The organism is Streptomyces sp. NPDC058985 (genome assembly GCF_042740985.1).
Classification (GTDB): domain Bacteria; phylum Actinomycetota; class Actinomycetes; order Streptomycetales; family Streptomycetaceae; genus Streptomyces.
The window spans coordinates 113712-169854 of record NZ_JBHYJX010000006.1 but is presented as its reverse complement, the minus strand read 5'-3'; the positions used below and the strand labels follow the sequence as shown (position 1 = coordinate 169854).

At 71.9% G+C, this 56143-nt stretch carries 53 protein-coding genes, 1 pseudogene and 1 riboswitch (1 of these 55 running past the window's edge); of the genes and pseudogenes, 13 read left to right on the top strand and 41 right to left on the bottom strand.

What is annotated here, in order from left to right:
• The 4 genes in view from ACFW01_RS07675 to ACFW01_RS07660 are tightly spaced (at most 55 nt apart) and all read right to left on the bottom strand, a layout consistent with a single transcriptional unit that may run on beyond the window.
• Nucleotides 1–717 carry the 5' portion of an ABC transporter permease gene (locus tag ACFW01_RS07675; RefSeq protein WP_384502610.1) on the bottom strand. Its footprint begins 216 nt before the window's first position, so the window shows 717 of its 933 coding nt (coding positions 1–717); its start codon is at nt 715–717; its stop codon lies off the left edge, out of view.
• Entirely contained in the window at nt 717–1877 is a 1161-nt protein-coding gene (locus ACFW01_RS07670) for an ABC transporter ATP-binding protein (protein ID WP_384502609.1), read from the bottom strand. The genes ACFW01_RS07675 and ACFW01_RS07670 overlap by 1 nt, the downstream gene beginning before the upstream one ends.
• Nucleotides 1878–1882: 5 nt before the next feature.
• On the bottom strand, nt 1883–3130 hold the full coding sequence (locus ACFW01_RS07665) for a spermidine/putrescine ABC transporter substrate-binding protein (RefSeq protein WP_384502608.1): 1248 nt from the start codon (nt 3128–3130) through the stop codon (nt 1883–1885).
• Nucleotides 3131–3185: 55 nt separating this feature from the next.
• On the bottom strand, nt 3186–4721 hold the full coding sequence (locus tag ACFW01_RS07660; protein WP_384502607.1) for a gamma-aminobutyraldehyde dehydrogenase: 1536 nt from the start codon (nt 4719–4721) through the stop codon (nt 3186–3188).
• Between the two features lie 202 nt (nt 4722–4923).
• Between ACFW01_RS07660 and ACFW01_RS07655 the strand changes: the two genes are divergently transcribed.
• Complete coding sequence (locus ACFW01_RS07655) at nt 4924–5520, top strand: NADAR family protein (protein WP_384502606.1); 597 nt, start codon at nt 4924–4926, stop codon at nt 5518–5520.
• An 80-nt stretch (nt 5521–5600) separates the two neighbouring features.
• Here ACFW01_RS07655 and ACFW01_RS07650 read toward each other — a convergent pair whose 3' ends face one another.
• Nucleotides 5601–5741: a hypothetical protein gene (locus ACFW01_RS07650; RefSeq protein WP_384502642.1), complete on the bottom strand. Its 141-nt coding sequence runs from the start codon at nt 5739–5741 to the stop codon at nt 5601–5603.
• A 27-nt stretch (nt 5742–5768) separates the two neighbouring features.
• Nucleotides 5769–6644: a DUF4190 domain-containing protein gene (locus ACFW01_RS07645; protein WP_234960141.1), complete on the bottom strand. Its 876-nt coding sequence runs from the start codon at nt 6642–6644 to the stop codon at nt 5769–5771.
• Nucleotides 6645–6800: 156 nt separating this feature from the next.
• Here ACFW01_RS07645 and ACFW01_RS07640 point away from each other — a divergent pair, with 156 nt between their 5' ends.
• Together ACFW01_RS07640 and ACFW01_RS07635 are read left to right on the top strand one after the other, a co-directional pair.
• The gene (locus tag ACFW01_RS07640) at nt 6801–7862 is read left to right on the top strand and encodes an adenosine deaminase (RefSeq protein WP_234960142.1); all 1062 of its coding nucleotides are present in this window, start codon (nt 6801–6803) and stop codon (nt 7860–7862) included.
• A 13-nt stretch (nt 7863–7875) separates the two neighbouring features.
• Nucleotides 7876–8586, top strand: coding sequence for a glycerophosphodiester phosphodiesterase (locus ACFW01_RS07635; RefSeq protein ID WP_384502605.1), 711 nt, complete (start codon nt 7876–7878; stop codon nt 8584–8586).
• 102 nt (nt 8587–8688) lie between these two features.
• On the opposite strand, the gene ACFW01_RS07630 is transcribed toward ACFW01_RS07635, so the two are convergent.
• From ACFW01_RS07630 to ACFW01_RS07620, 3 genes are all read right to left on the bottom strand, one after another.
• On the bottom strand, nt 8689–9318 hold the full coding sequence (locus ACFW01_RS07630; RefSeq protein WP_384502604.1) for an HXXEE domain-containing protein: 630 nt from the start codon (nt 9316–9318) through the stop codon (nt 8689–8691).
• A gap of 12 nt (nt 9319–9330) precedes the next feature.
• Nucleotides 9331–10521 (bottom strand): spermidine/putrescine ABC transporter substrate-binding protein, encoded by a 1191-nt coding sequence (locus ACFW01_RS07625; RefSeq protein ID WP_234960145.1) that lies wholly within the window; start codon nt 10519–10521, stop codon nt 9331–9333.
• Nucleotides 10522–10689: 168 nt separating this feature from the next.
• On the bottom strand, nt 10690–12129 hold the full coding sequence (locus ACFW01_RS07620; protein WP_234960146.1) for a gamma-aminobutyraldehyde dehydrogenase: 1440 nt from the start codon (nt 12127–12129) through the stop codon (nt 10690–10692).
• A 165-nt stretch (nt 12130–12294) separates the two neighbouring features.
• Between ACFW01_RS07620 and ACFW01_RS07615 the strand changes: the two genes are divergently transcribed.
• The 6 genes from ACFW01_RS07615 (at nt 12295) to ACFW01_RS07590 (ending at nt 18012) form a co-directional block, all read left to right on the top strand.
• Complete coding sequence (locus tag ACFW01_RS07615; protein WP_234960147.1) at nt 12295–12810, top strand: Lrp/AsnC family transcriptional regulator; 516 nt, start codon at nt 12295–12297, stop codon at nt 12808–12810.
• Nucleotides 12811–12812: 2 nt separating this feature from the next.
• Nucleotides 12813–14186: an aspartate aminotransferase family protein gene (locus ACFW01_RS07610; RefSeq protein ID WP_234960148.1), complete on the top strand. Its 1374-nt coding sequence runs from the start codon at nt 12813–12815 to the stop codon at nt 14184–14186.
• Between the two features lie 214 nt (nt 14187–14400).
• The gene (locus ACFW01_RS07605) at nt 14401–15177 is read left to right on the top strand and encodes an ATP-binding cassette domain-containing protein (protein ID WP_234960149.1); all 777 of its coding nucleotides are present in this window, start codon (nt 14401–14403) and stop codon (nt 15175–15177) included.
• Nucleotides 15159–16559 (top strand): hypothetical protein, encoded by a 1401-nt coding sequence (locus tag ACFW01_RS07600; RefSeq protein WP_384502603.1) that lies wholly within the window; start codon nt 15159–15161, stop codon nt 16557–16559. Before ACFW01_RS07605 ends, ACFW01_RS07600 begins: the two co-directional genes overlap by 19 nt.
• Nucleotides 16560–16686: 127 nt before the next feature.
• Entirely contained in the window at nt 16687–17094 is a 408-nt protein-coding gene (locus tag ACFW01_RS07595; protein ID WP_234960151.1) for a VOC family protein, read from the top strand.
• 207 nt (nt 17095–17301) lie between these two features.
• A complete protein-coding gene (locus ACFW01_RS07590) occupies nt 17302–18012 on the top strand; it encodes an LAETG motif-containing sortase-dependent surface protein (protein WP_234960152.1) in 711 nt (236 codons plus the stop codon).
• 97 nt (nt 18013–18109) lie between these two features.
• On the opposite strand, the gene ACFW01_RS07585 is transcribed toward ACFW01_RS07590, so the two are convergent.
• The 9 genes from ACFW01_RS07585 to rpsB all read right to left on the bottom strand — a co-directional run bounded on the left by ACFW01_RS07585 (nt 18110) and on the right by rpsB (nt 28042).
• A complete protein-coding gene (locus ACFW01_RS07585) occupies nt 18110–19129 on the bottom strand; it encodes an ABC transporter ATP-binding protein (protein WP_384502602.1) in 1020 nt (339 codons plus the stop codon).
• 31 nt (nt 19130–19160) lie between these two features.
• The gene (locus ACFW01_RS07580) at nt 19161–20843 is read right to left on the bottom strand and encodes an ABC transporter permease (protein ID WP_384502601.1); all 1683 of its coding nucleotides are present in this window, start codon (nt 20841–20843) and stop codon (nt 19161–19163) included.
• Nucleotides 20819–21904 (bottom strand): thiamine ABC transporter substrate binding subunit, encoded by a 1086-nt coding sequence (locus ACFW01_RS07575; RefSeq protein ID WP_384502600.1) that lies wholly within the window; start codon nt 21902–21904, stop codon nt 20819–20821. Before ACFW01_RS07575 ends, ACFW01_RS07580 begins: the two co-directional genes overlap by 25 nt.
• Nucleotides 21905–21982: 78 nt before the next feature.
• Nucleotides 21983–22088, bottom strand: a riboswitch (TPP riboswitch).
• A gap of 41 nt (nt 22089–22129) precedes the next feature.
• Nucleotides 22130–23236 (bottom strand): 23S rRNA (adenine(2503)-C(2))-methyltransferase RlmN, encoded by a 1107-nt coding sequence (gene rlmN / locus ACFW01_RS07570; RefSeq protein ID WP_125495029.1) that lies wholly within the window; start codon nt 23234–23236, stop codon nt 22130–22132.
• Between the two features lie 125 nt (nt 23237–23361).
• Complete coding sequence (locus ACFW01_RS07565; RefSeq protein WP_384502599.1) at nt 23362–24486, bottom strand: phosphatidate cytidylyltransferase; 1125 nt, start codon at nt 24484–24486, stop codon at nt 23362–23364.
• A complete protein-coding gene (gene frr / locus ACFW01_RS07560; protein ID WP_161326008.1) occupies nt 24486–25043 on the bottom strand; it encodes a ribosome recycling factor in 558 nt (185 codons plus the stop codon). The genes ACFW01_RS07565 and frr overlap by 1 nt, the downstream gene beginning before the upstream one ends.
• A gap of 181 nt (nt 25044–25224) precedes the next feature.
• Entirely contained in the window at nt 25225–25983 is a 759-nt protein-coding gene (pyrH, locus tag ACFW01_RS07555) for a UMP kinase (RefSeq protein ID WP_064730053.1), read from the bottom strand.
• A gap of 206 nt (nt 25984–26189) precedes the next feature.
• A complete protein-coding gene (tsf, locus tag ACFW01_RS07550; protein WP_234960157.1) occupies nt 26190–27026 on the bottom strand; it encodes a translation elongation factor Ts in 837 nt (278 codons plus the stop codon).
• A 95-nt stretch (nt 27027–27121) separates the two neighbouring features.
• Complete coding sequence (rpsB, locus tag ACFW01_RS07545; protein ID WP_234960158.1) at nt 27122–28042, bottom strand: 30S ribosomal protein S2; 921 nt, start codon at nt 28040–28042, stop codon at nt 27122–27124.
• A 270-nt stretch (nt 28043–28312) separates the two neighbouring features.
• Between rpsB and ACFW01_RS07540 the strand changes: the two genes are divergently transcribed.
• Nucleotides 28313–29077 (top strand): M23 family metallopeptidase, encoded by a 765-nt coding sequence (locus ACFW01_RS07540; protein ID WP_384502598.1) that lies wholly within the window; start codon nt 28313–28315, stop codon nt 29075–29077.
• Here ACFW01_RS07540 and ACFW01_RS07535 read toward each other — a convergent pair.
• The 17 genes and pseudogenes from ACFW01_RS07535 to ACFW01_RS07455 form a co-directional block, all read right to left on the bottom strand.
• Nucleotides 29031–29588 (bottom strand): TetR/AcrR family transcriptional regulator, encoded by a 558-nt coding sequence (locus ACFW01_RS07535; RefSeq protein WP_234960240.1) that lies wholly within the window; start codon nt 29586–29588, stop codon nt 29031–29033. The two genes, ACFW01_RS07540 and ACFW01_RS07535, sit on opposite strands and share 47 nt — an antisense overlap.
• Before the next feature lie 128 nt (nt 29589–29716).
• On the bottom strand, nt 29717–30559 hold the full coding sequence (gene whiG / locus ACFW01_RS07530) for an RNA polymerase sigma factor WhiG (protein ID WP_234960160.1): 843 nt from the start codon (nt 30557–30559) through the stop codon (nt 29717–29719).
• 280 nt (nt 30560–30839) lie between these two features.
• Nucleotides 30840–32033, bottom strand: coding sequence for a DNA-processing protein DprA (gene dprA / locus ACFW01_RS07525; RefSeq protein WP_384502641.1), 1194 nt, complete (start codon nt 32031–32033; stop codon nt 30840–30842).
• A 596-nt stretch (nt 32034–32629) separates the two neighbouring features.
• Complete coding sequence (locus tag ACFW01_RS07520; protein ID WP_234960178.1) at nt 32630–34255, bottom strand: YifB family Mg chelatase-like AAA ATPase; 1626 nt, start codon at nt 34253–34255, stop codon at nt 32630–32632.
• Nucleotides 34255–34617 carry a YraN family protein gene (locus ACFW01_RS07515; RefSeq protein ID WP_234960179.1) on the bottom strand — a complete coding sequence of 121 codons (363 nt, stop codon included), beginning with the start codon at nt 34615–34617 and terminating at the stop codon, nt 34255–34257. The genes ACFW01_RS07520 and ACFW01_RS07515 overlap by 1 nt, the downstream gene beginning before the upstream one ends.
• A gap of 147 nt (nt 34618–34764) precedes the next feature.
• Complete coding sequence (locus ACFW01_RS07510) at nt 34765–35073, bottom strand: DUF2469 domain-containing protein (protein ID WP_003965949.1); 309 nt, start codon at nt 35071–35073, stop codon at nt 34765–34767.
• A gap of 57 nt (nt 35074–35130) precedes the next feature.
• Nucleotides 35131–35661, bottom strand: a complete 531-nt coding sequence (locus ACFW01_RS07505) for an NUDIX hydrolase (protein WP_234960180.1) — start codon at nt 35659–35661, stop codon at nt 35131–35133.
• Nucleotides 35651–36424, bottom strand: coding sequence for a signal peptidase I (gene lepB / locus ACFW01_RS07500; protein WP_234960181.1), 774 nt, complete (start codon nt 36422–36424; stop codon nt 35651–35653). The genes ACFW01_RS07505 and lepB (ACFW01_RS07500) overlap by 11 nt, the downstream gene beginning before the upstream one ends.
• Before the next feature lie 100 nt (nt 36425–36524).
• Nucleotides 36525–37514, bottom strand: coding sequence for a signal peptidase I (gene lepB, locus ACFW01_RS07495; protein WP_234960182.1), 990 nt, complete (start codon nt 37512–37514; stop codon nt 36525–36527).
• Nucleotides 37405–38487 (bottom strand): annotated as a pseudogene (gene lepB, locus ACFW01_RS07490) (signal peptidase I); the annotation flags it as partial. The gene lepB (ACFW01_RS07495) and the pseudogene lepB (ACFW01_RS07490), both read right to left, overlap by 110 nt.
• Nucleotides 38480–39238, bottom strand: a complete 759-nt coding sequence (gene lepB, locus ACFW01_RS07485) for a signal peptidase I (protein ID WP_234960183.1) — start codon at nt 39236–39238, stop codon at nt 38480–38482. The pseudogene lepB (ACFW01_RS07490) and the gene lepB (ACFW01_RS07485), both read right to left, overlap by 8 nt.
• 44 nt (nt 39239–39282) lie before the next feature.
• Nucleotides 39283–39633 carry a 50S ribosomal protein L19 gene (gene rplS / locus ACFW01_RS07480; RefSeq protein ID WP_234960184.1) on the bottom strand — a complete coding sequence of 117 codons (351 nt, stop codon included), beginning with the start codon at nt 39631–39633 and terminating at the stop codon, nt 39283–39285.
• 136 nt (nt 39634–39769) lie between these two features.
• Nucleotides 39770–40603 (bottom strand): tRNA (guanosine(37)-N1)-methyltransferase TrmD, encoded by an 834-nt coding sequence (gene trmD, locus ACFW01_RS07475; protein WP_234960185.1) that lies wholly within the window; start codon nt 40601–40603, stop codon nt 39770–39772.
• Complete coding sequence (rimM, locus tag ACFW01_RS07470) at nt 40603–41166, bottom strand: ribosome maturation factor RimM (protein ID WP_234960186.1); 564 nt, start codon at nt 41164–41166, stop codon at nt 40603–40605. The genes trmD and rimM overlap by 1 nt, the downstream gene beginning before the upstream one ends.
• Before the next feature lie 128 nt (nt 41167–41294).
• A complete protein-coding gene (locus ACFW01_RS07465; protein ID WP_003973401.1) occupies nt 41295–41534 on the bottom strand; it encodes an RNA-binding protein in 240 nt (79 codons plus the stop codon).
• Between the two features lie 2 nt (nt 41535–41536).
• Nucleotides 41537–41965 carry a 30S ribosomal protein S16 gene (gene rpsP / locus ACFW01_RS07460; RefSeq protein ID WP_125494794.1) on the bottom strand — a complete coding sequence of 143 codons (429 nt, stop codon included), beginning with the start codon at nt 41963–41965 and terminating at the stop codon, nt 41537–41539.
• A 256-nt stretch (nt 41966–42221) separates the two neighbouring features.
• Nucleotides 42222–42818 carry a hypothetical protein gene (locus ACFW01_RS07455; protein ID WP_122615172.1) on the bottom strand — a complete coding sequence of 199 codons (597 nt, stop codon included), beginning with the start codon at nt 42816–42818 and terminating at the stop codon, nt 42222–42224.
• A gap of 669 nt (nt 42819–43487) precedes the next feature.
• Here ACFW01_RS07455 and ACFW01_RS07450 point away from each other — a divergent pair.
• Both ACFW01_RS07450 and ACFW01_RS07445 read left to right on the top strand, forming a co-directional pair.
• Nucleotides 43488–44375, top strand: a complete 888-nt coding sequence (locus tag ACFW01_RS07450; protein ID WP_234960187.1) for an SAM-dependent methyltransferase — start codon at nt 43488–43490, stop codon at nt 44373–44375.
• A 171-nt stretch (nt 44376–44546) separates the two neighbouring features.
• Nucleotides 44547–45152, top strand: coding sequence for a hypothetical protein (locus tag ACFW01_RS07445; RefSeq protein ID WP_234960188.1), 606 nt, complete (start codon nt 44547–44549; stop codon nt 45150–45152).
• A gap of 13 nt (nt 45153–45165) precedes the next feature.
• On the opposite strand, the gene ftsH is transcribed toward ACFW01_RS07445, so the two are convergent.
• The 6 genes from ftsH to ACFW01_RS07415 all read right to left on the bottom strand — a co-directional run bounded on the left by ftsH (nt 45166) and on the right by ACFW01_RS07415 (nt 54998).
• Nucleotides 45166–47112 carry an ATP-dependent zinc metalloprotease FtsH gene (ftsH, locus tag ACFW01_RS07440; RefSeq protein WP_234960189.1) on the bottom strand — a complete coding sequence of 649 codons (1947 nt, stop codon included), beginning with the start codon at nt 47110–47112 and terminating at the stop codon, nt 45166–45168.
• A gap of 116 nt (nt 47113–47228) precedes the next feature.
• Nucleotides 47229–48779: a signal recognition particle protein gene (gene ffh / locus ACFW01_RS07435; protein ID WP_234960190.1), complete on the bottom strand. Its 1551-nt coding sequence runs from the start codon at nt 48777–48779 to the stop codon at nt 47229–47231.
• Nucleotides 48780–48936: 157 nt separating this feature from the next.
• Nucleotides 48937–51402 (bottom strand): [protein-PII] uridylyltransferase, encoded by a 2466-nt coding sequence (locus ACFW01_RS07430; protein WP_384502597.1) that lies wholly within the window; start codon nt 51400–51402, stop codon nt 48937–48939.
• Nucleotides 51403–51430: 28 nt separating this feature from the next.
• Nucleotides 51431–51769, bottom strand: coding sequence for a P-II family nitrogen regulator (locus ACFW01_RS07425; protein ID WP_122615177.1), 339 nt, complete (start codon nt 51767–51769; stop codon nt 51431–51433).
• Entirely contained in the window at nt 51766–53112 is a 1347-nt protein-coding gene (locus tag ACFW01_RS07420) for an ammonium transporter (protein WP_234960192.1), read from the bottom strand. The genes ACFW01_RS07425 and ACFW01_RS07420 overlap by 4 nt, the downstream gene beginning before the upstream one ends.
• Before the next feature lie 389 nt (nt 53113–53501).
• A complete protein-coding gene (locus ACFW01_RS07415; RefSeq protein ID WP_234960193.1) occupies nt 53502–54998 on the bottom strand; it encodes a hypothetical protein in 1497 nt (498 codons plus the stop codon).
• A gap of 446 nt (nt 54999–55444) precedes the next feature.
• Here ACFW01_RS07415 and ACFW01_RS07410 point away from each other — a divergent pair, with 446 nt between their 5' ends.
• Nucleotides 55445–56116: a bifunctional DNA primase/polymerase gene (locus tag ACFW01_RS07410; protein WP_234960194.1), complete on the top strand. Its 672-nt coding sequence runs from the start codon at nt 55445–55447 to the stop codon at nt 56114–56116.
• Nucleotides 56117–56143: the final 27 nt, after the last annotated feature.

Here is a 56143-nt window from a genome sequence, read left to right as displayed (position 1 = left end):
GCCGGAGACGACGCCGGGCATCGACAGCGGGAAGGTGACCTTGCGGAAGACCGTGGAGGGCTTCGCGTACAGGTCGCGCGCGGCCTCGTGCAGCCGCCCGTCGATGCGCTCCAGGGACGTGTACAGCGGCAGGATCATGAAGGGGAGGAAGTTGTACGTCAGACCGCAGACCACCGCGAGCGGCGTGGCCAGCACGCGGTCGCCGGACGTCCAGCCCAGCCAGCTGGTGACGTCCAGGACGTGCAGCGTGTTCAGGGCGCCGACGACCGGTCCGCCGTCCGCGAGGATCGTCTTCCAGGCCAGGGTGCGGATCAGGAAGCTGGTGAAGAAGGGCGCGATCACCAGGATCATGATCAGGTTGCGCCAGCGTCCCGCGCGGAAGGCGATCAGGTACGCGAGCGGGTAGCCGAGGACCAGGCACAGCACGGTCGCGGAGGCCGCGTAGGCGACCGAGCGCAGGAACTGCGGCCAGTACTCGGACAGCGCCTCCCAGTAGGTCACGAAGTGCCAGGTGACCTTGTAGCCCTCCTCCAGCGAGCCCGTCTGCACGGACGTGGAGGCCTGGTAGATCATCGGCGCGGCGAAGAAGACGACCAGCCACAGGATGCCGGGCAGCAGCAGCCAGTACGGCGTCCAGCGGCCCCTCTTGCGCGGGGGCTTCTTCGGCTCGGGCGCGGGCGGGGTGAGCGGCGGTGGCGCCTCGGTGAGGGTCGGCATCAGGCGGCCTCGCCCTCGGTGACGCCCGCGTCTATGTCCTGGGACGCGTCCAGCCCGAAGGTGTGCGCCGGGTTCCAGTGCAGGACGACGTCGGCGCCGGGCACGATGCGGGCGTCGCGGTCGATGTTCTGGGCGTACACCTCGAAGTCGGGGCAGGCCGCGCAGTCCACGACGTACTGGGTGGAGACGCCGATGAAACTGCTGTTGCTGATCTTGCCGGTGACGCGGTTGCGGCCCTCGGGTATGGAGCCGGCCTCGTCCGCGTGGGTGAGGCCGACCTTCTCCGGGCGTACGCCGACCAGCACCTTGCCGCCCGCCTGCGCGGGCACGGCACAGCGGCTGCCGGGCAGGAGCAGCTTGTCGCCGGCCGCGCGCACCACGACGTCGTCGCCGCTGCGGGTGTCGACCTCGGCCTGGATCAGGTTGGAGGTGCCCAGGAAGTTGGCGACGAAGGTGGTCTGCGGGTTCTCGTACAGGTCGGCGGGGGCGCCCAGTTGCTCGACGCGGCCCCCGTTCATCACAGCGACCTGGTCGGCCATGGTCATGGCCTCCTCCTGGTCGTGCGTGACGTGTACGAAGGTGATGCCGACCTCGGTCTGGATGCGCTTCAGCTCCAGCTGCATCTGGCGGCGCAGCTTGAGGTCGAGGGCGCCGAGCGGTTCGTCGAGGAGCAGCACCTTGGGGTGGTTGATCAGCGCGCGGGCGACCGCGACGCGCTGCTGCTGGCCGCCGGAGAGCTGGTGCGGCTTCTTGCGCGCCTGCTCGCCGAGCTGGACCAGCTCCAGCATCTCCTCGACCTGCTTCTTCACCGACTTGATGCCGCGCCGGCGCAGGCCGAAGGCGACGTTCTCGAAGATGTCGAGGTGCGGGAAGAGGGCGTAGGACTGGAAGACCGTGTTGACCGGCCGCTTGTAGGGCGGGAGGGCGGTCACGTCCTGGTCCCCGAGGTGCACGGTGCCGCCGCTGGGCTCCTCCAGCCCGGCGATCATGCGCAGGGTGGTGGTCTTGCCGCAGCCGGAGGCGCCGAGCAGGGCGAAGAAGGAGCCCTGCGGGACGGTCAGGTCGAGCGGGTGCACGGCGGTGAAGGAGCCGTAGGTCTTGCTGATGCCGGAGAGGCGGACGTCGCCGCCGCCCGGCTGAGCCTTCGTCGTATTCGTCATCGTCGTCACGCCCCAGTGAGCTTCGCGAACTTCTCTTCGTATGCCGTCTCTTCCTTCGAACTCAGGGAGCGGAAGGAGTGCGACTTGGCCTGCATGGCCTTGTCGGGAATGATCAGCGGGTTGTTCGCCGCTTCCTCGTCGATCTTCGCCAGCTCGTCCTTCACCCCGTCGACGGGGCAGACGAAGTTGATGTAGGCGGCGAGTTCCGCGGCCGGGCGGGGCTCGTAGTAGTAGTCGATGAGCCGCTCGGCGTTCGTCTTGTGCCGCGCCTTGTTGGGGACCAGCAGGTTGTCGCTCGACGTGACGTAGCCGCTGTCCGGGATCACGAAGTCGATGTCCGGGTTATCCGCCTTGAGCTGGACGACGTCCCCGGCCCAGGCCAGGCAGGCCGCGAAGTCGCCCTTGCTGAGGTCCGAGGTGTAGTCGTTGCCGGTGAAGCGGCGGATCTGACCGCGGTCGACACCCTTCTGGAGCCGCGCGATCGCCGCGTCGTAGTCGTCGTCCGAGAAGCGGGCCGGGTCCTTGCCCCGGTCGAGCAGCACCATGCCGACGGTGTCGCGCATCTCGGTGAGGAAGCCGACCCGGCCCTTGAGCTTCGGGTTGTCGAGCAGGTCGGAGACCGTCTTCACCTCGATGCCGTCCAGCGCCTTCTTGTTGTAGGCGATGACGGTCGAGATGCCCTGCCAGGGGTACGAGTAGGCGCGGCCCGGGTCCCAGTCCGGGTTGCGGAACTGGGGCGACAGGTTGGCGAAGGCGTGCGGCAGGTTGGCCGGGTCCAGTTTCTGGACCCAGCCGAGGCGGATCAGGCGGGCTGCCAGCCAGTCGGTGAGGACGATGATGTCGCGGCCGGTCTCCTGGCCCGCGGCGAGCTGCGGCTGGATCTTGCCGAAGAACTCGCTGTTGTCGTTGATGTCCTCGGTGTACGTGACCTTGATGCCGGTGCGCTCGGTGAACGCCTCCAGCGTGGGGTGGCGCCGGCCGGCCTCGTCGACGTCCATGTACTCGGTCCAGTTGGAGAAGGCGATCCGCTTCTCCTTCTCGGACCGGTCCTCGGCGGAGACGCCGCCCTCGGTCTTGCCGGCCGCCGGGATCCCGCAGCCGCTCAGAATGCCGAGGCCGCCGGCCGCGAGCGCGCCGCCCGCGGAGGCGCGCAGCAGTGAGCGACGGGTGAGGGCGGCCCTGCCGCTCCTGAGACTGCGCCGCATGGCGGCCACTTGGGCCGGTGACAGGCGGTCGGGCTCGTACTGCTCCATGCGCGTGGTTGCCCTTTCGGGTGGGTCGGCCGTGGTCGGCGGCCTCTCGACGTGACTATCGGTCCCCGAAGACGGTGCGGTGCCAGTCCTTGGCCGCCACCGCGGTGTTGTCGAACATGACGTGCTTGACCTGTGTGTACTCCTCGAAGGAGTAGGCAGACATGTCCTTGCCGAAGCCGGACGCCTTGTATCCGCCGTGCGGCATCTCGCTGATGATCGGAATGTGGTCGTTGATCCACACACAGCCCGCCTTGATCTCGCGGGTGGCGCGGTTCGCCCGGTACACGTCCCGGCTCCAGGCGGAGGCGGCGAGCCCGTACGGCGTGTCGTTGGCCAGCCGGATGCCCTCGTCGTCGCCGTCGAAGGGCAGCACGACCAGGACGGGACCGAAGATCTCGGACTGGACGACCTCGCTGTCCTGCGCGGCGTCGGCGATGAGGGTGGGCCGGTAGAAGGCGCCGTCCTTGAGGTCGCCCTGCGGCGCCTCGCCGCCGGCCACCACGCGCGCGTAGGAGCGGGCCCGGTCGACGAAGGCGGCGACGCGGTCCCGCTGGACGTGGCTGACCAGCGGGCCGAGGTCGGTGCCCGGCGCGAAGGGGTCGCCGACCCGCACGGTCTCCATGAGGGCGGCGGTCTTCTCGACGAACGCCTCGTACAGGGGCCGCTGCACGTACGCGCGCGTGGCGGCGGTGCAGTCCTGGCCGGTGTTGATCAGCGCGCCCGCGACCGCGCCGTGGACGGCGGCGTCCAGGTCGGCGTCGTCGAAGACGAGGAAGGGCGCCTTGCCGCCCAGCTCCAGGTGCAGGCGCTTGACGGTGGCGGTGGCGACCTCGGCGACCCGCTTGCCGATCGCGGTGGACCCGGTGAAGGAGGTCATGGCGACGTCGGGGTGGGCGACCAGGTGCTCGCCGGCCTCCCGCCCGGTCCCGCTCACGATGTTGATCACGCCGTCGGGGAGGCCGGCGGCGGTCGCGGCCTCGGCGAACATCAGGGAGGTCAGCGGGGTGATCTCGGCGGGCTTCAGCACGATGGTGTTGCCCGCGGCGATCGCCGGGAGGATCTTCCAGGCGGCCATCTGGAGCGGGTAGTTCCAGGGCGCGATGGACCCGACCACGCCGATCGGCTCGCGGCGCACGTACGAGGTGTGGTCGCCGGAGTACTCCCCCGCCGACTGGCCCTGGAGGTGCCGGGCGGCGCCGGCGAAGAAGGCCGCGTTGTCGATGCTGCCGGGCACGTCGAACTCGCGGGTCAGCTTCAGCGGCTTCCCGCACTGGAGCGACTCCGCGCGGGCGAAGCCCTCGGCGCGGTCGGCGAGCACGGCGGCGAACCGGTGCAGGGCGTCGGAGCGCTCGCCGGGCGTGGCGCCCGCCCACCCCGGGAACGCCTCCCGCGCGGCGGCGACGGCCGCGTCGACGTCGTCGGGACCGGCGAGCTCGTAGGTCAGGACGTCCTCGCCGGTCGCCGGATCGACGACGGTGTGGGTACGCCCGGAGGTGCCCTTCGTCAGGCGGCCCGCGATGTACTGGGCCCCGTCCGCGAAGCGGTCCTGGGCCGGGAATCGGTCCGGGGTGGCGTTGCCCGGGTTGTGCATGTCGGCTCTCCTCGGTCTCCCCGTGGCGGGGGCCGGCGTGGCTCAGGCTCGATGTGAGTGCCGATCCTGACAGAGCACTAGGGCTCCAACAAGTGATTCCGTTGTTGCCATTTGGTTACGCGACGGAATCTGTCGACCAGGTGTCGAGTCGCCACGGAAAAGCACGGACGGAGTGTCAGTGGCGCGTGCCAGACTCGCGTGCATGGACAGGATCACGGGGGCGGCGCCGGAGGCCGGCGTCATCGACAGCAGGGAGGCGCTGCTCGGCCGGATCCGCGCGGGCGCCCGGATCAAGTACCTCTGCTTCTGGGGCCACCGCCCGCTCCCCGACGGCCGCGTCGGACCGGGCTGCCTGAGCCAGTGGTGGCCGTCGCCGTTCACCGTCGCAGGGGTGGAGTACGCGACGGCCGAGCACTGGATGATGGCCGGCAAGGCCAGACTCTTCGAGGACCCGGAGGCCGAGCGCCGCGTCCTGGCCGCCGGCCATCCCGCCGAGGCCAAGAAGGCGGGCCGGCTGGTCCGCGGCTTCGACGAGGCGGTGTGGCGGCGGGAACGCTTCGCGATCGTCACCGAGGGCAGCACCCACAAGTTCGCCTCGGACCCGACGCTGCGCGACTTCCTGCTGGACACGGGCGACAGGGTCCTGGTCGAGGCGAGCCCCGTGGACCGCGTCTGGGGCATCGGCCTGCCCGCCTCCGACGAGGCGGCGACGGACCCGGAGCGGTGGCGGGGGGCGAATCTGCTGGGGTTCGCGCTGATGGAGGCACGGGAGCGGCTGCGGACCCGCGCGTCGGGCTGACGACCGGCGGGGAGCGTCCGTGCACGCCACGCGTCCCCGTGCGGGGGGGGTTATGCGGGGTGGGGTGATGCGGGGCGGGGTTATGCGGGGTGGCGCGATGCGGGGCCGGCGCGAAGCAGGCGCCGCGAGGCAGGCAGCGCGAGGCAGGCAGCGCGAAGCAGGGCGCCGCGAAGCAGGGCGCCGCGAAGCAGGGCGCCGCGAAGCAGGGCGCCGCGAAGCAGGGCGCCGCGAGGCAGGGCGGCGGGCGCTCAGGGCGCGAGGATCACCAGCAGCCCGAAGCCCACGCCCAGCACCACGCCGACGATTCCGCAGATGACCCCGGCCAGCGCCTGGCCCGCGTTGGTCGCCTCGCCCCGGTTCGCCTTCGCGCGGCCGAGGGAGCCGAAGACGATCCCGAGGATGCCCACGATGATCGCGAGCGGCCAGAGGCAGAAGCCGACGGCGGCGATGATGCCGAGGACGAGGCCGGTGGTGCCCATGCCGTTGCTCGGCATCGGCCCCATGCCGGACCAGCCGTAGTAGCCGTGCGGCTGCGCACCGGGGTATCCGGCCGGACCCGGGTGCCCGTAGCCGACCGGGCCCGGGTAGCCGTAGGGGACCTGGCCGGGGCCGTCCGGCGCGATGGGCGGCGGCGGGACCGGCTGCCGGTCCTGGGCGTACGGCGGCGGCGTGACCGGGGGTGCGAAGGGGTTGGGTGCGCCGGTGCTCGCGGCGGCCGTCGGGTCCGGTGCCGCGAAGGGGTTGGCGGGGGCGGACGGGGCGGCCCACCGCGGGGGGTCCGCGGCCGGCATGGACGTGACCGTCTGCTGGTCGTGGACGGACGGGGGCGGCCAGGACGCGCCGTCGTTCGAGGCGACGGTCGCGCCGGGTCCGCCGTCGCCCGGAGGCGCGGTGTCCGCGGGCGCCGCCCAGGGGTCGGGGGTGGCCGCGCCACCGGGGGCCGTCGGCGCTCCCGGCGTGTGCGGCTTGTCGAGGCCCACGCCGGGGGCCGGTGCGGTGGCGCCCGCGGAGGGGCCGCCGTCGGCAGGGTTGCCGGGCGCGGCCGGGCCGGGTGCCGGATCGTTCCCCGGAGCCTGAGGCGTGTGCCGCGGGTCGTTTCTCGGCGGCTGCGCGTCGTCGGGCATGTGCGGGTCCCCCTCAGTCGAACGTCCCGTCATGCTACGGCCCGTCCCCGTCCGGCACGGGCCCGGCCTACGATGATCCCGAGTCACCGATCAGCCGATCACCCGCGCCCCGCCGGCCCACGCCGGCCCGGGACGCCGCCGTGGGGAGGAACACCCTTGACCGAGCACCTCGTCGACCCCGACGTCCCGCGTGACCTGCACGCCTTCATCGCCGGACTGCCGAAGGCCGAACTGCACGTCCACCACGTCGGTTCCGCCTCCCCGCGCATCGTCTCGGAGCTGGCCGCGCGCCACCCCGACTCCAAGGTCCCCACCGACCCCGAGGCCCTGGCCGACTACTTCACCTTCACGGACTTCGCGCACTTCATCGACGTGTACCTGTCCGTCGTGGACCTGATCCGCACCCCGGAGGACGTCCGGCTGCTGACCTACGAGGTGGCCCGGGAACTGGCCCGGCAGCAGGTGCGGTACGCCGAGCTGACCATCACCCCGTTCTCCTCCACCCGGCGCGGCATCGACGAGCGCGCCTTCATGGACGCGATCGAGGACGCCCGCAAGGCGGCGGAGGCCGAGTTCGGGACCGTACTGCGCTGGTGCTTCGACATCCCCGGCGAGGCCGGGCTCCAGTCGGCGGAGGAGACCGCGCGGCTCGCCACGGACGACCGGCTGCGCCCGGAGGGCCTGGTCTCCTTCGGCCTGGGCGGGCCCGAGATCGGGGTCGGCCGGCCGCAGTTCAAGCCGTACTTCGACCGGGCGATCGCCGCCGGACTGCACTCGGTGCCGCACGCCGGCGAGACCACCGGCCCTCAGACCGTCTGGGACGCCCTGACCGAGCTGCGCGCGGAGCGCATCGGCCACGGCACCAGCTCCGCCCAGGACCCGAAACTGCTGGCCCACCTCGCCGAACGGCGGATCCCGCTGGAGGTGTGCCCGACCTCGAACATCGCCACCCGCGCGGTGCGCACCCTCGACGAGCACCCGATCAAGGAGTTCGTGCGCGCCGGAGTCCCGGTGACGATCAACTCCGACGACCCGCCGATGTTCGGCACCGACCTCAACAACGAGTACGCCGTCGCCGCCCGGCTCCTCGGCCTGGACGAGCGGGGCCTCGCCGGCCTGGCGAAGGACGGGGTCGAGGCGTCGTTCCTGGACGCGCCGGGCAAGGCACGGATCAAGGACGAGATCGACACGTACACCGCCTCCTGGCTCTCCTCCTGAGACGGCGGCCCCCATGCGTCCTCCCCTGCGCGACGTGACCGCCGTGGCCCACCGCGGCGACCCGTACCGGCACCGCGAGAACACGCTCGACTCGCTGCGCTCCGCCCTCGACCGCGGCGCGGACGCGGTCGAGACCGACGTACGCCTCACCCGGGACGGCGTACCCGTGCTGCTGCACGACGAGACGCTGAAGCGGCTGTGGGAGCACGAACGGCCGCTGCGCTCCCTGACCGCCGAGGAGGTGCGGGGGCTGACGGCGGGCGGGGTGCCGACCCTCGCACAGGCGCTGGCCGCGACCGGGGACGCCCGGCTGATGCTCGACCTGCCGGGCGGCCCGGACGAGCGCGCCGTGCGCCGGATCGTGGACGTCGTGCGCGAGTGCGGCGCAGGGGAGCGCGTGTACTACACCGCGGGCCCCGTCGCCATGCTCGCCGTACGCGCCGCCGACCCGGCCGCCGAGATCGCCCTGACCTGGACGACGTCGGCCCCGCCGCGCCCCGCCCTGCTGGCGGCGGTCCGGCCCCGGTGGCTCAACTACCGCTTCGGCCTGGTCGACCGGGCCCTGTCCGACCGCGTCCACGCCGACGGCCACCTGCTGTCGGTGTGGACCCCCGACACCCGCCGCACCATGCGCCGCCTCATCGCCCTGGGCGCGGACTCGATCACGACGAACCGGGTGGACGTGCTGTGCGCCCTGCGCGACGGGGCGGGTCCGCGCCCGTAGGGAGCAAGTCCCCCCGCTCGTGGGGGACTTCCCGGATTCCGCGCCCCAGGCCCGTGCACTCCTCCCCGACGGTTCCCGACGGGGCGCGGCGGACGAGGATGATCATCGACCTTCCCGCCCGGACCCACTGGAGCCGTCGATGCGTGCCCGTCCCTCTTCCGTCCTCGCCGCTTTCCTGGGGCCTGGCCCCGTCAGCCGCCGCGCCACGGTGTGCGCCGCGACCGTCGCCGCGCCCGCGAGCCCCAGCCCCAGGGCGAGGTCGCGCGGGCGCGTGGGCCGCAGCACACCGGCGCGGCGCAGCCGGTGCCGGGCCCAGAGGGTGAACGGGAGGACGATCAGCGGAGAGGTGACCGACCCGGGCGTGTAGCCGCGGACGAGTCCCGCCTGCGTGAGGTGGACCAGGCCGTGCAGGCCGAAGGCGTCGAGTGCGGTCTGGTACGCGGCCGACCGCCCGCCGGTCAGCCGTCCCGCGACGGACGCGGAGGCGACGACCGCGGCCATCGCCCCGACCGCCACGGCGAACTCCCGCCCGTCGACCGCCCCGGCCCGCCGCCAGACACCCTCCGGCACCGTGGGGAACCGCTCGCGCAGGAGTGGCAGATTGCGGCGCCACCAGCCCGGCATGGTCGCCAGTTCCTCGGCATCGTGCAGGGCCCAGGCGGCCAGCAGCCCGAGCGTGACCGCACCGCCGACTTCCGCCGAACGCTTTTCACCACTCGATGAATTATCCACCCCGACAGTCTGCTATACGCCGACGATCCCGTTCCACCGCTTCGCGAACTCCGCACGCTCCCCCGCCCCGATGTCCCGGGCGATCCTGAGGCGCTCGCGCATCTTGTCGTCCGGGAAGATCAGCGGGTCCTCGGCGAGGGCAGCCGTGTCCGGGTCGTCGGAGGAGGCGAGGACGTCCCGGGCGGCGGGGACCGGGCAGACGTAGTTGACCCAGGCGGCCAGCTCGGCGGCGACCTCGGGCTGGTAGTAGTAGTCGATCAGGCGCTCGGCGTTGCCCTTGTGGCGGGCCAGGTTGGGGATCATCAGGGACTCGGCCCACAGCTCGGCGCCCTCCTCCGGGACGACGAACTCGATGTCCGGGTCGTCGGCCTGCAGCTGGATCACGTCACCCGAGTAGGCCTGGCAGGCCAGCACGTCCCCGCTGGAGAGGTCCTTGATGTAGTCGTTGCCGGTGAAGCGTCGGATCTGGCCCTTGCCGACCTGCTTCTCCACCAGGTCGCACATCGTGTGGAAGTCGTCCGCCCGCCAGTCGGTGATGTCCACCCCGTCGCCCTGCATCAGCAGGGCGAACGCCTCGTCCATGCCGGACAGCAGGGTCACCCGGCCCTTGAGGTCGGCCGCCCACAGGTCGGACACGTGCCGGATCTCCCGGCCCAGCCGGCGGCGGTTGTAGGCGATGCCGGTGATGCCCGACTGCCAGGGCACGGTGTACTTGCGGCCGGGGTCGAAGGCGGGCGAACGCAGCAGCGGGTCCAGGTACTCGGTGACGTTCGGCTGCCGGGAGCGGTCCATCTCCTGCACCCAGCCGAGCCGGACGAACCGGCCGCACATCCAGTCGCTGATGACGATCAGGTCGCGGTCGGTGGGCTGGTGGTTCATCAGGGACGGGCTGATCTTGCCGAAGAACTCGTCGTTGTCGTTGATCTCCTCGATGTAGTCGACGGAGATGCCCGTCCGGTCCTCGAACGCCTCCAGCGTGGGCCGCCGGCTCGGGTGTTCGTCGTCGGTGTCGATGTACAGCGGCCAGTTCGCCCAGGTGAGCCGGCGTTCGGCGGCGGACCGGTCGGCGGCGGCGCGGTCGCCCGGCGCGACGTACGCGGCCGGCACACCGCAGCCGGCCAGCGCGCCGAGCGCGGCGCCGCCGCCCAGGCCGCGCAGCAGGGACCGGCGGGAGATCGAGGGCGTCCTCGGGAGCAGGGGCATGGCCGCAGGATCCCGCGCCTCTGCCCGGCGGGACAATCGACGCTGCGTCGAGCACCTCCGGCCAGGCCCGACACCCTGTCGACCGCAACGCGTTCACGATGCACGCACCGCGGCCCCGGACGGGATTTCCCGTCCGGGGCCGCACGATCCTGCTGAACCGCCGGAGGCCTACGCGTCCAGCGACGTCATCACGTGCTTGACCCGCGTGTAGTCGTCGAAGCCGTACGACGACAGGTCCTTGCCGTAGCCGGACTTCTTGAAGCCGCCGTGCGGCATCTCGGCGACCAGCGGGATGTGGGTGTTGATCCACACGCAGCCGAAGTCCAGCTTCTTGGACATCCGCATCGCGCGGCCGTGGTCCTTGGTCCACACCGAGGAGGCCAGCGCGTACTCGACGCCGTTGGCCCACTCGACCGCCTGGTCCTCGTCGCGGAAGGACTGGACGGTGATGACCGGGCCGAAGACCTCCTTCTGGATGATCTCGTCACCCTGCTTGAGACCGGAGACGACGGTCGGGGCGTAGAAGTAGCCCTTGTCGCCGACCCGGTGGCCGCCCGCCTCGACCTTGGCGTGCGCGGGCAGGCGCTCGATGAACCCGGTGACCTGCTTGAGCTGGTTCGGGTTGTTGAGCGGCCCGTACAGCACGTCCTCGTCGTCCGGCTGGCCGGTCTTGGTCTCGGACGCGGCCTTGGCGAGCGCGCTCACGAACTCGTCGTGGATCGACTCGTGGACGAGGACGCGGGTGGCCGCCGTGCAGTCCTGGCCGGCGTTGAAGTAGCCCGCGGTCGAGATGTCCTCGACGGCCTTGGGGATGTCGGTGTCCTCGAAGACGACGACCGGGGCCTTGCCGCCCAGCTCCAGGTGGACCCGCTTGAGGTCCTTCGACGCCGACTCGGCGACCGACATGCCGGCCCGCACGGAGCCGGTGATGGAGGCCATCGCCGGGGTCTCGTGCTCGACCATCAGGCGGCCGGTGTCGCGGTCGCCGCAGACGACGTTGAAGACGCCCTTCGGCACGATGGAGCCGATGATGTCGGCCATCAGGGCCGTGGACGCCGGGGTGGTGTCCGACGGCTTGAGGACGACCGTGTTGCCCGCGGCGAGCGCCGGGGCGAACTTCCACACGGCCATCATCATCGGGTAATTCCAGGGGGCGACCTGCGCGCAGACGCCAATCGGCTCGCGGCGGATCATGGAGGTCAGGCCCTCCATGTACTCACCCGCGCTGCGGCCCTCCAGCATGCGCGCGGCGCCCGCGAAGAAGCGGATCTGGTCGACCATCGGCGGGATCTCCTCGGAGCGGGTCAGCCCGATGGGCTTGCCCGTGTTCTCCACCTCGGCCGCGATCAGCTCCTCGGCCCGCTCCTCGAACGCGTCGGCGATCTTGAGCAGGGCCTTCTGGCGCTCGGCCGGGACCAGGTCCCGCCAGGCCGGGAAGGCCGCGGCGGCGGCCGCCATGGCCGCGTCCACGTCCGCCTGTCCGGACAGGGGCGCGGTCGCGTAGGCCTCTCCCGTGGCGGGGTTGACCACCTCCGTGGTCCGTCCGTCGGCGGCGTCCCGGAACTCACCGTCGATGTAATTGCGCAGACGACGCAGCTCGGTGCTCACTGCCGGCCCTCCAAGGTTGGGTGTCCAATCACTGAGACACCCACCCTAATCCGTGCACCGACGTTTTCAACACCCCCGATCGCCTCCTGATTGCGAAATCCGCAGACTGAAACACCCTAGACAACGGATTTCATCGATACGGCCTTGCGAAACTGTCGAGACGTCGTGCACAGTGAACCCGTGGCCAGTCGAAGCGCAGACCCGAAGGACTCCCGCGAGTCCAGGAACGGCGGTCCCCAGTTGGACGCCGTCTCCCTCGCCATCATCGAACAGCTCCAGGAGGACGGCCGCCGGCCGTACGCGGCCATCGGCAAGGCCGTGGGCCTCTCCGAGGCCGCGGTGCGCCAGCGCGTCCAGAAGCTGCTCGACCAGGGCGTGATGCAGATCGTCGCCGTGACGGACCCGCTCACCGTGGGCTTCCGCCGCCAGGCGATGGTCGGTGTCAACGTGGAGGGCGACGTGGAGTCCGTCGCCGACGCGCTGACGGCCCTGTCCGAGTGCGAGTACGTGGTGATGACCGCGGGCTCGTTCGACCTGATGGTGGAGGTCGTCTGCGAGGACGACGACCACCTCCTGGAGGTCATCAACCGACGCATACGGGCCGTGCCCGGCGTGCGCTCCACCGAGAGCTTCGTCTACATGAAGCTCAAGAAGCAGACCTACATGTGGGGAACCCGATAAACGTGAGCACCGACAGCCCCAAGGACCTCAGCAGGACCGCGTACGACCACTTGTGGATGCACTTCACCCGCATGTCGTCGTACGAGAACGCCTCCGTCCCCACCATCGTCCGCGGTGAGGGCACCCACATCTACGACGACAAGGGCAAGCGTTACCTCGACGGTCTCGCCGGCCTGTTCGTGGTCCAGGCCGGACACGGCCGCCAGGAGCTGGCGGAGACCGCCTCGAAGCAGGCACAGGAGCTGGCCTTCTTCCCGATCTGGTCCTACGCCCACCCGAAGGCCGTCGAGCTGGCCGAGCGCCTCGCCAATGAGGCCCCCGGCGACCTCAACAAGGTCTTCTTCACCACTGGCGGCGGCGAGGCGGTCGAGACCGCCTGGAAGCTCGCCAAGCAGTACTTCAAGCTGACCGGCAAGCCGACCAAGCACAAGGTCATCTCCCGCGCGGTCGCCTACCACGGCACCCCTCAGGGCGCCCTGTCCATCACCGGCCTGCCCGCCCTCAAGGCGCCCTTCGAGCCGCTCGTCCCGGGCGCGCACAAGGTGCCGAACACCAACATCTACCGCGCCCCGATCTTCGGCGACGACCCCGAGGCCTTCGGCCGCTGGGCCGCCGACCAGATCGAGCAGCAGATCCTCTTCGAGGGCCCGGACACGGTCGCGGCCGTCTTCCTGGAGCCCGTCCAGAACGCGGGCGGCTGCTTCCCGCCCCCGCCCGGCTACTTCCAGCGGGTGCGCGAGATCTGCGACCAGTACGACGTGCTGCTCGTCTCGGACGAGGTCATCTGCGCCTTCGGCCGCCTGGGCACGACCTTCGCCTGCGACAAGTTCGGCTACGTCCCGGACATGATCACCTGCGCCAAGGGCATGACCTCGGGCTACTCCCCGATCGGCGCCTGCATCATCTCGGACCGCCTGGCCGAGCCGTTCTACAAGGGCGACAACACCTTCCTGCACGGCTACACCTTCGGCGGCCACCCGGTCTCCGCCGCGGTCGGCATCGCCAACCTCGACCTCTTCGAGCGCGAGGGCCTCAACCAGCACGTGCTGGACAACGAGGGCGCCTTCCGCGCCACCCTGGAGAAGCTGCACGACCTGCCGATCGTCGGCGACGTCCGCGGCAACGGCTTCTTCTACGGCATCGAGCTGGTCAAGGACAAGAACACCAAGGAGTCCTTCACCGACGAGGAGACCGAGCGCGTCCTGTACGGCTTCCTCTCCAAGAAGCTCTTCGAGAACGGCCTGTACTGCCGTGCCGACGACCGCGGCGACCCGGTCATCCAGCTCGCCCCGCCGCTGATCTCCAACCAGGAGACCTTCGACGAGATCGAGCAGATCCTGCGCGCCACGCTCACGGAGGCGTGGACGAAGCTCTGATCGTCCGAGCAGATGGTCATCTGGTACTTCCAGAAGATCATCACGGGCCCCGGCGCCGTCCGTTCGAGTGAGAACGGCGGCCCGGGGCCGCGTGCTTTCCGGCTTCCCCCGCGGCGACTCCTTACCGTGCCCAGTGACCGATCGGCCCCCTCCTCGTTCCCCCGGACGGGGGACGTGACCGGGGAAACACGGATCAGAACCGAGGTGTACGCCCATGGAGGCCCCGCCGGACAACGACGTGCTCTGGGCCCGCGCCCTGCACTTCCAGCACCAGGACGGCTCCCCCGCGCTTCAAGGCGTGTCGCTCGGCGTCCGCGAGGGCGAGATCCTCGCCGTGAGCGGCCCGCGCGGAAGCGGCAAGACCACTCTGCTGCGCTGTCTGTCCGGACTGGTCCGGCCGCAGGACGGCGAGGTGTGGTTCAACAGCGTGCCGGTGCACACCATGGGACCGCTCAGCCGCGAACGGCTGCGCCGCGACCGCTTCGGCTGGATCGACCCCGCCCCCGTACTGGTCCCGGAACTGAACGCCTGGGAGAACGCCGCCCTCCCCCTCATGCTGCGCGGCACGGGCCGGCGCCGGGCCAAGACCGCCGCCCTGGAGTGGCTGGACCGCCTGGACGTCGGCGACAAGGCCCGTCGGCGCCCGCGGGAGCTCCAGCAGGCCGAGCGGCAGCGGGTGTGCATCGCCCGCGCGCTGGCCGTCGCGCCCGCGGTCCTCTTCGCCGACGAGCCCACGGCGCCGCTGCACCGCGCCGACCGCGCCCAGGTGCTGCGCACCCTCACCACGGCGGCCCGCTCGCACGGCATCACCGTCGTCCTCGCGACGCACGAGGCGCAGACCGCCGGCCTGGCGGACCGCGCGGTGGCGCTGCTGGACGGACGGCGGGTACGGACCGTGCATCTGCCCCCGCTCGCCGAGACCGCGGTGGCCACGGGCGCCACCGGGGCCTCCGGAACGGAAGGCCGGGCCGCGTGCTCGCTCTCCGCCTGACCCGCGCCGCCCATCTCGCCGTCCACCTGCGCCGTCTGCTGGTCGCGGTGGCCTCGGCGGGCACGGGCTTCCTGCTGCTGTGCGCCTTCGGACACGCGATGAGCCACCCGGACGCGCCCGGTTCCTCCGCCCTCCGCCTCGCCTGGTGCGCGGCGCCGCTCGCCGCCACGGTGTACCTCGCGGTCGCCGTGGCCCGCACCGACCCCGGCACCCGGCCCCGCTCGGGGCTGTCCGCGATCGGCCTCGGGCCGGGCCGGCTGATGGCCGTCTCCGCGACGACCACGGCCCTGTCGGGCGCGCTCGGCTCGGTGGCTGCCCTGCTGCTCTTCCTCCACCTGCGCGGCGACCTGACGGGCCCGCCCTCCGACGGCGTCCCGGCCGACGCGCTGGCCGTCGGCCAGTCCCTCCCGGCCCCGGCGATCCTGACGCTGCTGGCCCTGGTCCCGGCCGCCGCCTCGGCCGCGGTCGCGTACTCCCTGCGCCCCCGCGAGCCGCGCCGCGCCCCGGCCACCGGCGCCCGGGGCTACGGCCGCTTCGGGGCGTACGGCTGGGGCAAGGCCCGGGAGACCTTCGGCGCCTACGGCCGCTTCGGCGCCCGCTGGACGGCGTCCCCGGCTCAGGCAGGTGCCCCGGCTCCCGAGGCCCGGCAGGCGTCCGCCGGCGCCGCCGAGTCCCCGGACGCCCCCTCCGGCGGAGCCGCCCTGCTGACGCGGCCCGGTGACGGCGACCTGGCGGCGGACCCGGACGGGCCCCCGCCCGTGCAGGACTCCGCCCCCGCCCTCCCGGCACCCCGCCCGCCGAACACCACCGTCCTGCCCTGGGGCATCGCCGTACTCGCCGCGGGCCTCGCCGTCGAGACCTACACCGGGCACCCGGCCACCACCCCCGACGCCACCCCGTCGGCCGGCGTACTCATCGGCTGGGCCCTCACCGCCCTGGGCCTGGCCCTCGCCGGCCCCGGCCTCACCCACCTGTGCGGCCGCCTCCTCCAGGCCGCCCGACCCGGCGCCCTGCGGCTGCTGGCCGGGCGCGTCCTCATGGACGAGGCGCACCGCATCGGCCGCCCCCTCGGCGTCGTCTGCGCCGTGGCCGCCGCGGCCTACGTCGCCACCTCCCTGTACGCCACCGACGGCCCGGACTTCGGGGCGTTGAGCACCCTGGGCGCCCTCCTCGTGGCCGGCTGCACGGTGGCCACCCTCCTCACCGCGGCCGTGGAGGCCAAACACGCCCGCGCCGACACCACCGACGCCCTGCTGCGGCTGGGGGCGCCCCCGGCGACCCTGCGCGCCGCGGCCGCCGTGCGCGCCGCCGCGCTGCTCGCCCTGTTCGGTGCGCTGACCCTGATCGTCGCGGAACTGGCGGCGCTCCCCCTGTCCCGCTGACGTCCTCGCGGCACCCGCGAGAAAATTCTCGAAGAGATCCACGAAACGGCGATGAGTTCCGCGCCCGCCGTACGTCTAACCCTTCGAACAGCACGGCAACGGCAGCGCACTTACGGGAGAGGCCCTCATGTACCAGCAGATGATCTTCGTGAACCTGGCCACCAACGACCTGGCCGCCTCGAAGAAGTTCTTCACCGGTCTCGGCTACGAGATCAACGCCCAGTTCAGCGATGACACCACGGCCTCGATCCCGCTCAGCGAGACCATCGTCGTGATGGTGCACACGCCGGAGAAGTACCGCCAGTTCACGAAGAAGGAGATCGTGGACTCCAGCAAGTCCAGCGAGGTGCTCCTCGCGCTGAGCGCCGAGAGCCGCGAGAAGGTCGACGAGCTGGTGGAGAAGGCGGTCGCGGCCGGCGGTTCGGTCAGCGGCGAGACCCAGGACCACGGCTTCATGTACGGGCGCGCCTTCGACGACGTCGACGGCCACACCTTCGAGGTCGTGTGGATGGACCCGGCGGCGGTCGAAGGCTGAGCCGGCGGGGGGCCGGGGCGCCTGCCGACGCACTGAAACGTGTAGGCGGTTAATAAGACGGCAAAGTCAACGTGCTTGGCTGGCATATGCGTTGACACTGCTTATGCACCGCTTATAAACCAGTGAGGCTCATGGGTGTGCTGATGCCGTGTCATCGGGCGTCGGCACCCTGCCCACCCCCCATCTGCGCTCCCGTAAAGGACAAACGTGGCAGTCCTGTCCATAATCAGCCGTACGGCGTCACGCCGTAGCGTCCGCGCCCTCGGCGTCGTCGCCGCCTCGGCGGCCCTGGCCGTCGGCGCCGCCGGCAACGCCCTCGCCTGCGACATCAGCGAGTTCTCCGCCGCCGCCAAGTGCGAAGGCGACAAGGGTGTCATCACCGTCACCGACGTGGACCCCGCCGGCATCCCCGCCGTCGTCACCGTCTACCTGCAGAACAACGGTGCCGACGCCGAGAAGATCGGCGAGCAGACGGTCAAGGGCTCGCGCGAGGGCAGCACCATCACCTTCGCCGCGGACTGGAAGCCGAACGCCGAGTACCGCATCCACGTCAAGGCCGACCGGTACGTCGACGAGGACATCAAGCCGAACCTCGTGACCCCGTCGACCCCCTGCAAGACCGAGGACACCCCGACCCCGACCCCGTCGGAGAGCTCCTCGACCCCGTCCGACGAGACGGAGACCCCGGCCCCCGAGCCGTCCACCTCGGCCCCCGCGCCGACGGAGGACCAGAGCACCGCGCCGGCGGCCGCGCCGAGCAACGCGCCGTCCCCGGCGGCCGGTGACTCCAACCTCGCCGAGACCGGTGCCAACTCCAACACCGGCATGATCGCCGGCATCGCGGCGGCCCTGGTCGTCGTCGGTGGCGGTGCCGTCTTCTTCGGCCTGCGCCGTCGCGGAGCGAACAGCACCCGCTGACGCCCGCACCCAGCTGGACAGCGGCGGTGGCCCGTCCCCGGTTCGGGGGCGGGCCGCCGTCATGTCCGGGGAGCGCCGGCCCGCTGCGGGCCGGCGCTCAGCCGAGCACGACGACCTCCGCCGCCTCGAACTCCACTCCGACCGCGTCCCCGACCTCCGGTGCCGCCCGCAGCGCGCACGCCGCCTCCAGGGGCGGCGCGTCCTCCGGCTGGAGGCGCACGGCGACATGGGTGCCCCGGAAGGTGCGGGCCGCGACCGTGCACGGCAGGCCCGCGTCGGCGGCGACGATCCGGACCCCGGCCGGCCGCACGAGCACCGTCCGCGTCCCCTGCAGGGCGTCCTCGGGGACCGGGACCTTGCCCCACGGCGTGTCCGCGACCTGCCCGGCGACGGTCGCCTCCACCACGTTGTCGAAGCCGAGGAAACGGGCCACGAAGGCGTCGGCCGGCCGCTGCCACACCTCGAGCGGCGTCCCCGACTGCGCGATCCGCCCGTCCCGCATCACCACGACCCGGTCGGCGAGCGCGAACGCCTCGCCCTGGTCGTGCGTCACGGCGAGCACCGTGGTGCCCAACCGGCCGAACAGCTCCCGAAGTTCGACCACGAGGCGCTCCCGCAGCGAGCGGTCGAGCTGACCGAGCGGCTCGTCCAGCATCAGCAGCCGGGGCCGGGGCGCGAGCGCCCGGGCGAGGGCCACCCGCTGCTGCTCGCCGCCGGAGAGCGCGGCGACGGACCGGCGTCCGGCGCCCGGCAGTCCGACCAGCTCCAGCAACTCCGCCACCCGGTCCCGCTGTTCGGTGCGGGACGCGCCCCGCATCCGGGGCCCGAAGGCGATGTTTCCGGCCACGTCCCGCTGCGGGAACAGCTGGTGGTCCTGGAACATCAGCCCCAGCTCGCGCCGGTGCGCGGGCACCCCGGCCTGGTCCCGCCCGTCGAGCGTCACCCGCCCGGCGTCCAGCGGCTGGAGCCCGGCCACCGCGCGCAGCAGCGTCGACTTGCCGCTGCCGCTGGGCCCGAGCACGCACACCACCTCGTGCTCGGCGACCTCCAGGCCGACGGCGTCCAGCACGGCCCGCCCGCCGAAGCGGACGGTCGCTTCCTCGACGTTCAGCAGCATCCCTGGATCACCCGCACAACCAGTCGCATCTCTAGAACTCCCCGCTCCGGTCGGTGCGCAGCCGCTCCAGCACCACCAGCGCCACCGCGCACACCAGCATCAGAATCGTCGAAAGGGCCATGGCCTGGCCGTAGTTCATGTCCCCGGGCCTGCCCAGCAGCCGCGCCACGGCGACCGGCAGCGTCGGGTTGTCGGGCCGCGCGATGAACACGGTCGCGCCGAACTCCCCGAGGGACACGGCGAAGGCGAACCCGGCCGCGACCAGCAGCGCCCGCCGCACCATCGGCAGGTCCACTTCCCGCCACACCCGCCAGGGCGAGGCTCCGAGCACCGCCGCCGCCTCCCGCAGCCGTCCGTCCACCGCCCGCAGCACGGGCAGCATGGTCCGTACGACGAAGGGGACACCGACCAGCGCCTGGGCGAGCGGCACCAGGATCCAGGAGGAGCGCAGGTCCAGCGGCGGTTCGTCCAGCGCGATCAGGAACCCGAAACCGACGGTCACGGCGGACACCCCGAGCGGCAGCATCAGCAGCGCGTCGAAGCCCCGCACGAAGCGGCCCGCGTCCCGCCGGGTGAGCGCGGCGGCGGCGAGACCGCCGATCACCACGGCGATGGCGGTGGCGGCGACGGCGTACTGGAGGGAGTTGCCGATGGCCTCGATCGGCGGGACCAGGAAGGCGCCGCCGTCGGCACTGGTCAGCGCCCGATAGTAGCCGAAGCCGGGTGCGCCGAGCGACCGCTGGACCAGCACGGCGAGCGGCAGCACCAGCAGCAGCGCGACGGTGGCCAGGACGCCCGCCAGCAGCGCCCACTGGCCCGTGCCCCGGGGCCTGCGCGCGGTCGTGGCGGCGTCCACCAGCCGCAGGGCGCTCTCCCGCCGCCGTACCGTCCGGGCGTGCACGGCGAGGACCGCGGCGACCGCCACGAACTGGATCAGCGTCAGCACGGCCGCCGTGGACAGGTCGAAGACCTGGGACGTCTGCCGGTAGATCTCCACCTCCAGGGTGGAGAAGGCGGGCCCGCCGAGGATCTGCACGACGCCGAAGGAGGTGAAGGTGAACAGGAACACCATCAGCGCGGCGGCCGCCACCGCGGGAGCGAGCGCGGGCAGCGTGACCTGCCGCCAGGCCCGCGGGCGGGAGGCACCGAGCATCCGCGCGCCCTCCTCCTGCCGCGGGTCGAGCTGCGCCCACAGGCCGCCCACGGTGCGCACCACGACGGCGTAGTTGAAGAAGACGTGCGCGAGCAGGATGGCCCACACGGTCGTGTCCAGCCGTACGCCCCACAGCTCGTCGAGCAGCCCGCCGCGCCCCACCAGCGCCAGGAACGCCGTCCCCACGACGACCGTCGGCAGCACGAACGGCACGGTTACCACCGCCCGCAGCACCTGCTTGCCTGGAAAGTCGAAGCGGGCGAAGACATAGGCGCCGGGCAGTGCGATCAGCAGGGTGAGCGCGGTGGACGCCAGCGCCTGCCAGGTCGTGAACCACAGCACGTGCCGCACGTCGGACTGGGCGAGCACGTCGCCGATCCGGCCGAACTGCCAGGCGCCGTCGACCTCCAGGCCGCGCGCGACGATCGCGGCGACGGGGTAGGCGAAGAACACCGCGAAGAACGCGACGGGCACGACCATCAGGGCGAGCCGCGCCGCGCTCCCGCGCGGGTTCCGAGCCCTGGGGGCTCCCTTGCCTACTTCAGTACGAGCGAGGTCCACGACTTGACCCACTGGTCGCGATTGCCGGCGATCTTCGCCGGGTCCATGGTCTGCGGGTCCTCGGCCTGCGGCCCGTACTTCGCGAACGCCTCGGGGATCCGCGCGCCCTCCCGCACCGGGTACACGAACATGTTCAGCGGCAGGTCCTCCTGGAACTGCTTGCCGATGAGGAAGTCGAGGAGTGCCTTGCCTCCCTCGGGGTTCTTGGCGTTGCTCAGCAGGCCCGCGTACTCGACCTGGCGAAAGCAGGTGCCGTCGGCGACGCCCGTGGGCGCGGTGGACGGCTGCGGTTCGGCGTAGATCACCTCGGCGGGCGGGGAGGAGGCGTAGGAGACGACGAGCGGGCGGTCGCCCTTGGCCTTCTTGCCCCCGGCCGAGCCGGAGAACTGCTCGTTGTAGGCCTGCTCCCAGCTGTCGACGACCTTGACGCCGTTGGCCTTGAGCTTCTTCCAGTAGCCCTCCCAGCCGTCGTCCCCGTACTTGGCGGCGGTACCGAGCAGGAAGCCCAGGCCGGGCGAGGAACTGCCCGCGTTCTCGGTGACGAGCAGGTCCTTGTACTCCGGCTTGACCAGGTCGTCGAAGGAGTCCGGCGGGGTCAGCTTGTTCTTGCTGAAGTACGCCTTGTCGTAGTTGACGCAGACGTCACCGGTGTCGACGGGCGTGACCCGGTGCTTGTCCTGGTCGGCCCGGTACTCGGGCAGGACCAGGTCGGAGCCCTTTGCCTCGTACGGCTGGAACAGCCCGTTGTCGAGGGCGCGGGAGAGCAGGGTGTTGTCGACGCCGAAGAAGACGTCGCCCTGCGGGTTGTCCTTGGTGAGGACGGCCTTGTTGACGGCCTGCCCGGCGTCGCCGTCCTCCAGGACCCTGACCTTGTAGCCGGAGCTCTTCTCGAAGGCGGCGACGACCTCCTTCGAAGAGGCCCACGAGTCATGGCTGACCAGGGTCACGGTCTTGGAGTCGCCGGACCCCTGCCCTTCGTCGGACGACGACCCGCAGGCGGCCAGGCCGCCGGCCATGCCGAGGCCGACGGCCAGGACGGTGACCTTCTTGGTGATGCTCACTGATTCCTCCTGGGTGACCAGGAGAAGACGCGGCCCCGCCCGCGACCCCTGGCGAGGGTCCCGGGCAGGGCGCAACAGCTCGAGTGGTGACCGATCTCCCTACCCAGAATGACCTGGGCCAGGTTCGGAGGGTCTGCGGCCGGTGCCGCACTCTCAGCGCTGTGGCGCTCCCCTGTCGGAATATGAAGATGTGGTTACTGTGGCGTTGTACTGACGCCGGTCAGGTTACCGCTCGCTCGCGGCGAGCTGACCACACGCCCCGTCGATCTCCTGGCCACGGGTGTCCCGGATCGTCACCGGCACACCGTGCGCCGCGATCGCCTCCACGAACGCCTTCTCGTCCTCGGGCCGCGACGCGGTCCACTTCGAGCCGGGCGTGGGGTTGAGCGGGATGAGGTTGACGTGCACCGGGCGGCCCTTGAGCAGCCGCCCGAGGCGGTCGCCCCGCCACGCCTGGTCGTTGATGTCCCGGATCAGCGCGTACTCGATGGAGAGCCGGCGCCCTGACTTCGCGGCGTACTCGAACCCGGCGTCCAGCACCTCACGCACCTTCCAGCGCGTGTTGACGGGGACGAGGGTGTCGCGCAGCTCGTCGTCGGGGGCGTGCAGCGAGATGGCGAGGCGGCACTTGAAGCCCTCGCCGGTGAAGCGGTTGATCGCCGGGACGAGACCGACGGTGGAGACGGTGATGCCGCGCTGGGAGAGCCCCAGCCCGTCCGGCTCCGGGTCGGTGAGCCGGCGGATGGAGCCGACGACCCGGTTGTAGTTGGCCAGGGGCTCACCCATGCCCATGAACACGATGTTGCTGAGCCGGGCCGGGCCTCCGGGGACCTCTCCGTCCCTGAGCGCCCGCATGCCGTCCACGATCTGGTGCACGATCTCGGCCGTCGACAGGTTCCGGTCCAGGCCGGCCTGCCCCGTGGCACAGAATGGGCAGTTCATGCCGCAGCCCGCCTGGGAGCTGATGCACATGGTCACCCGGTCCGGGTAGCGCATGAGCACCGACTCGACGAGCGTCCCGTCGAACAGCTTCCAGAGCGTCTTGCGGGTGGTGCCCTGGTCGGTCGACAGATGCCGGACGACCGTCATCAGCTCGGGCAGCAGCGCCTCCCGGAGCCCCTCCCGCGAACCGGCGGGGATGTCGGTCCACTGCTCGGGGTCGTGCGCGTACCGCGCGAAGTAGTGCTGCGAGAGCTGCTTGGCACGAAAGGCCTTCTCGCCGGCAGCGACGACGGCCTCTTTACGCTCGGCGGGCGTGAGATCGGCAAGGTGCCGCGGCGGCTTCTTGGCTCCGCGGGGGGCGACGAATGTGAGTTCTCCGGGCTTAGGCATGGCTGTACCAGTGTCGCAGACATATGAGAAGAGACCCGCCGCCCTGTGGACAACGGGTCTCTCGTCGAAGAACGTGCAGGTGGGGGCGGTCGCGAGGCCGGCCCTGCGGGCTCACGCCGGCCGGATCAGCCCGACCCCACGAAGATCACCAGCAGGAGCCACACCACCGGCGCCGTCGGCAGGAGGGAGTCCAGGCGGTCCATGATGCCGCCGTGGCCCGGCAGGAGGGTGCCCATGTCCTTGATACCGAGGTCGCGCTTGATCATGGACTCACCGAGGTCGCCCAGCGTGGCGCTGACGGCGACCGCGAGGCCGAGCAGCAGGCCCTGCCACCAGACGCCGTCCTCGATCATGAACTGCATGCACACCGCGCCCGCCGCCATCGCGAAGGCCACCGCTCCCAGCAGCCCCTCGCGGGTCTTGCCGGGGCTGATGCGCGGGGCGAGCTTGGTCCTGCCGAAGCGCCAGCCGACGGCATAGGCGCCGGTGTCGCTGACGACCGTGAGCAACAGGAAGGTCAGCACGCGCTGCGCGCCGTCGTCGGCCATCAGCATCATCGTGACGAACGTGGCCAGGAAGGGCACGTAGAAGGCCGCGAACAGACCCGCCGTGACGTCCTTGAGGTAGCCCTCCGGCGGCTCGGTCATCCGCCACACGAGCACGGCCAGCGCCGTGAGCGCCATGGCGACCCACGCGCCCTCGGCACCTCGCGCGTACCCGGCGACCACCATCGCCGCGCCGCCGATCGCCAGCGGCACGAGCGGCGCCCTGATGCCCTTGCGCTCCTCCAGCCGCTTGGTCAGCTCCCACAGGCCCACGACGACCGCGACCGCGACCACGCCGACGAAGACCGCCTTGACGACGAACAGCGACGCGACGATGACGGCGCCGAGTCCGACGCCGACCCCTATCGCCGCGCCCAGGTCGCGCCCCGCGGTCTTCTTCGGCGGCGGCTGGGACTGCGCCGGCTGCGGGGCGTCGGGCATGGGCTCCGGATTCTGCGGCACCGCCGCATACGGCTGCACCGGCGGGTTCTGGAACAGGGGACCGCTCGCCCGAGCGGCCCCCCGGTCGTCGTCCTGGTCACCGCCGTGTTCGGGTACGTCGGGCACGATGGGCATGGGGCGAGTCTGCTGCGCGTACTGCGCATCGTATGCGGAACCCGCCGGGGCAGCGCCCTGGACAGGTCCCCCGTCGGACGGCCCCCAGTACCCGGCTTGTGGCGGCGCTCCCCAGGAAGAGTCGTTCATCAGACCTCGAGCAGCTCCGCTTCCTTGTGCTTCAGGAGCTCGTCCACCTGGGCGACGTACTTCGAGGTGGTCTGCTCGAGCTCGCTCTCCGCACGACGGCCCTCGTCCTCGCCGACCTCGCCGTCCTTGATCAGCTTGTCGATGGCGTCCTTGGCCTTGCGGCGCACGGAGCGGATGGACACCTTGGCGTCCTCGCCCTTGGCCTTGGCGACCTTGATGTAGTCGCGGCGGCGCTCCTCGGTCAGCTCGGGGAACACCACTCGGATGATGTTGCCGTCGTTGCTCGGGTTGACGCCCAGGTCGGAGTCGCGGATCGCCTGTTCGATGTTGCGCAGGGCGCTCTTGTCGAAGGGCGTCACCACGGCCATGCGCGGCTCGGGCACGGAGAACGAGGCCAGCTGGTTGATCGGCGTCAGCGCGCCGTAGTAGTCGGCCACGATCTTGTTGAACATCGCCGGGTGCGCACGGCCGGTGCGGATCGCGGCGAAGTCCTCCTTGGCGACCACGACGGCCTTCTCCATCTTCTCCTCGGCCTCGAGGAGGGTCTCTTCGATCACCACTTGCTCCTGCGTGTCTTGAGTAGGCCCGGCTGCGGTCCCCTGGCGGGGCGGCGGCCGGCTGCGTCGCGTTCTTCCTGCACGGTTCCCGACCGGCGGGACATTGTCCATCCCCCGGCCCGGCCCCGTCCCGTCCGTCCCCCGGACAGGTGGCGTCCGCGGACAGGGGGGTGTTCTCCGGTCAGTCCCGGGTGCCCTGGTCACCCACGAGCGTGCCGATCTTCTCACCCTTGACGGCGCGGGCGATATTGCCCTCCTTCAACAGCTCGAAGACCACGATCGGGAGGCTGTTGTCGCGGCAGAGCGTGACGGCGGTGGCGTCGGCGACCTTGAGATCGCGGGTGATGACCTCGCCGTAGCCGAGCGCGTCGAACTTCACGGCGTCCGGGTTGGTCTTGGGGTCGGAGTCGTAGACCCCGTCCACGCCGTTCTTGCCCATGAGCAGCGCCTCGGCGTCGATCTCCAGGGCGCGCTGGGCGGCGGTGGTGTCGGTGGAGAAGTAGGGCATGCCCATTCCGGCGCCGAAGATGACCACGCGGCCCTTCTCCAGGTGGCGCACTGCGCGCAGCGGGATGTACGGCTCGGCGACCTGGCCCATGGTGATGGCGGTCTGCACGCGGCAGTCGACGCCCTCCTTCTCCAGGAAGTCCTGGAGGGCCAGGCAGTTCATCACGGTGCCGAGCATGCCCATGTAGTCGGAGCGGGCGCGGTCCATGCCGCGCACCTGGAGTTCGGCCCCGCGGAAGAAGTTGCCGCCGCCGATGACGACGGCGATCTCGGCGCCGTCGCGTACGACGGCCGCGATCTCGCGGGCGATGGCGTGCACCACGTCGGGGTCGACGCCCAGGCCGCCACCGCCGGAGAAGGCCTCTCCGGACAGCTTCAGCATGAAGCGGCCGCGTACTTTGCCGTCGTCGCTCTTCTCGGCCTTGGTGGTCATGGAGATCTCGCCTCTTTTACGTGGGTCACACACACGAAGAAGGCCACTGCCGGTGGGGGCGTGTTTCGCATCCCATACGCGGCAATGGCCTCCTCGTCAGATCTGCTGTCGTCCGCCGCCACGCGCGCGTGCGCCACGGCCTGCGCGAACGGCGCCGACGACTGCTGTCGACCCTACCGGGGTCGAGCGTCCGTCGCGGTACGGACTCAGATGCCGACCTTGATGCGCGAGAAGCGCTTCAGGGTGACACCGGCCTCTTCCAGCACCTTCTGGACGGACTTCTTGTTGTCCAGGGCGTAGGGCTGGCCCAGCAGGGTCGCGTCCTTGAAGAAGCCGTTGAGGCGACCCTCGACGATCTTCGGCAGGGCGGCCTCCGGCTTGCCCTCGGCGCGGGTGGTCTCCTCGGCGACGCGGCGCTCGGACTCGACGACCTCGGCCGGGACGTCCTCCTTGGAGAGGTACTTCGGCGCGAAGGCGGCGATGTGCTGGGCGATGCCCTTGGCGATGTCCGCGTTCGGCTTGTCCAGCTCGACGAGGACACCGATCTGCGGGGGCAGGTCGGGCATCGTGCGGTGCATGTACGCGGTCACGAAGCCGCCGGAGAACTGCGCGAAGCGGTCCAGGACGATCTTCTCGCCGAGGTTGGCGTTGGCCTCGTCCACGTACGCCTGGACGGTCTTGCCGGCCTCGATCTCGGAGGCGAGCAGGGCCTCCAGGTCCGCCGGGGCGGCCTTGGCGACGTGCTCGGCGATGGCCTTGGCGACGTTCTGGAACTTGTCACCCTTGGCGACGAAGTCCGTCTCGCACTTCAGCTCGACCAGGACACCGGAGGTGTTGTCGTCGGCGATGATCGAGACGACGGCACCGTTCTCGGCGGAGCGGCCCTCGCGCTTGGCGACGCCCTTCTGGCCCTTGATACGGAGCGCCTCGACGGCCTTCTCGACGTTGCCCTCGGCCTCGTCCAGCGCCTTCTTGCAGTCCATCATGCCGGCGCCGGTGAGCTCACGAAGCTTCTTGACGTCGGCGGCGGTGTAGTTCGCCATGATTCAGGAATCTCTCTCGAAGTCCGAAGATCTACGGGCCGGACGGCGGGGGCTTCGTGGGCCCCCGCCGTCCAGAACCCGAAGGTGGTGAGGGGTCAGGCCTGCTCGGCGTCCGCGGCCGGGGCCTCGGCGGGCTTGTCGGCGTCGGCGGCGGCCACCTCGGTGGCGGCCTCCTCGACGGCCTCGGAGACCTTGGCGTCGGGGGCGGGCGCCTCGGCGGCGGCCTCGACGGCCTCGTCCTTCTTCTCGCCCTCGAGCAGGTCGCGCTCCCACTCGGCGAGCGGCTCGCCGGCGGCCTTCTCACCCTTGGCACCACCGGCGGCACCGGAGCGGGCGATGAGGCCCTCGGCGACGGCGTCGGCGATCACGCGGGTGAGCAGGGTGACGGAGCGGATCGCGTCGTCGTTGCCCGGGATCTTGTAGTCGACCTCGTCGGGGTCGCAGTTGGTGTCGAGGATGGCCACGACCGGGATGTTGAGCTTCCGGGCCTCGCCGACCGCGATGTGCTCCTTCTTGGTGTCCACGATCCAGACGGCGCTGGGCACCTTGGACATCTCGCGGATACCGCCGAGGGTCTTCTCCAGCTTGGCCTTCTCGCGGGAGAGGACCAGCAGCTCCTTCTTGGTGAGGCCGGAGGCGGCCACGTCCTCGAAGTCGATCTGCTCGAGCTCCTTCAGGCGCTGCAGGCGCTTGTAGACGGTCGAGAAGTTGGTGAGCATGCCGCCCAGCCAGCGCTGGTTGACGTAGGGCATGCCGACGCGGGTGGCCTGCTCGGCGATGGCCTCCTGCGCCTGCTTCTTCGTGCCGACGAACATGACCGTGCCGCCGTGGGCGACGGTCTCCTTGACGAACTCGTAGGCGCGGTCGATGTACGACAGCGACTGGAGCAGGTCGATGATGTAGATGCCGTTGCGCTCGGTGAAGATGAAGCGCTTCATCTTCGGGTTCCAGCGACGGGTCTGGTGACCGAAGTGGACGCCGCTTTCCAGCAGCTCCCGCATCGTGACGACGGCCATGGCCGTTCTCCTTGGTTTTCTCGGTTGTGCCGCGCGAGCCGGACGGCCTGCGCGCCTGACGCCCGCTGTGCGCCGTGCCGCAAGGGACCGAGGGGCGCTGACACGCGCCTTGGAAGGCGTCGTGTCGGGGCGTGCGAAGTCGACCCGGTGACCCGGATCGCCACCAGAAGTGTACGGGACCGGAGGGGTACCGGGTGACGCGGCTGTCCACAACCGGGCGGCGGTCCACAGGCCCGCACGGCGGCCCGCTCCGTGCGGGACGGTTCTCGCATGCGAGCGAGGCGATGTGTGAGTGCGTGCGTGTGTGCGTGTGCGTGGGTGGTGCTGCTGTCGGCCGTCCTGGCCCCGGCGCCGTTCGGCGCCGCGCGGGCGGTGCCGGTGGTGGCGTCGGCGGCCGTGGGGCGGGGTCCGGATCCGGCGGTGCCGGCCGTGGCCCGGTGGTGGCCGGTGGGCACCCGGCCCGCGGTCCTGCGGGGGTGGGAGCCCCCGGCCAGTGCCTACGGTGCTGGCCACCGGGGCGTGGACCTCGCGGCGGCGGGCGGGGCCCCGGCGCGGGCGGTGGCGGCGGGGCGGGTGTCCTTCGCGGGGCGGGTGGCGGGCAGGGGCGTCGTCTCACTCGCACTGACGGGTACCGGCGACCCGCCCCTGCGTACCACGTACGAGCCGGTCTCGGCCTCGGTACGCGAGGGCGACGAGGTGGCGGCGGGCGAGGCGCTCGGCACGGTCGAGCCTACTGGCTCGCACTGCACGGCCTGCCTGCACTGGGGCCTGCTGCGCGGGGACGTCTACCTCGACCCGCTGTCCCTGCTCCCGCCGTGGCTGCTGGACTCGGGGCCGTCGAGGCTGCTGCCGGTCCTGGGGGTGCCGCTGCCCGAAGAACGGTCCGAGGGGCAGTCCGGGGACCGGCCCGCCGAGAACCCGTCCGAGGACCGGCCCGGAGACGCGTCCGGAGACCGGTCCGGAGACCGGTCCGGAAAGCAGCGGGCGATCAGCCGCGCACGCCCCGCAGCGCCATGGAGACCGCCGCCCGGGTGATCGCCTCGGGCACCTCGGCCGCGCCCAGTTCGATCCGCCGCACGGCCGCGTCCACGACGCCCTGCAGCAGCATGGCCGCGAGCCTGGGCTCGGCGTGACCCATCTCCGCCAGCGCCTCGACGATCATGGCGATCAGCCCGCCGTGCGCCGCCCGGATCTTCTCCCGCGCACCGGCGTCCAGCTCACTGGCGGAGATGGCCACGACCGCGCGGTGGCGCCGGTCCCCGACCAGGTCGAGCTGGGTGCGCACATACGCCTCGACCTTGGCCTCGGGGGTCGTCTCGCGCTCCATCGCCGCCTCGACCTCGGCCGCCCAGACCGGGAAGTCGACGGCGCACAGCTCCTCGACGACGGCCGCGCGGGACCGGAAGTACTCGTAGACCGACGACCGGGCCAGGCCCGTCCGTTCGGCGAGGGCGGGGAAGGTCAGCGCCTCCGTTCCGCCGTCGGACAGCAGGGAGCGTGCCGCGTCCAGCAGGGCGGCACGCTGCATCGACCGGTGCTCGGCCACGGAGGCCGCTCGAATCCTTGGCACCCCACCACTTTACGGACGCGTCCCCCCGTGCGGGAGACGGTCACCCGACCGCGCGGCCGTCGAGCGGGTGGCGACGGACGCCGTCGCGATGCCATAAGCCCAGTTCAACGGCCGAAACCGGCCAGCTTGGCGCGCAGCTGCAACACCGACTTGGTGTGGATCTGACTGACCCGGCTCTCGGTCACCCCCAGCACGTTGCCGATCTCGGCGAGCGTGAGGCCCTCGTAGTAGTACAGGGTGACGACGGTCTTCTCGCGCTCCGGCAGCGTGTTGATCGCCCGCGCCAGGAGCCGGCGCAGCTCACGGTCCTCGGCGACCTCCACGGGATTGTCGGCGGCGGTGTCCTCCAGGGTGTCCATGAGACTGAGCCGGTCGCCGCCCTCGCTCCCGGCGTGCAGCAGCTCCTCCAGGGCCACCACGTTGGCCAGCGACAACTGGCTGAAGACCGCGTGGAGGTCCTCGACCGCGATCCCCATCTCCACGGCCACCTCGCTCTCCGAGGGGGTGCGGCGCAGCCGTGCCTCCAGCGTGGCGTACGCGCGCTCCACGTTGCGCGCCTTCTGCCGCACCGAGCGGGGGATCCAGTCCAGCGCGCGCAGTTCGTCGATCATCGCGCCCCGGATCCGGGTGATCGCGTACGTCTCGAACTTGATCTCGCGGTCGAGGTCGAACTTCTCGATCGCGTCGATCAGCCCGAACACACCGGAGGAGACGAAGTCGGCCTGTTCGACGTTGGGCGGCAGCCCCACGCTGACCCGGCCCGCCACGTACTTCACCAGGGGCGAGTAGTGCAGGATCAGCTGTTCCCGCAGCCGCTCGTCCCCCGTCGCCTTGTACGACCGCCACAGCTCGTCGAGCGTCGAGGGGGCGGACGGTCGCACGCTGCCGCCGTCGCGGGCGGCTGGGGGGACCGCCGCCCGGTCGGACCCGGAGGTGTGCTGGGGCATTCGTCGCCTTGTGCCGTTCTGCCGTGATGTGGTGCGCCTGAGGCCGCCGGTCTGCTGTCTGGTGGTCGCCTGTTGTCGGTCGTGTTCGTGAGGCCCTCGTGAGCGTAGCGTGACTGGACCGTCGCGTTGTGCGAAGGAGTGGATGGGGAGCGTGCGCAGATACGTTCCGCTGAACGCTCTACAGGGGGGACGATGATCGCTCTGCGTGATCACTCGAACATCTCAACTGCCAGATTTCCCACGGGCGTCGGGGTTCCCCCGGACGGCCGAACACGGTGCGTCAACAGGGCCTCCGGCCGTCGCGGACCGAGATCATCGCCTGGCGTGTCAACTTCCAGCCATCGCCGTGTCGTTCGACGTAACCAAGTGCTCGAAGCTCGTACAGTCTCGCGATCGCGTCGTCCTGCGTGGTCTGCGCACGACGTGCCACCTCGGCCGCCGTCGCCGTGCCGCGCGCGGGCAGTCCGGCCAGCACGTGGCGGGTCCGGGGTTCCAGGAGGTCGGTGGGCAGGACCGGCCCTCGCCGCTCCGGGGACAGCTCCCCCATGTCGCCGACCAGTTCGACGACTTCGGCGGCGTCGCTGACCAGCACGGCGTCGCCGCGCAGCAGTTCGTGCACGCCCGCGGACAGTGCGCTGGTGGCGGGCCCGGGCACGCCCATCGTGTGCCGGCCCAGGCGTTGCGCGGCCCGGGCCGTGACCAGGGAGCCGCTCCGGTAGGCGGCCTCGACGACGACGGTGCCCCGGGTGAGGGCGGCGATCACGCGGTTGCGCAGGATGAATCTGCTCGGCGTCGGATGATCACCCGGTGGCAGCTCGCCGACGACCAGCCCCTGCTCGGCGATCCTGGTGATCAGCGCGGTGTGCCCCGGCGGGTAGGGCCGGTCGACGCCGCAGGCCAGCACGGCGGCGGTGGCTCCGCCCGCGCCGAGGGCGCCCCGGTGGGCGGCGCCGTCGACCCCGTAGGCACCGCCGGACACCACCACCCAGCCCCGTTCGGCGAGGCCGGCGGCGAGGGTGGCCGCCATGTGGGCGCCGTACTCGGTGCAGGCACGGGCGCCGACCACGGCCACGGAGCGCAGCGCCCACATGCGCAGGCTGGGCCCGCCGCGCACCCAGAGCCCGAGCGGCCGGGCGTCCCCGAGGTCGTCGAGCTGTCCCGGCCACTCGGCGGTGCCGGGGGTGACGAACCGCACGCCGGCGGCACGCGCGACGGCCAGGTCCCTGCGGGGGTCGGCCCGGCCCGCCCGCGCGCACAGCCCGGCCCACCGTTTCGCGCTCACGCCCGGCAGGGCACGCGCGCCCTCACGCAGTCGCCGCACCACCTCCGCGACCCCGCGTTCCCGCACCCACCGCCCGCCGGTCTCGTCGCCGGGCTCGATGACCCGGGTGAGGAAGACCCGGCCGAGCAGATCGGAGTCCACGGCGCCCTCCCGGGCCGGGTTGGCGATGGCTGCCGCCGCAGCCGGGGTCACGTCTCGGTCCACGCCGTCCCCGACGGCCGGGGCGACCGGGGCGACCGGGGCGACCGGGGCGACCGGGGCGACCGGGGCGACCGGGGCGACCGGGGCGACTCTGCCCGGAGCGTCGCTGGCCCCGCCCAACCGGCCGACCGGGCGCACCCCGCCCGCCGCGTCCCCGGCCCCGGCTGCGGAGCCGGTCGGGGCCTCGGCGCTCCCGTCGGGCCGGGCACCACCCGCGGCCAGATCCTCTTCTCCGGGCGTCGCGTCCGCGGCCCACCACCCGACCCCGGGCCCGGCACTGTCGCCCGAGGGGTCCGAGGCGCCCGAGACCCCCGCGCCGGACGAGGGGGCCTCGCCAGGGCCCCCTCCCCCACCTCCGGCCGTCACGCCTTCCCGGACACCACCGTCCCCGCGGCCCCCGCCATCCACCCCGACCGGGGCCTCACCCGCGACCGAACCCCCCCTCCAGGGCACCGCGCCCGCGTCCACGCGCCCGCCCCCGAGCGCGGCACCCCCGTCCAAGGCATCCGAAGCATCCGACGCGCCCGGACCGAACAGGTGGCCCTCGGCAGCGCTCCCACACCCACCCGGCACCGCGTCGCGCCCGCTCACGTCAGCGCTCCCAGAGCCATCGGCACGCCGCGTGGCACGCCGGTGCGCAGTTGGAGTGCGAGGGCGACGTCCCCCGCGTCGGGGCGGTCATGGCCGACGAGGTCCGCGACGGTCCAGGCGACGCGCAGGACGCGGTCGAGGCCGCGGGCGGTGAGTACCCCCCGTTCCAGACTGCGCTCCGCCTCATCCAGCGCGCCGGGCGCCGCATGCCAGCGGCTGCGCAGCTCGCGGCCCGGTACCTCGCTGTTGGACAGCCACGGAGTGCCCGTGAAGCGCGCGGACGCCCGCGCCCGGGCCGCCTCCACCCGGTCGGCGACGGTAGCGGTGGCGTCCCCGCGGGTTCCGCTCCCGGTGAGCTGGCCGCGGGTGACCCGGTCCACCTCGACACGGAGGTCGACCCGGTCGAGCAGCGGACCGGACAGCCTGGCCTGGTACCGGCGGATCGCCGAGGGCGGGCACTCGCAGAGGTCCTCCCGCCGCGAGAACCGGCCGCACGGACACGGATTGGCCGCGAGCACCATCAGGAAGCGAGCCGGGAAGCGCACGACGCCCGCACTGCGCGCGATGACGACGTGCCCGGCCTCCAGCGGCTGCCGCAGGGCGTCCAGGACGTGGCTGCCGAACTCGGGGGTCTCGTCCAGGAACAGGACGCCCCGGTGTGCCAGCGAGACCGCGCCGGGCCGCCCGATTCCGGGTCCGCCGCCGACGAGGGCCTGCATCGTGGCGGAGTGGTGCGGTGCGCAGTAGGGGGCCACGTCGATCAGGGGCTTGCCCGGCGGCAGCAGGCCCGCCACCGAGTGCACGGCCGTGACCTCCAGGGACTCCGGCCGGGTGAGCCGGGGCAGGATGGCGGGCAGCCGCTCGGCCAGCATGGTCTTCCCGGCGCCGGGCGGTCCCTCCAGGAACAGGTGATGGCCCCCGGCAGCGGCGACCTCCACCGCCGTACGCGCCGACTCCTGGCCCACCACGTCCGCGAGGTCGTGACCTTGGTCGTACTGGGCGGCGCCCATGCTGTGCATGCCGGTGGCGGCGCCCGTGCCGGGCATGCGCAGGCCGGCGAGGAGCGGATCGGGGCGGCCCGGCTGGTCCTGTTCCTCCTCCGGCACGGGCTCGTCGGCGAGGACGGCGATCAGCTGGCGCAGGCTGCGTACGCCGAGCACCGACACCCCCGGCACCAGGGACGCCTCGGCGGCGGCGCACTCGGGCACGACCACCTGCTCGTAGCCCGCCTCCGCCGCGGCCAGCACCGCGGGCAGGATGCCGCGCACCGGCCGCACCCGGCCGTCCAGGCCCAGCTCTCCGATCATGACGATGTCCGCGAGCACCCGCGGGTCGATCCGCTCGGCGGCACCCAGGACGGCGGCGGCGACGGCCAGATCGAAGCCGCTGCCACTCTTCGGCACCGACGCGGGGCTGAGTCCCACCGTCAGCTTCTTCTGCGGCCACTCGGCGCCCGAGTTCACCACCGCGGCCCGCACCCGGTCCCGGCTCTCGGTGAGGCTCTTGTCCGGCAGCCCCACCAGCGTGAACGCCGCCACGCCCGGTTCGAGATCGGCCTGGACCTCGACCACCACGCCCTCGACACCGACGAGCGCCACGGAGCACGTACGCGCGAACCCCATCACGCCACCCCCCTGGCATGCTCGACCACGGGTGCGCCGCGCTGCGGGAGGAGAACGCCCACCAGGTCGATGCGCACACCGCCGGGTGGGGCTCCGCCGTGGGTCTGGATCCAGCGCTCGGCGAGCCGCCGCAGCCGCTCCGCCTTCTCCGGGGTCACCGCGGCCATCGGGTGTTCGAAGGAGCCGCCCCTGCGCGTCTTGACCTCGCAGACGACCAGCACTTCCCCGTCCTGGGCCACGATGTCGATCTCGCCGGCCCTGCCGCAGCGCCAGTTGCGCTCCAGGACCGTCATGCCGGCTCCGGTCAGCCGGCGGGCCGCGAGTGTCTCGCCGTACCTGCCCATCGCGCCTCGTGCGTTCATGTCGGCACCACCTCCGGCGCCAACGATGAGGGCAGCTCAGCGAGCTTTTGGATCTTGGTGGACGGTCAGCCGACTGTGGACAACTTCGTCACCCACACGAGTGAATCTTCCTGAGGGCGGCCGAAACTTGCCGAGGGCGGCCCGCCCTCACCCGCCCGGAAGCTCCAGATCGCTCTTGTTCAGCTCTTCGATGTTCACGTCCTTGAACGTCAACACGCGCACCTGCTTCACGAAGCGGGCCGGCCGGTACATGTCCCACACCCAGGCGTCCGCCATCGAGACCTCGAAGAACACCTCGCCCTGGACCGAGTGCACCTGCATCTCGTAGTCGTTGGTGAGGTAGAAACGCCGCTCGGTCTCGATCACGTATTTGAACAGACCGACGACATCGCGGTACTCCCGGTAGAGCTTGAGCTCCATCTCGGTCTCGTACTTTTCGAGGTCCTCGGCGCTCATGGCATGTTCCCCTTCAGCCGTGCGGGTCCCCCCATTGTGCGCCAGTCCCGTGCACCCCTAGACGATTTCCGTGTCCAGGGTCACCGGCCCGGCCGGGGGACCCTCGTCGAGCAGCGTGCGCAGCAGCCCGGCGAGTCTGGTCGGATACACCGTCTCACGTGCCCCGGTCAGTTCCTCACACGTCCACCAGCGTGCTCCGGCGACGCTGCGCCGCTCCAGCTCGGTGAGCCCGGCGCCGACGGCCTCGGTCGCGGTCTGCCGGGTGCGGGCCAGGTAGTACCACTCGTCCTGGTCCCAGCGGCGGCCCGCGAAGGGGAAGGAACACCTGCGCCGCCACAGCACCGGGCCGAGTTCGACGTCGGCGATGCCGGTCTCCTCCAGCAGCTCCCGCCGTGCGGCCTCCGCACGGGTCTCGTCACCCTCCACACCGCCGCCGGGCGTGAACCACCAGTCGTTGGCCGGGTCGTCCGGTTCGTGGCCGTGCAGCAGCAGGATGCGGTCGTCGGGATCGAGCAGCACGACCCGCGCGACCCTGCGCAGTCCGCCCCGGTAGGTGTCCTGCCCGGCCGGGGTCGCCTCAGCGCCCATCGGTCGGCTCCGCGGCGCGACCGGCACGGGAGGCCGCGGCCCGCTTGGCGAGGGGACCGTACGCCCCACCGCCCAGGATCAGCACGGCCCCGGCGATCACCAGGGCGACGACCGGTGTGAGCGGCCCCGGCGAGGAGAGGCCACCCAGGGTCTCGAAGCCGGTCGGCCGCTCCAGCATGCCGTTCATGGGCCAGACCACGGCGTCGACGCGGGCGTCCACGGCACCGCTCGAGACGGTGCCGCGGGCCGCGTCGGTGAGGTGGGCGGTGGAGTCCACGGAGTTGTCGCGCTCGTCGCCGAGCAGGAACAGCCGGCCCTCCGGGACGTTCACGGTCTGGAAGTCCATGATCTCGGCCGGGGTCCCGGCGGGCAGGTACGGCTCGTCGATCACCTTGCCGTTGACCTTGAGCCTGCCCTCCTGGCAGCAGGAGACGGTGTCCCCGCCGACGGCGACGACCCGCTTGACCATCGGGGCGTTGGCCCAGGCCGTGTCCTTGAAGACGACGACGTCGCCACGCCGTACGTCGCCCCCGTCGATGCGCTCGGCGAGCACCCGGTCACCGACACCGATGGTCGGGGCCATCGAGCTGGTCGGCACGGTGTAGGGCCGGTAGACCACGGCGCCCCAGGCGAACCCGCCGAGGAACAGGACCATGCCCAGCGCCACGGCGAGGCCGGACAGTCGCTGCCCGGTCCGGCTGCCCACCGGACCCTTGTTCGCTCCCCCGCGCGGGGCCGTACGTGTCGTGCTCTCGCCACCCATGGAGCCGCACCTTACCCGGCGGTACCCCAACGGGGCAGCCCCCCTCCCGGGGCCGGGAAGGGGGCTGTCGCGTCGATGGGGACGTACGGGCCGGGGCGCCTCAGCGGGCCTCGGCGGCGGCGCGCCGACGGCGGCGCCACCAGACGACCGGGAGGACGCCGGCGACGGCGAGCCCCTGGGGCGCGACCGACAGCGTGGCCGCGGTCGGCGACCCGGCCTGCAGGCCGTCCTGGTCGAAGGTCTCGGGGACCGGCAGGTTGTCCCAGCGGTTCATCGGCCAGGCGACCACGACCGCGCGGCCGACGACCTCCTTCACGGGGACCATGCCGCCGTGCTTGTCCGCCTGCTGGTAGCGGGAGTCGCGGGAGTTCTGCCGGTGGTCGCCCATGACCCAGATGTAGCCCTCGGGCACGGTGACCTTGAACCGGCCGCCCTGGTCGTCGTCGGTGCACGGCGTGTTGCCCGGGTAGACGTACGGCTCGTTGAGGGCCATGCCGTTGACCTTGAGCGGGCCGGTCTTGTTGCACTCGACGGTGTCGCCGCCGACGCCGATGACGCGCTTGATCAGGTCCTTCTCCTCGGCGGACGGCATCAGGCCGATCCAGCTGAGCACCGTCTGCAGCGCGTTCGGGTCGGGGGTCGGCTCGCCCGCCAGCCAGTTGTCCGGGTCGTGGAAGACGACGACCTCGCCGCGCTCGGGCTCGGAGCCGAACCAGGGCGTGAGCTTGTCGACCAGGACCCGGTCATTGATCTTGAGCGTGTTCTCCATCGACGAGGACGGGATCGAGAACGCCTGCACCAGGAACGTCTTGATCAGCAGCGCGAGCACCAGCGCGATGCCGATGAGGATCGGCAGTTCCTTCCAGAAGGAGCGCGGCTTCTTGGTCTCGCGGTGTGGCGTGGGGGGTGTCCCGCCCACGCCCTCGTCCTGCGTCCCGTTCTGTTCGTTCGTCACCCTGCCGTCCTCGGTTCCGGAGCCTTGGCCGGAGTCGTGGACGCCGTCCGGGGCCGGGCCGGCCGTCTCCTCGGGGCGTCCGCGGTTCTCCTCGCCGTCGTGTCCGGACCGTGCGCCAACCGCCACATCCCCCACGCCAACTCCTTACTCTCTGCCGCCGCCCGCCCCGTATACGGCGCAGGCCCACCACTCCCATAACGAGCGGGAGTTCCGCAGGGGTCGGGAGTTGAATCATCGCGTTCGGATCGTCGGGGGCAACCCTATGCGACAGCCGGGGAGCAGCGGTCGCACCGGAGGCCGAGTCGGTGACGGATGCATACGTTTTCGGCTCGTCCAGGGTGGTCCAGTGACCGAACGGCCAGGCGATCACCATGGCGCGTCCCACCACCTCCTCCTCGGAGACCGTGCCGAAGTCGGTGTCCTGGTGGGCGCGGGAGTCGGCGGAGTTGGAGCGGTGGTCGCCCATCACCCACAGCCGTCCCTCGGGGACGGTGACGTCGAACGGTGTCCGTGACGGGGTGTCACCCGGGTACAGGTAGTCCTCGTTCAGGGGGACGCCGTTGACGGTGACGCGTCCCCGGGTGTCGCAGCACTTGACCTTGTCCCCGCCGACGCCGACGACCCGCTTGATGAGGTCCTTCTCGTCGTCGGACGGCAGCAGGCCGATGAAGGCCAGGCCCTCCTTGACCTGCTTGATGACGACGGGATCGTCCTTCTTGGTGGTCTGCTCGCCCTGGAGCCAGCCGCCGGGGTCCCGGAAGACCACGACGTCCCCGCGCTGCGGCTCGGAGCCGAACCAGGGGGTGAGCTTGTCCACCAGGACCCGGTCGCCGATCCGGATGGTCTGCTCCATGGAGCCGGACGGGATCACGAAGGCCTGGACGAGGAAGGTCTTCAGCACCAGCGCTATGAGCACGGCGACGCCGATGAGGAGCGGTATCTCCTTGACGGCGCCGCGCCTGCGGCGCCGTTTGACCTTGCGCTGGAGTTTGCGCCGCTCCGCGCGGGAGCGGCCGCCGGAGGGCGCGGCGGTGCGCCGGGAGCCGGTGGGCAGCAGGTTCTCCGCGGGGCTGCTGGGGGCTCCGCGCGGTTTCCCGCGGCTACCCATCGGCGCCCGCGGGCCGGCGCGCGTCGCCGGCCCCTCCGTCCGCGTCCGCGTCGGCCTCCGGCACGCGCGCGTAGGCGTCGGGACGGTCGAGGCGGGTGGCGTGGGCGAAGGGCCAGACGATCCAGTCGGCGCGGCCGATCACCTCGTCCACCGGGATCATGCCGCCGCCCGGCGAGCCCAGGTGGTCGCGGGAGTCGCTGGAGCCGGACCGGTGGTCGCCGAGGACGAAGAGGGTGCCGTCGGGGACGACGACGTCGAAGCGCACCGTCGACGGGCGGTCACCGGGGTACAGGAACTCCGACTCGTCGACCGACTGGCCGTTCACCTGCACCCTCCCCTCCCTGTCGCAGCACACCACATGGTCTCCGCCGACACCGGCCACGCGTTTGATGTAGTCGCCGGGCCCGAAGAGTCCCGTGCCGTCGAAGACCACGACGTCGCCCCGCTGCGGCCGCCCACCGAAACGGTACGCCAACTTATTTACGAGAACCCGGTCACCGATCCTCAATCCGCGCTCCATGGATCCGCTGGGGATCTGGAACGGCCGCAGGACGAAGGTGCTGAGCAGCAGCAGGAACAGCAGCAGCGTCAGCAGGGTGACGGTGATCCGGCCGCCCGGCACCCAGTCCGTGATCCGCCCCGCGAACGCGGAACGCGACCGTTCCTCCGGGCCCTCCGGATCCGAGGGCTGCTCGGAGTCGGAAGGGCGGGAGGAGCGGTCGCGCTCCGTGGGCTGTGCTTCGGTGTCCATCGGGGCCAGATGCTATCCGGCCCCGGCGCGGACCTCTCAGGCGCTCAGCTCTCGCGCTTCTCCTTGATCTTCGCGGCCTTGCCGCGCAGCTCGCGCAGGTAGTACAGCTTGGCGCGGCGGACGTCACCGCGGGTGACGAGCTCGATCTTCTCCACGATCGGGGTGTGCACCGGGAAGGTGCGCTCGACGCCGACGGAGAAGGAGACCTTGCGGACCGTGAAGGTCTCGCGCACGCCGGCACCCTGGCGGCGGATCACCACGCCCTTGAACTGCTGCACACGGGAGCGGTTGCCCTCGATGACGCGCACGTGGACGTTGACGGTGTCGCCGGGGCGGAAGGCGGGGACGTCGGTGCGCAGCGACGCGGCGTCGACGGTGTCGAGCAGGTGAGACATTTCGTCTGCTTTCCTCGCTGATGCCACAGGTCATCAACGGAAACTAGGTGTTTCGGATTCAGAGTCGTGCGGGTCGGGACGGGCGTCGTGTCCCCCTGTGGCAGGGGCGCGCTCCGGACGGACGCACAACAGCGGCCTATTGTTCCATGCCGGGGGTCCTGCGCCAAAATCGGCCGTACGGCTCCCCGTCCGGGTCCGGGGCCCAGCCCAGGATGGAGAGCATCTCGCGGTCCTTCTTGTCGAAGGCCTTGGGGTCGCACCGCTCGATCAGGTCGGGCCGGTGGGCCGACGTGCGCCGCAGGGCCTCGTCCCGGCGCCAGCGGGCGATCTTCCCGTGGTGGCCGCTGAGCAGCACGTCCGGGATGCCGCGCCCGCGCCACTGCGGCGGCTTGGTGTGGACGGGGCCCTCCAGGAGGTTCGCCATGGCGCCGGGCGCGAAGGAGTCGTCCCGGTGGGACTCGGCGTTGCCGAGAACGCCGGGCAGCAGCCGGGCCACGGCCTCGGTGACGACCAGTACGGCCGCCTCGCCGCCGGCGAGGACGTAGTCGCCGATGGAGACCTCGTACACCGGCATCCTGGTCGCGTACTCGTCGACGACCCGCCGGTCGATGCCCTCGTAGCGGGCGGGCGTGAAGATCAGCCAGGGCCGCTCGGAGAGGTGGACGGCGAGTTCCTGGGTGAAGGGCCGGCCGCTGGGCGTGGGCACGATCAGGGCGGGCTCGCCGGAGCCGGCCTCGTAGCCGTCGGCCAGGACGGAGTCCAGCGCGTCGCCCCACGGGTCGGGCTTCATGACCATGCCGGGGCCGCCGCCGTAGGGGGTGTCGTCGACCGTGTTGTGCCGGTCGTAGGTCCACTCGCGCAGGTCGTGCACCTGGACGTCGAGCTGTCCACGCGCGCGTGCCTTGCCGACGAGGGAGACGTTCAGCGGCTCCAGGTACTCGGGGAAGATCGTGACGACGTCGAGCCGCATTACGCGCCTTCCTCCGGGTCCTTCTCGGCGTCCCGCGCGGAGGCGATCTCGGCACGGTCGTCGATCAGGCCCGGGGGCGGGTCGATGACCGCGCGCTGCTCCTCCAGGTCGATCTCCGTGACGATCTCCGACACGAACGGCACGTAGACCTCGCTGCCGTCGGGGCGCTCCACCACGAACAGGTCCTGGGTGGGCAGGTGGGAGATCTCGGTGATCCGGCCGACCCCGGTGCCGTCGGCGGTCACCACGTCGAGGTCGATGAGCTGGTGGTCGTAGTACTCGTCCTCGTCCTCGGGACGTTCGCCGGGGTCGACGTCGGCGATCAGCAGGGTGTTGCGCAGGGCCTCGGCGCCGGTGCGGTCGTGGACGCCCGCGAAGCGCAGCAGGAGGCGGCCGCTGTGCACCCGGCCGGTCTCGATGGTCAGCGGACCGGCGGTGGCGGGGTCGGTGGCCAGGACGGCGCCGGGGCCGAGCCGCAGCTCCGGCTCGTCGGTGCGGACCTCGACGGTGACCTCGCCCTTGATGCCGTGGGCGCGGCCGATGCGAGCGACTACCAGCTGCACTGTGCTTGATCTCCTGTCGGAACTGCGAGGAGCCCGGCGGGGCTCACGACCCCGTGCGGGGCGCTACGACTGCGGGCCGGGGACGGCCCATGGCCCTCCCCGGCCCGAGCCGGTGCTGCGTTGTGGCGTCAGCGGACGTGGTCCACGTCGACGAGGTCGACACGGACACCGCGGCCGCCGATGGCGCCCACGACGGTGCGCAGGGCACGTGCGGTGCGGCCGTTGCGGCCGATCACCTTGCCGAGGTCGTCGGGGTGCACCCGGACCTCGAGCACACGCCCGCGACGCAGGTTGCGCGAGGCGACCTGCACATCGTCAGGGTTGTCGACGATGCCCTTCACGAGGTGCTCGAGAGCCTCCTCGAGCATGCTCAGGCCTCGGTCGACTCGGACGAGGAGGACTCGGCGGCGGCCTCGTCCTTCTTGTCGGCCTTCTTCTTCTGGGTGATCGCCTCACCCTTGCCCTCGTCCTCGCCGCCGATCGCCTCGAAGGACGGGCGGGCCGCCTTCTCGGACGGCTGGAGCAGCGGGGCCGGGGCGGGCTCGCCCTTGAACTTCTGCCAGTCGCCGGTCTTCTTCAGGATGGCGAGCACGGGCTCGGTCGGCTGGGCGCCGACACCGAGCCAGTAGGCGACACGCTCGGCGTCGACCTCCATCACCGACGGGTTGTACGTCGGGTGGTACTTGCCGATCTCCTCGATGGCCCGGCCGTCACGGCGGGTACGGGAGTCGGCGACGACGATGCGGTAGTGAGGCGAACGGATCTTGCCCAGACGCTTCAGCTTGATCTTGACTGCCACGGGAGTGGATTCTCCTGGTTTTGACGTGATGGGGCACGGCGAGAGAGCCGCGTGGGGTTGCGGTACCCGAGTGCCCGATGGACGCGTCAGCCGGAGGAGAGAGGGGTCCTGTGCGACTGTCGAGTACAGCTTGCCATTGTGCCACACGCGGGCAGACCCCTCGGACCGGAGGGCACCGGGGCCGCCCTCCGGTCCGGCGGAGCGGGTCCGACGACAGAACCTGGCCCGGATCCGGCTGCCACGAGCAGCCGGACCGTCAGCTCACGCCCGCGCCGACCACCTCCGGGATGCGGAACGGCTTGCCGCAGCCGCCGCACATGATCGGGGCCTGGGCCAGCACGGACGGGACGACCCGTACGTTGCGCCCGCAGTCGCAGACGGCCTTCACGCGCACCCCTCCCCCGGAGGAGCCGTGGCGGGCGGCCGGACCGCGGAAGCTGCGGGCCGAGTCGGTCGCGGTGGCGGCGGTGTGGGCCTTCAGCGCGCGCTGGAGGCGTTCGGTCGTCGGGCGGTAGCGGCGCTTCGCCTCGGGGGTGAGGGTGACCAGTGAGAAGCCGCTGCTGGGATGTGGCTCCTCGGGGTGGTCGAGGCCCAGCTCCTCTGCGATCGCCAGGAATCGGCGGTTGTGGTAGCGCCCCGCGCGGGAGGTGTCGCGTACTCCGCGCGCGGCGGCGATGCCGTGGACTGCCTCATGGAGCAGTCGCTCGAAGGAGAGCTCGTGCCCGCAGGCGGACGACGACTCTCCGATCAGGGACTCGGGCGCGGCAAGATCGGGCAGCTCGGGGTGGTACCGCTGAATGTCGGCCCACGCCTGCGCCAGCTCTGCGGCGAGAACAGGTGGTGTCGTGCTCACGTAATGACAACGAGCCGGAGTGCCGCTGTGTTCCTATTCCGGGGCATCCCAAATAATTTGCACGTACCAGTCAGTTGCCGCTGATGCGTCCCGACGAGGGCGGGTGCGCTGATCTGCGGAGAAGCCTCACAGCTCGTACCAAGCTGGTGCGTAGTCCGACGTACGCCCCGGCGCGTAGCGGTCGTCCACGCTCCGGGGGCGTGGGGCGCTCTCGTGCGCAAGGGGCGTTTCGGCCGCCGTCGCGCCGGAGCGGAGGCGTCCGGGCGGACGCGGCGGCGGGGCCGACGTTACCGGGTGGGCCTCCGGGGTGCGGCACCGCCCCGCCCCCCGGCACGCCCGCGCCCCGCACGACGCCCGCGGACCCCGCCGACCTTGGCCGGAACCACCCCCTCCGCACCCCGGCCACCCGCTGTCATCGCCGACCGGCACGATCCGGCCATCCGGACAAGGTGTCACCGGAGGGCTACCGCGGGTACCGCGCGGCCGGCCCACATTGCCGGGAAGTGAAATCTCGCCATGGGGACGGGGATCGGGCAAACCGGCCCTCTCTACCACTGGACGCCGCGGCGAGCCCGGAGTTTCCTGGCATACGGGGGGAGTTCGAGCGCACTGCACGGGGGCCATGGAATCGGGCACAGCTGCAACACTCGGCGATTGGGGCGCTTTCCTATGACACCTACGCTCGTACGGCAGCACTCATCTCACACGGGGCCGATGTCTCCCGTGGACCTGCGTGCACGTGCGCGTGACTGGTCCGAGATACAGGAGAGGATGCTCGTACCGCTCTACGAAGCCGTCTTCGAGCGACTTGACGTGGGCGGCGGCACCCGGATGCTGGGCCTGAACTGCGGTTCCGGGCTCGCCCTTCTGATGGGCGCCTCGCGCGGCGCCTCGGTGACCGGTGTCGACACCCGCTCTCCGGAACTCCTGGAACTGGCACGGCGGCGTCTGCTGCCCGGGGCACCCGAGGCGCCGGAACCTCCCGGCGTCCGGCCCGCCCCCACGCGCGCGGACGCGGCACGGGTCGTGGAGGGACCGCCCGGCGCCGCGGCGGACCCGTCGGCGCCGGCGTTCACCCTGGTGACCGCCTTCGAGCCCATCGGGTGCCTCGCGGGCGACTCGGAGGGGCTGGGCGGGCTGCTCGCCGAGGCGACGCCGCTCGCCGGCCGCGGGGCCGCGGTGGTGCTGGCGGGCTGGGGCCCGCCGGAGCGGTGCGCCACGACCTCGGTGCTGCGGGTGGCCACCAAACTCGCGGACCCGCTGCGCAGCGCGGGCAGCTGGCGCCCCGCCCTGCGCGACGACCTGGAGGAGGTCGCCCAGCGGGCCGGGCTCCGGCCGGACGGTTCGGGACGGGTGGCGTGCCCGTTCGGGTACGCGGACGCCACGAGCGCGGCGCGGGGGCTGCTGTCGACCGGGCTGTTCGACGCGGCGATCGCGGCCACCGACCGGGAACAGGTCGACAAGGAGCTGGCGGAGGCCCTGCATCCGCACCGGCGCCCGGACGGGACCGTCTGGATGCCGAATGTCTTCCGCTACTTGATCGCACGGGTTCCTTAAAGATCGATTCCGATCGAACGTGTCCGTTGTTCGGCCCACTTCTTCCGGTGCAGGTGTGAATGCGGTGAAGATGCCGGTCGAGGGCTCCTGTGGTTTCCCCAGGTGGATCATGGACCTCTACTCTGATCCACCGTTCGGGGGAATACACACATCTGCATACAGGAGCCTGTAGTGCCGCACCGCAAGACCGCACTGCGCCTTGCCGCGCCCGTCGCCGTCCTCGCCCTCGCCCTCACCGCGTGCGGGGGCGGAGACGAGGACTCGGACACCGGCGCGAAGAGCCCGGCGACCACCGAGGCGTCGCCCTCGCCCTCCGAGGCGGCCTCGGGCGGCGAGCTGGCGACGGGCGAGAGCGCGACGGGGAAGGTCGCCGAGGACCCGGGCGAGGTCACCTACGACGTCGTGGCGGAGAAGGTCGAGGTGGGCACCGAGGCCGAGGCCGCGAAGGCGGTGGCGGACGCCGCGGACGTCAAGGGCAAGGTGCTGGCCACCGCGTACCTCAAGTACACGCACAAGAGCGGACCGGCTCTGACCGAGGGCTCCGACGTGCACGACGGCGCCACGGTCTTCGCCGACGGACAGCGCGGCAGCGTCCTCGTCGGCGCCTCCGAGGACGCGGCGGGCTGCGAGGACCCGTACGACGTGGAGAGCTGGAAGCAGGGCGAGAGCCACGTCTTCTGCGAGACCTACGTGATTCCGGCCGGCGCGAAGAGCGTGGAGGCGCACTGGTCGGAGGAGGACGGCGAGCCCTACGTCTGGAAGTTCCCGCAGAAGTAGGAAGGCACGGCGCTCACGCCTCCGGGCCGTCCTTCGTGAGCCGGGTGATCCCGGCGATGCGGTACGCCTCCGCCTCGTCCAGCGTCTCGTTGGCGAGCAGCGCCTCGGCCAGCGCGTCGAGCCGTTCGCGGTGGTCGCGCAGCTTGCGGACGGCCTCCTCGTAGCAGGAGTCGACGACCCGCCGCATCTCCCCGTCGATGGCGTCCAGCGTCTGGGGAGCGGCGGCGAGGCCGTACGCCTGCTGCGCGTCGCCGGGGAGGGCGGAGAGCCGGCCGACCCGCTCGCTCATGCCCCAGCGGGCGACCATGCCGCGGGCGATGCCGGTGACCTGTTCGAGGTCGCTCTCGGAACCGGTCGTGATCACGCCGTACACCACGTGCTCGGCCGCCATGCCGCCGAGCGCGCCGATGATCCGGCCGCGCAGGTACTCCTCGGTGTACGCGTACTTGTCCGCGTCCGGCGTGGACAGCGTCACCCCGAGCGCCCTCCCGCGCGGCACGATGGTGATCTTGCGGACGGGGTCGGCGCCCGGCTGCAACATGCCCAGCAGGGCGTGTCCGCTCTCGTGGTACGCGGTGCGCCGGCGCTCCTCCTCGGGCATCACCAGGGGCCGTTCGGCGCCCAGTTGGACCTTCTCCAGGGCCTCGGAGAGGTTGGCCTGCGTCACCCGGTCCTGCTTCCGCCTGACCGCGAGCAGGGCCGCCTCGTTGGCGAGGTTCGCCAGTTCGGCGCCGGTCATGCCCGGGGTCGTGCGGGCGACCTGGGCCAGGTCGACGTCCGGGGCGAGCGGGATCTCGCGCGTGTGGATGTCCAGGATGGCCTCGCGGCCGCCGCGGTCCGGGGGCGAGACGCTGACCACCCGGTCGAAGCGGCCGGGGCGGGTCAGGGCCGGGTCCAGGATGTCCGCGCGGTTGGTGGCGGCGATGACGACGACACCCTCGGAGCCCGAGAAGCCGTCCATCTCGGTGAGGATCTGGTTCAGCGTCTGCTCGCGCTCGTCGTGGCCTCCCATGCCGGAGCCGCCGCCGCGCGCGCGGCCGATGGTGTCGATCTCGTCGATGAAGATGATCGACGGCGCGACCTTGCGGGCCTCGGCGAACAGCTCCCGCACCCGGGAGGCGCCCACGCCCACGATCATCTCGATGAACTCGGACGCGGACGCGGAGAAGAACGGTACCCCCGCCTCACCGGCGACCGCACGCGCGAGGAGCGTCTTCCCGGTGCCGGGCGGTCCGGTCAGGAGGACACCCCGGGGCATCTTCGCGCCCATGCGGCGGTAGGCGTCCGGGTTCTTCAGGAAGTCGACGACGTCGCTGAGTTCACCCTCCACCTCGTCGATCCCGGCCACGTCCGCGAACGTGGTCCGCGGCTCGCCCGCCTCCAGCTCGACCGGCTTGGGCGGCGCCTTGCGTCCGAGCATGCCGCCCGCGCCGCCGCCCAGGGCGCCCCTCATGCGCCGCGCGATGAAGATCCACAGCACCACCAGGAGCAGCATCGGGGCCAGCGCGATCAGCAGGTTGGACAGGAAGCTGCGGTGCTGGACCACCGGTTCGGCCGTGACGGTGACGTTGTTCTTCGTCAGGTCGTCCCAGAGCCGGTCGTCCGCGAAGGTGGGCCGCTCGGTCGTGAACTTGGTGTACGTCCCGTCGCCGCCGGGTCTGTCGCGCTCCTTCTTGAGTTCGCCCTCGATCGCGTCGCCCTTGGCGTAGATCTTCCTGACGTTGCCCTCGTCGACCTGCTTGCTGAACTCCGTGTAGGAGATGGTCGGCTCGTCGCCCTCGTTGAAGAAGGAGAGCACGAGGTTGGCGATCAGGTAGACGACCAGCGCGGCCAGGACCAGGTTCCACCAGCCGCCGCGCATCCTCCTGCCACCGGGCGGCGGTTTGGGAGGCTCGTCGGGCGTGCCCTCCGTGCGCCAGGGCCGCTCGGACGCCTTGCGCGGCGGGGACGGGTTGGTCATATCCGGACGTTACGACAGGAAGGCCGCCTGGGCATGTCCATGTACGGCCCTGGGGCGCCCCCTTCGACAGGGGGCGCCCCAGCGCCGTACACACCGATCGGGCCGTCGGCCCGAGGTCAGCCCATGAACTTCTTGAACTCGTCCGGCAGCTCGAAGTCCTGGCCGCCCTGCTGGGGCAGTCCGAGGGCGCCGCCGTTCTGCGCGGCGGCCGCGCGGCGGGCGGCCTCCTCCTGCTCCTGCTGCTTGCGCTTCATGGGGTTGCCGGAGCGCTGCTTGCCCTTGGCCTTCTTCTGCTGCTTCTTCTGCCGGCCGGGGCCGCCGCCCATGCCCGGCATGCCCGGCATCCCCGGCATGCCGCCGCCCTGGGCCATCCGGGACATCATCTTGCGGGCCTCGAAGAACCGCTCGACCAGGCCCTTGACCGCGCTGACGTCGACGCCGGAGCCCTTGGCGATCCGGGCGCGGCGCGAGCCGTTGATGATCGTCGGCTCCAGACGCTCGGCCGGGGTCATCGACTTGATGATGGCGGCCGTGCGGTCGACGTCGCGCTCGTCGAGGTTGTTGATCTGGTCCTTCATCTGGCCCATGCCCGGCAGCATGCCGAGCAGCTTGGAGATGGAGCCCATCTTCCGGACCTGCTCCATCTGGGCCAGGAAGTCGTCCAGGGTGAAGTCCTGGCCCTTCTTGGACGCCAGCTTGGAGGCCATCTTCTCGGCCTCTTCCTGACTGAACGTCTTCTCCGCCTGCTCGATCAGGGTGAGCAGGTCACCCATGTCGAGGATGCGGGAGGCCATCCGGTCCGGGTGGAAGGCGTCGAAGTCCTCGAGCTTCTCGCCGTTCGAGGCGAACATGATCGGCTTGCCGGTCACCGAGGCGATCGACAGGGCCGCACCACCACGGGCGTCGCCGTCGAGCTTGGAGAGCACCACGCCGTCGAAGCCGACGCCGTCGCGGAAGGCCTCGGCGGTGTTGACGGCGTCCTGGCCGATCATCGCGTCGACGATGAAGAGGATCTCGTCCGGCGAGACCGCGTCACGGATGTCCGCGGCCTGCTGCATCAGCTCCTGGTCGATGCCCAGGCGACCGGCGGTGTCGACGATGACCAGGTCGTGGACCTTGGACTTGGCGAACTCGATGGAGTCCTTGGCGACCTTGACCGGGTCGCCGACGCCGTTGCCCGGCTCGGGCGCGTAGACCGCGACGCCGGCGCGCTCGGCGACGACGCTGAGCTGGTTGACGGCGTTGGGGCGCTGGAGGTCACAGGCGACCAGGAGCGGCGAGTGGCCCTGCTCCTTGAGCCAGCGGCCCAGCTTGCCCGCGAGGGTGGTCTTACCGGCACCCTGCAGACCCGCCAGCATGATCACGGTCGGCGGCTGCTTGGCGAAGCGCAGGCGGCGGGTCTCACCGCCGAGGATGCCGATCAGTTCCTCGTTGACGATCTTGAGGACCTGCTGGGCGGGGTTGAGCGCCTTGGAGACCTCGGCGCCCAGGGAGCGCTCCTTGACCTTCTTGATGAAGGCGCGCACGACGGGCAGGGCCACGTCGGCCTCGAGGAGCGCGATGCGGATCTCGCGGGCCGTGGCGTCGATGTCCGCCTCGGACAGCCGTCCCTTGCCCCGGAGGGATTTGAAGGTGGCTGACAGGCGGTCGGAGAGAGTATCGAACACGGCGGCGTAGGTCCTCGCGTCGGCGTTGATGTGGGTCGCCCTCCAGGGTATCCGGCCCGGCAAGCAAATCGTCCCTGCCCGCTGCAAGAGCGGGCAGGGACGGGTCCCCGCGGCGGCGGGGAGCACATCCGGCGCAACGCACGACGCCACCACAAGGTCACGCCCGCAGCAGTTCCTCCAGCTCCCGGGCCACGGACGCCGCCGCCTCCCCCGGCAACGGCACCCCTTCACCCCGCGTCACGTAGAACGCGTCCACCGCGTTCGCCCCCAGCGTCGACACGTGCGCGCTCCGTACCCGTACGCCGGCCGCCTCCAGCGCCCGCCCGAGCCGGAACAGCAGGCCCGGCGCGTCCTGGGCACGGACCTCGATCACCGTGGCCAGCCTCGACGCGGCCGGGGCGACGGTCACCCGGGGCGGCGGCGGCTCCACACCCCGGCGCCGGGGATGGGCTGCGTCCCGCTCGGCGAGCCGGGCCGCGATGTCCAGGCTGCCGTCCAGGGCCCTGACCAGGTCGGCCCGGAGCCGTGCGGCCTGGGGCAGCGAGCCGTACTCGGCGGCGACCCGCCAGTCCAGGAGCAGCACGGAGCCCTCGACACCGTCCGGCAGCGGCAGGGACCGCAGCTCGGCGGTGCGGACGGTCAGCCGGTGCATGGCCAGGACCCCGGCGACGGCCGGGAGCACGCCCTCCTGGTCCGGCACGGCGATCAGCAGCTCCACACCGAGCGGCTCGGGACCGGCGACCGCCGCCGGATCGGCCGACGCCGGGTCGGCCGGCGGCTCGGTCTGGGCCCGCAGCGCCAGCACCGGCCCGCGCGTGCGGAACGCCTCGACGGCGAGCCGCTCCTGCTCGGCGGTGGGCGCGGCGGCCTCGGGCTCCTCCAGCGGGTCCCCGGCCAGCACCCCCGAGACGCGTTTCACCAGGTCGGCGACGAGGGAGCCGCGCCACGACGACCAGGCGGCGGGGCCGGTGGCCAGCGCGTCCGCCTCGGTCAGCGCGTGCAGCAGCTCCAGGGTGTGCTCCGAGCCGACCGCGTCGGCGACCGCGCGCACGGTGGCCGGGTCGTCGAGGTCGCGCCGGGTGGCGGTCTCGACGAGCAGCAGGTGGTGCCGTACGAGGGTGGCCAGGACGGCCGTGTCCGCGCGGTCGAAGCCGATGCGGGCGGCCACGTCGCGGGCGATGGTCTCACCGGCCACGGAGTGGTCGCCGGGCCAGCCCTTGCCGATGTCGTGCAGCAGCGCGGCGACCAGGAGCAGGTCGGGGCGGTGCACGCGGCGGGTGAACCCGGCGGCGCGGACGGCGGTCTCGATCAGGTGCCGGTCGACGGTCCACAGGTGCACCGCGTTGCGCTGCGGGCGGCAGCGCACCCGCTCCCAGTCGGGCAGCAGCCGGGTGACCAGGCCCTCGGCCTCCAGCGCCTCCCAGACCTGCACGGTGGGCCGGCCCGAGCCCAGCAGGGTCACCAGTTGCTCGCGGGCCTCGGCGGGCCAGGGCGTGGGCAGCGGCCGGGTGGTGGCCGCCAGGCGCCGGACGGCGTACCGGGAGAGCGGGAGCCCGGCCTGCGCGGCGGCGGCCGCGGCACGCAGCGGGAGCACGGGATCGCGTTCGGGGCGCGCGGTGCGGGCGAGCACCGCCTCACCGTCGTGCTCGACGACGCCCTCGGCGAGCGGGGAGCGCTCGGGCGCCGGTTTCCCGCCGCCCAGCATGGCGCGCAGCCGCGGCCTCACGGAGCGCGACCGCAGCACGCGCCCCACCTCGCGCCAGGTGACGTCGCCGGCGTACGAGATGACCCGGGCCGCCTCGTAGACCTGCCGCAGCAGCGTGTCGGCGTCCAGCAGGCCCAGTTCGGCCGCCACCTGGTCCTGCTCCTGCAGGGCCAGCCGGTCGGTCGCCCGCCCGGTCGTCAGGTGGAGCGCGTCGCGTACGTCGAGCAGTCGGCGCCGGGCGTCGGCGAGGCCCTCGCGCGGGGCGTCGGCCAGCCAGGACGCGGCGACGGCGCGCAGGGCGGTGGCGTCGCGCAGGCCGCCCCGCGCCTCCTTCAGGTCGGGTTCCAGCAGGAACTGCAGCTCGCCCTGGCGCTCGGCGCGCTCGGCGCACAGCTCCCGGAGTTCGGGGAGGCGCTTGGGAGCCTGGTTGCGCCAGTCGGCGAGGACGGTGGTGCGCAGGGACGCGGTCAGGCCGAGGTCTCCGGCGAGGTGGCGGGCGTCCAGGAGACCGAGTTGGACTTTCAGATCCTCCCCGGCGGTCTTCCGGGCCTGCGCCGGGGTGCGGACGGAGTGGTCGAGGTCGAGGCCGAGGTCCCAGACGGGGTACCAGAGGCGGTCGGCGAGGGCGGCGACCGCCTTGTCGTCGCTCCCGTCGTGCAGCAGGAGCAGGTCCAGGTCGCTGCGCGGGGACAGCTCGCCGCGCCCGTAGCCGCCGACGGCGACGAGCGAGACGCCTCTGCCCGTCCCGCCGGTGCCCGCGTCGAAGAGGCCCGACAGCCAGTCGTCCGTCAGTCCGGCGAGGGCCGAACGGCGCGGCGGCCCGGACCGCGCCCCCTCGGTGAGGAGGCGCAGCCGGGCCGCCGCGTAGCCGCCGGGTCCCGAGTCCTCTGCTTCCTTCGTCACGTCCGTACTCGTCACCCGGCGACTCCTGTTCTGGTTTCCCGCCTCAGAGGGCGTCCGGACCGCGCTCGCCGGTCCGCACCCGTACGGCCGTGTCGACCGGGACCGACCACACCTTGCCGTCACCGATCTTGCCGGTGCGGGCCGCCTTGACCACGACCTCGATCAGCTGATCGGCGTCGCCGTCCTCGACCAGCACCTCGATGCGGATCTTGGGCACCAGGTCGACGGTGTACTCGGCACCCCGGTAGACCTCGGTGTGGCCGCGCTGGCGGCCGTAGCCGCTGGCCTCGGTGACGGTCAGGCCGTGGACCCCGAAGGCCTGGAGGGCCTCCTTGATCTCGTCGAGCCGGTGCGGCTTGACGACGGCGGTGATGAGCTTCATGCGTCCACCTTCTTGCTCGCGGTCTGCGTGGCCGTCGGGGCGGCCGTGGCGGCGGTCGTCCGGGCGGCACCGCCGCCGGCACCGCTGAAGTCGTATGCGGTCTCGGCGTGCTCGGCCTGGTCGATGCCGGTCACCTCGTCGTCCTCCGGGACCCGCATGCCGATGGTCTTGTGCAGGATCAGGGCGAGGATGGCAGAGACGACCAGGGAGTAGGCGAGCACCCCGAAGACACCGGCGCACTGCTTCCAGAACTGGTCCAGTCCGCCGCCGTAGAAGAGGCCCTCGACGTCGGACTGGCCCTTGCCGGTGGCGAAGAAGCCGACGAGGAGGGAGCCGAGGATGCCGCCGACGAGGTGGACGCCGACCACGTCGAGCGAGTCGTCGTAGCCGAACCGGTACTTCAGGCCGACCGCCATGGCGCACAGCACACCGGCGATGACGCCGATGGCGATCGCGCCGAGCGGGGAGACCGCGCCGCCCGCCGGGGTGATGGCGACCAGACCGGAGACGGCGCCGGAGGCCGCGCCCAGGGTGGTGAAGGCACCGTGCCGGATCTTCTCGTAGGCGAGCCAGCCGAGGACCGCGGCACCGGTGGCGACCTGCGTGTTGACGAACATCAGCGCGCCCACGCCGTCGTCGTTGCCGAGCCAGGAGCCGGCGTTGAAGCCGAACCAGCCGAACCACAGCAGACCGGCGCCGAGCATGACCAGCGGCAGGCTGTGCGGGCGCATCGGGTCCTTCTTGAACCCGACCCGCTTGCCGATCACCAGGATCACGCCGAGAGCCGCGGCGCCGGCGTTGATGTGCACGGCCGTACCGCCGGCGAAGTCGATCACGCCCAGCTCGAAGGCCCAGCCGCCGGCGCCCCAGACCCAGTGCGCGACCGGGAAGTAGACGACCGTGGCCCACAGGGCGATGAACAGCGCCCAGGCGGTGAACTTCACCCGGTCCGCGAGGGCGCCACTGATCAGGGCGGGTGTGAGCACCGCGAACATCAGCTGGAAGACCAGGAAGACGAAGACGGGGATGGTGTAGCCGTCCCACAGCTCCGTCAGGCCGATGTTGCTGAGGCCGACCCAGTCGGAGTTCCAGCCGACGACGGAGCCGGTGTCGGTGCCGAACGCCATGGAGAAGCCGTAGAGCACCCACAGGACGGTGACGATGCCGAGACTGATGAAGCTCATCATCAGCATGTTCAGGGTGCTCTTGACGCGGACCATGCCTCCGTAGAAGAAGGCCAGGGCCGGCGTCATCAGCATCACCAGGGCGGAGCAGATGAGCATGAAGCCTGTGTTGGCGGCAGAGAGCTCGGCCTCTGCGGCAAGCGTGATGGCTGGAGCCATCGGCGTCTCCTCGTCGTTGGTACGGCCCCGTGCGGGCGAAGGCCTGGGCGGGACTGAGGGGCGGGCCTGTTATGCGCCACGACATTGACGCAGCGCGGTTTCGGTCGGCGCCCCTCGTTGTTTCGCCGCCGTGACGAAGGCGCCGTGCGTGTTACGCGTGAGTGAACTGCCCGTTCGCGGGCCGAGCCGCCGTTATCGTGACGCAACCGTCCCGACGATCACCGCAGCCATCAATTGGGCAACCTCGACGGCGAGCAACCAGGTCCGCGAGAGCGGCGCCGGCTTAGGCGCAAAAAGGGGTCCGGCCGCGGCGGCCTCCGAATGACCTGGCATGGGGGAGCCGAGTCGGGCAGTTCGGGAGGGCCGGCCGCGGCCGGGGTCGGTGGGTGTCAGACCGCTTCGGCGGTCTCCGGAAGCTCGACGGCGAGCCGCTCGGTGAGGTCGACGATCTCGCCGAGGTCGCCGAAATCGCGTACGGCCGTGTCGACGGTTTTGCGGATGCGCGTGTTGACGCGTTCGGAGCGGACCTTCTTCGCGATGCGCATGGCCTCGACGGCCACACCGGTGCTCTCCTCGGGTTCGCGGCGCAGCAGGTGCACGGTGGCCATGCCGATCAGGTTCAGCGCGTAGGAGCGCTGGTGCTCGTCGTCCTCGGCGAACAGCTCCACGGCCCGGCGCATCAGGGGATCGGCCAGGGAGGCGTAGGCGGGGCTGCGGCCGGCCACGTAGGCGAGGTCGCGGAAGGAGTGGCTGTTCTCGCCGTACAGCTCGGCCTCGGAGAAGAAGCGGATCCAGTCGGGGTCCGGCTCGTCCCACTCGGCGGCCTCGGCGAAGGTGTCCTCGGCCATGCGCACCGCGCGCTTGCAGCGGCCGGGCTGGCCCATGTTGGCGTAGGCGCGGGCCTCCATCGCGTACAGCATCGACTGGGTGCGGGGGCTGGCGCAGTCCCGGCTGCCGTACTGGGCGAGGTGGACCAGCTCCAGGGCGTCGTCGGGCCGGCCGAGGTGGATCATCTGGCGGCTCATGCTGGAGAGGATGTACGAGCCGAGCGGCCGGTCCCCCGCCTCCTTGGCGGCGTGCAGGGCGAGTACGAAGTACTTCTGCGCGGTGGGTTGTAAGCCCACGTCGTACGACATCCAGCCGGCCAGCTCGGCCAGCTCGGCGGCGACCTTGAACAGCTTGGCGCGGGTGGTCTCGGTCTGGGGTTCCTGGAGCAGGTCGGTCACCTCGTGCAGCTGGCCGACCACCGCCTTGCGGCGCAGGCCGCCGCCGCACTGGGCGTCCCAGCGGCGGAACATCACGGCGGTGGACTCCAGCAGCTCCAGCTCCGGGCGGGAGAGCCGGCCGCGCGCGCGGGAGGCGGGAGCGGGCTCGCGGCCGGCGGGCGGGCCGGCCGGGGGCGAGGGGACGAGCCAGCGCTGCATGGGCTCGATGAGGGACGGGCCCGCGGAGAGGGCCAGCGAGCTGCCGAGGAAGCCGCGCCGCGCCAGCATGAGGTCGCTGCGCGAGAACTCGCTGAGCAGGGCCACGGTCTGCGGGCCCGTCCAGGGCAGGTCGACCCCGGTCGCGGAGGGCGTGGGGCGGGTGGAGCGCAGGCCCAGGTCCTCGACGGAGACGACGACACCGAAGCGCTCGGAGAACAGCTCGGACAGGATCCGCGGGATCGGCTCGCGCGGATTCTCCCCGTCCAGCCAGCGGCGCACCCGGGAGGTGTCGGTGGAGATGTGGCCGGCGCCCAGCTGACGGGCCCGGCGGTTGACCTGGCGGGCCAGTTCGCCCTTGGACCAGCCGCTGCGGGCGAACCACGAAGTGAGCAGCTCGTTCGGGCGCTTGTCAGCGTGCGACGCGCTTCCCGCGCTCGTACCGCTTCCGCCGTTGCCGCTCACTGGAACGCCCCCATCCCTGAGACCACCTGTCGCCGAGTGCGCCAAGCCCTATCAGAATGCCGGTGGTTGGGGCCCTCCGTCCGGTGGTTGCCACCCTTCGAACGGAAAGCCGAGTTGCCTCCGGCATACCCACAAGTGCATGTGCCCCACGGCTCCATGCACACAAAGTAGTCCTACGATCACTCGCCCAGCCATGGCGATTGCGGAATCGCCACCATTCGCCACCCCTTCGAATGAACTCCCCCCGGCCGGTACGCGATTCACTTGACATAGGCCAACCGCGAGTAGGTGCAAGGGCGCACACCGGGGCGTGCACCGTCGGGCACACCACCCCGGAGTGCTTCCGGACGCTGTCTGAACCGCGCCGCACTGGGGAGTTGGAAGCAGAGAGTCACGTTTCACGTCCGCTGCGTAACCGCCGCTGCGTCGGACCCGTTGGAGGGGGCATGGGCTTCACGATCGGCATCGGCAGCAGTCGGGGCATGCGCGAGACCCGGTCCGGCGCGCGCCGCCGGGGCCGCGCCGCCGAGTGCACCGTCGTGGCCGAGTTCACCGGGCTCTGGGGCTGGGACGTCGTGCCGGGCGCCCGGACCGCGGCGGGGGCCTGCTCGTGCGGACGGTCCGACTGCCCGGCACCGGGCGCGCATCCGCTGGACTTCGCCCCCCGGGTGCCGGCCGGGGCGACCCTGGACGGAGCGACCGAGGCCTGGGCGCAGTTCCCGGGTGCCGCGGTGATGCTGCCGGTCGGGCGGAGCTTCGACGTGATCGAGGTCGCCGAGGCCGCCGGGCTGCGGGCGCTGACCCGGCTGGAGCGCATGGGCCTCCCGCTCGGTCCGGTCGCGGCGACCCCCGAGGGCCGCGCCCACTTCTTCGTCGCCCCGGGCGCCGCCGCCGAACTGCCCCGGCTGCTCTACCGGCTGGGCTGGGACGACCCGTCCACCCTCGACCTGCGCGGCCTCGGTTCCGGTACGTACATCACGGCCCCGCCCTCCGACCGCGCGGGCCGTGGCCCGGTGCGCTGGCTGCGCCACCCGGACCTCGACTCGGCCACCAAGCCGCCGGCGGCCCGGCTGCTGCTGGGGACGCTGGCGTACGTGGCCCACCGCTCGCGGGCGTAGACGGACGGCCCGCCGCTCCGGCACGGA

What these genes read in the sequence shown, in the direction of transcription:
- rplS (WP_234960184.1), bottom strand. Translation starts at nt 39,633, where the DNA reads ATGTCTCACCTGCTCGACACCGTCGACGCCGCGTCGCTGCGCACCGAC.
- ACFW01_RS07420 (WP_234960192.1), bottom strand. Translation starts at nt 53,112, where the DNA reads ATGGCTCCAGCCATCACGCTTGCCGCAGAGGCCGAGCTCTCTGCCGCC.
- ACFW01_RS07425 (WP_122615177.1), bottom strand. Translation starts at nt 51,769, where the DNA reads ATGAAGCTCATCACCGCCGTCGTCAAGCCGCACCGGCTCGACGAGATC.
- rlmN (WP_125495029.1), bottom strand. Translation starts at nt 23,236, where the DNA reads ATGCCTAAGCCCGGAGAACTCACATTCGTCGCCCCCCGCGGAGCCAAG.
- ACFW01_RS07505 (WP_234960180.1), bottom strand. Translation starts at nt 35,661, where the DNA reads ATGGGCGCTGAGGCGACCCCGGCCGGGCAGGACACCTACCGGGGCGGA.
- ACFW01_RS07595 (WP_234960151.1), top strand. Translation starts at nt 16,687, where the DNA reads ATGTACCAGCAGATGATCTTCGTGAACCTGGCCACCAACGACCTGGCC.
- ACFW01_RS07625 (WP_234960145.1), bottom strand. Translation starts at nt 10,521, where the DNA reads ATGCCCCTGCTCCCGAGGACGCCCTCGATCTCCCGCCGGTCCCTGCTG.
- ACFW01_RS07565 (WP_384502599.1), bottom strand. Translation starts at nt 24,486, where the DNA reads ATGAACGACTCTTCCTGGGGAGCGCCGCCACAAGCCGGGTACTGGGGG.
- ACFW01_RS07515 (WP_234960179.1), bottom strand. Translation starts at nt 34,617, where the DNA reads ATGAACGCACGAGGCGCGATGGGCAGGTACGGCGAGACACTCGCGGCC.
- rpsB (WP_234960158.1), bottom strand. Translation starts at nt 28,042, where the DNA reads ATGGCCGTCGTCACGATGCGGGAGCTGCTGGAAAGCGGCGTCCACTTC.
- ACFW01_RS07465 (WP_003973401.1), bottom strand. Translation starts at nt 41,534, where the DNA reads ATGCTCGAGGAGGCTCTCGAGCACCTCGTGAAGGGCATCGTCGACAAC.
- ACFW01_RS07645 (WP_234960141.1), bottom strand. Translation starts at nt 6,644, where the DNA reads ATGCCCGACGACGCGCAGCCGCCGAGAAACGACCCGCGGCACACGCCT.
- ACFW01_RS07450 (WP_234960187.1), top strand. Translation starts at nt 43,488, where the DNA reads ATGACACCTACGCTCGTACGGCAGCACTCATCTCACACGGGGCCGATG.
- trmD (WP_234960185.1), bottom strand. Translation starts at nt 40,603, where the DNA reads ATGCGGCTCGACGTCGTCACGATCTTCCCCGAGTACCTGGAGCCGCTG.
- ACFW01_RS07510 (WP_003965949.1), bottom strand. Translation starts at nt 35,073, where the DNA reads ATGAGCGCCGAGGACCTCGAAAAGTACGAGACCGAGATGGAGCTCAAG.
- lepB (WP_234960183.1), bottom strand. Translation starts at nt 39,238, where the DNA reads ATGGACACCGAAGCACAGCCCACGGAGCGCGACCGCTCCTCCCGCCCT.
- ACFW01_RS07520 (WP_234960178.1), bottom strand. Translation starts at nt 34,255, where the DNA reads ATGGGGTTCGCGCGTACGTGCTCCGTGGCGCTCGTCGGTGTCGAGGGC.
- ACFW01_RS07670 (WP_384502609.1), bottom strand. Translation starts at nt 1,877, where the DNA reads ATGACGAATACGACGAAGGCTCAGCCGGGCGGCGGCGACGTCCGCCTC.
- ACFW01_RS07540 (WP_384502598.1), top strand. Translation starts at nt 28,313, where the DNA reads ATGCGAGCGAGGCGATGTGTGAGTGCGTGCGTGTGTGCGTGTGCGTGG.
- ACFW01_RS07660 (WP_384502607.1), bottom strand. Translation starts at nt 4,721, where the DNA reads ATGCACAACCCGGGCAACGCCACCCCGGACCGATTCCCGGCCCAGGAC.
- ftsH (WP_234960189.1), bottom strand. Translation starts at nt 47,112, where the DNA reads ATGACCAACCCGTCCCCGCCGCGCAAGGCGTCCGAGCGGCCCTGGCGC.
- tsf (WP_234960157.1), bottom strand. Translation starts at nt 27,026, where the DNA reads ATGGCGAACTACACCGCCGCCGACGTCAAGAAGCTTCGTGAGCTCACC.
- ACFW01_RS07585 (WP_384502602.1), bottom strand. Translation starts at nt 19,129, where the DNA reads ATGCTGCTGAACGTCGAGGAAGCGACCGTCCGCTTCGGCGGGCGGGCC.
- ACFW01_RS07665 (WP_384502608.1), bottom strand. Translation starts at nt 3,130, where the DNA reads ATGGAGCAGTACGAGCCCGACCGCCTGTCACCGGCCCAAGTGGCCGCC.
- whiG (WP_234960160.1), bottom strand. Translation starts at nt 30,559, where the DNA reads ATGCCCCAGCACACCTCCGGGTCCGACCGGGCGGCGGTCCCCCCAGCC.
- ACFW01_RS07655 (WP_384502606.1), top strand. Translation starts at nt 4,924, where the DNA reads ATGGACAGGATCACGGGGGCGGCGCCGGAGGCCGGCGTCATCGACAGC.
- pyrH (WP_064730053.1), bottom strand. Translation starts at nt 25,983, where the DNA reads ATGACCACCAAGGCCGAGAAGAGCGACGACGGCAAAGTACGCGGCCGC.
- ACFW01_RS07635 (WP_384502605.1), top strand. Translation starts at nt 7,876, where the DNA reads ATGCGTCCTCCCCTGCGCGACGTGACCGCCGTGGCCCACCGCGGCGAC.
- ACFW01_RS07410 (WP_234960194.1), top strand. Translation starts at nt 55,445, where the DNA reads ATGGGCTTCACGATCGGCATCGGCAGCAGTCGGGGCATGCGCGAGACC.
- ACFW01_RS07605 (WP_234960149.1), top strand. Translation starts at nt 14,401, where the DNA reads ATGGAGGCCCCGCCGGACAACGACGTGCTCTGGGCCCGCGCCCTGCAC.
- lepB (WP_234960181.1), bottom strand. Translation starts at nt 36,424, where the DNA reads ATGGGTGGCGAGAGCACGACACGTACGGCCCCGCGCGGGGGAGCGAAC.